The following is a 57,671-nucleotide window of genomic DNA, read 5'->3' on the forward strand; positions in this document are numbered from 1 at the left end:
CTGGACGGTTGCCATTCCGCCAATATCTCACCGGACAACCGTACGCTGTGGGTTCCGGCATTAAAGCAGGATCGCATTTGCCTGTTTACGGTCAGCGATGATGGTCATCTGGTGGCGCAGGACCCTGCGGAAGTGACTACCGTTGAAGGGGCCGGCCCGCGTCATATGGTATTCCATCCAAACGAACAATATGCGTATTGCGTCAATGAGTTAAACAGCTCAGTGGATGTCTGGGAACTGAAAGATCCGCACGGCAATATCGAATGTGTCCAGACGCTGGATATGATGCCGGAAAACTTCTCCGACACCCGTTGGGCGGCTGATATTCATATCACCCCGGATGGTCGCCATTTATACGCCTGCGACCGTACCGCCAGTCTGATTACCGTTTTCAGCGTTTCGGAAGATGGCAGCGTGTTGAGTAAAGAAGGCTTCCAGCCAACGGAAACCCAGCCGCGCGGCTTCAATGTTGATTACAGCGGCAAGTATCTGATTGCCGCTGGGCAAAAATCTCACCACATCTCGGTATACGAAATTGTTGGCGAGCAGGGGCTACTGCATGAAAAAGGCCGCTATGCGGTCGGGCAGGGACCAATGTGGGTGGTGGTTAACGCACACTAACCGCTGATTTAACCGGCGCAGTCTCTCCTGCGCCGGTGTATTAACTTATCTCCTGTAACGCATGTCTCTGGCGTTCGACGATATTGGTCCACAAATTGTCTTTATCGTCAGTCCACAAATTAATCAGCAAGGAAAAAAAGCGTTCAGCTGCCGGAGAAAGCACGGCATCTTTGCGGCGAATAATCCCCAATGTCCGACGTATAACGGGTTCCACCAGTGGGATACCAATAATCGAAGAATAGGGCGCATGGGGCATTGCCAGACCAGGAAGCGCCGAAATCCCCAGTCCTGCCTCCACTAGTCCTAATGACGTCGAAAGATGACGCACTTCGTAAAACCAGTCCAGCTTCCAGGGCTTGTCGGCTAGCTGTTGTTCTATCAACAATCGGTTGCCGCTGGAGGAACGTACGCCAATCATTTTGTAACCCACTAACGCCTGCCATTCTACAAGCTACTTTTTGGCCAATGGATGGTCACGCCGACAGGCCAGCACGAATGGCTCGTTGACCAGTGGGGTAAAATCAATGGATGAATTTGTGACGTTGTTCATGTTTATGCCAAAGTCTGATTCGTTACACAGCACCGATTCCATGCAATTATTCGTGCCTTGTTCCAGAATCCGCACTTTAATATTGGGATACAGCTCATTAAATTTACCGATTGCCAGCGGTAAAAAATAAAATACTGCGGTCGGAATACACGCTAATGTCACCATACCACGATGATAAGCATTCATATCACGAATATTAAAAAGCGTTTCATCGAATTTCTTTATTAATTCCCGCGCCTCCGGGAGCAACCTTTTTCCTGCTTTTGTTAACGTAACCTTGCGAGTTGTACGCTCAAATAGTTGAATATGTAAATCTTCCTCCATCTTTTTTATTCTTCGCGTTAATGCAGGTTGCGTAATATTGAGTAATTTAGCGGCATTGTTAAATGAACTGGACTCTGCCAGTATGACAAATGCCTTCATACTTGATAATTCATGCTTCATTATTACTCCGGAAAATGGAAGCGACGATTTTGGGGGGCTGGTCGTTAAAAATTTTAACTGCATTTAGCCAACTTAAATTAATGAAAAAATGTTATTAATCGTTGAGCTAAAGTCATTAGAGATGCTTTGTCCTTAATGTAACCATATCGCAATAAGTTATGTTTTTAAATTGAGGGCATTATTATGAAAAAAATACCCTGCGTGATGATGCGAGGTGGAACCTCGAGGGGCGCGTTCCTGTTAGCGGAACATTTACCCGAAGATCAAACGCAGCGCGATAAAATATTGATGGCAATTATGGGTTCCGGTAACGATCTGGAAATTGACGGTATTGGCGGCGGTAATCCACTGACCAGTAAAGTCGCCATTATTAGCCGTTCCAGCGATCCGCGTGCTGATGTCGATTATCTGTTTGCTCAAGTTATCGTCCATGAGCAACGTGTCGATACCACGCCTAACTGCGGCAATATGCTGTCTGGCGTAGGGGCATTCGCCATTGAAAATGGTTTGATTGCAGCGACTTCGCCAGTTACCCGTGTACGTATCCGCAACGTCAATACGGGTACGTTCATCGAAGCTGATGTGCAAACGCCAAATGGTGTTGTCGAGTACGAGGGTAGCGCCAGAATTGACGGCGTACCGGGTACTGCCGCACCGGTTGCGCTCACTTTCCTGAATGCCGCTGGAACGAAAACTGGAAAAGTTTTCCCGACTGATAATCAGATTGATTATTTTGACGATGTCCCGGTGACCTGTATCGATATGGCGATGCCAGTCGTCATTATTCCGGCTGAATATCTGGGAAAAACAGGTTATGAATTACCGGCGGAACTGGATGCCGACAAAGCATTATTAGCCCGCATTGAATCTATCCGGCTACAAGCGGGTAAAGCAATGGGCTTAGGTGATGTCAGTAATATGGTTATCCCTAAACCTGTGCTTATTTCTCCAGCGCAGAAAGGCGGGGCAATTAATGTGCGTTATTTTATGCCGCATTCTTGCCATCGCGCGCTGGCGATAACCGGTGCTATTGCTATTTCCAGTAGTTGTGCATTGGAAGGCACCGTCACCCGACAAATCGTCCCTTCTGTAGGATATGGCAATATCAATATTGAACACCCCAGTGGTGCGCTCGACGTTCATTTAAGTAATGAAGGTCAGGATGCCACGACGTTACGCGCATCTGTTATTCGGACAACCAGAAAAATATTTTCCGGTGAAGTTTATCTTCCCTGAAAAAATTCGTTGTCAGGATAAGGACAATCAATAAAGGACTTCTGTATGAGTCATACAGAAAGAACAGGATTTTAAATGAATAAGAAATCGTTATGGAAGCTAATTCTGATATTAGCGATCCCATGTATTATTGGTTTTATGCCAGCTCCGGCAGGATTAAGCGAACTGGCGTGGGTGCTTTTTGGTATTTACCTGGCGGCCATTGTGGGTCTGGTTATCAAGCCTTTCCCGGAACCTGTCGTACTGTTAATTGCCGTTGCTGCCTCAATGGTGGTGGTCGGTAACTTATCCGACGGTGCGTTTAAGACCACCGCCGTATTAAGCGGTTACTCTTCAGGTACTACCTGGCTGGTGTTCTCGGCGTTTACCTTAAGCGCCGCATTTGTGACCACCGGTTTAGGTAAACTTATTGCCTATCTGCTGATTGGTAAAATCGGTAACACCATGCTGGGTCTGGGTTACGTTACGGTATTCCTCGATCTGGTACTGGCTCCGGCAACACCGTCTAACACCGCGCGTGCGGGCGGCATTGTGTTACCGATCATCAACAGCGTGGCGGTGGCTTTGGGGTCCGAACCGGAAAAAAGTCCGCGTCGTGTCGGACATTACCTGATGATGTCCATTTACATGGTCACCAAAACCACCAGCTATATGTTCTTTACCGCAATGGCGGGGAACATTCTGGCGCTGAAAATGATCAACGACATTCTGCACCTGCAAATTAGCTGGGGTGGATGGGCGCTGGCCGCCGGATTGCCGGGCATCATTATGCTGCTGGTCACCCCGCTGGTAATTTACACCATGTATCCACCAGAAATTAAAAAGGTGGATAACAAAACCATCGCTAAAGCGGGCCTTGCCGAACTGGGACCGATGAAAATCCGCGAAAAAATGCTGCTCGGTGTCTTTGTGCTGGCGCTACTGGGCTGGATTTTCAGTAAGTCTCTGGGGGTTGATGAATCCACTGTGGCAATCGTTGTTATGGCGACCATGCTGCTGCTGGGTATCGTTACCTGGGAAGACGTGGTTAAAAATAAAGGCGGCTGGAATACCTTAATCTGGTACGGCGGTATTATCGGCTTAAGCTCCTTATTATCGAAAGTTAAATTTTTCGAATGGTTAGCTGAAGTCTTTAAAAATAACCTGGCATTTGATGGTCACGGTAACGTTGCTTTCTTCGTTATTATTTTCCTCAGCATCATCGTGCGTTATTTCTTCGCTTCCGGTAGTGCCTATATCGTTGCTATGTTACCTGTATTTGCCATGCTGGCGAACGTCTCCGGCGCACCGTTAATGTTAACCGCGCTGGCACTGTTGTTCTCCAACTCCTATGGCGGCATGGTTACTCACTATGGCGGCGCGGCAGGTCCGGTCATCTTTGGCGTGGGTTACAACGATATTAAATCCTGGTGGTTGGTCGGTGCGGTACTGACGATATTAACCTTCTTGGTGCATATCACCCTCGGCGTGTGGTGGTGGAATATGCTGATCGGCTGGAACATGCTGTAAATATACTCGTCATACTTCAAGTTGCATGTGCTGCGTCTGCGTTCGCTCACCCCAGTCACTTACTTATGTAAGCTCCTGGGGATTCACTCACTTGTCGCCTTCCTGCAACTCGAATTATTTAGAGTATATCCATTTATTATCTTTCTGCGCACTTCACGGTGCGCAGATATCTGGAGCATTTGATGATCAAGTTATCTGAAAAAGGCGTGTTTCTCGCCAGTAATAACGAAATAATTGCCGAAGAACATTTCACCGGCGAAATTAAAAAAGAAGAAGCAAAAAAAGGCACTATTGCCTGGTCTATTCTCTCTTCTCATAATACGTCCGGAAATATGGATAAACTTAAAATTAAGTTTGATTCATTAGCCTCTCACGATATTACCTTTGTTGGTATTGTACAGACCGCTAAAGCGTCCGGAATGGAACGTTTCCCGCTGCCGTATGTGCTGACCAACTGCCATAACTCACTCTGCGCCGTCGGCGGCACCATTAACGGTGATGACCATGTTTTTGGTTTATCGGCAGCTCAGCGTTATGGCGGTATTTTTGTGCCTCCGCATATTGCGGTCATCCATCAATATATGCGTGAGATGATGGCTGGCGGGGGCAAAATGATCCTCGGGTCAGACAGCCACACCCGTTACGGTGCATTAGGGACAATGGCAGTCGGTGAGGGTGGCGGTGAGTTGGTAAAACAGCTGCTTAATGACACCTGGGATATCGACTATCCGGGCGTGGTTGCGGTGCATCTGACCGGAAAACCTGCGCCGTATGTGGGGCCACAGGATGTGGCGCTGGCTATCATTGGCGCGGTGTTCAAAAACGGTTACGTCAAAAACAAAGTCATGGAGTTCGTTGGACCGGGCGTTAGCGCGCTCTCTACCGATTTCCGTAACAGCGTTGACGTGATGACCACGGAAACCACCTGTTTAAGCTCCGTCTGGCAAACTGATGAAGAAGTGCATAACTGGCTGGCGCTGCACGGTCGCGGTCAGGATTACTGCCAGCTTAACCCTCAACCGATGGCGTACTACGATGGCTGCATCAGCGTTGATTTAAGCGCCATCAAACCAATGATTGCGCTGCCGTTCCACCCGAGCAACGTGTATGAAATCGACACACTGAACCAGAACCTGACCGACATTCTGCGTGAGATTGAAATTGAGTCCGAACGCGTGGCGCACGGTAAAGCCAAACTCTCGCTGCTGGATAAAGTGGAAAATGGTCGCCTGAAAGTGCAGCAGGGGATTATCGCGGGCTGTTCTGGCGGTAACTACGAAAACGTCATCGCGGCGGCGAATGCACTGCGCGGTCAATCCTGTGGCAATGACACCTTCTCGCTGGCGGTTTACCCGTCATCACAGCCGGTGTTTATGGATCTCGCCAAAAAAGGTGTGGTAGCAGATTTGATTGGCGCAGGCGCAATCATCAGAACCGCATTCTGTGGCCCATGCTTTGGCGCGGGCGATACGCCAATCAACAACGGTTTGAGTATTCGCCACACCACGCGTAACTTCCCGAACCGCGAAGGCTCTAAGCCAGCCAATGGGCAGATGTCAGCGGTGGCGTTGATGGACGCTCGTTCTATCGCTGCGACTGCGGCAAACGGTGGCTATTTAACCTCTGCCAGCGAACTTGATTGCTGGGACAACGTGCCGGAGTACGCCTTCGATGTAACGCCGTATAAAAACCGTGTTTATCAGGGCTTTGTGAAAGGGGCAACTCAGCAACCGCTGATTTACGGACCGAACATTAAAGACTGGCCGGAATTGGGTGCGCTGACTGACAATATCGTCCTGAAAGTGTGCTCGAAGATCCTCGACGAAGTCACCACCACCGACGAACTGATTCCTTCCGGTGAAACCTCTTCTTATCGTTCAAATCCGATTGGTCTGGCGGGGAATGTCAGCGAGCTGACAGAGGTGTTTGCGCGCATTAAGCAGATTGCTGGTCAGGAGCATATTGATCCGCTGCAAACTGAAATTGGCAGCATGGTCTATGCGGTGAAACCAGGCGATGGTTCTGCGCGTGAACAGGCGGCGAGCTGCCAGCGTGTGATTGGCGGTCTGGCGAATATTGCCGAGGAGTACGCGACTAAACGCTACCGTTCTAACGTCATCAACTGGGGGATGTTACCGCTGCAGATGGCGGAAGTGCCAACCTTTGAAGTGGGGGATTACATTTACATCCCTGGCATTAAAGCGGCGCTGGATAATCCGGGTACGACGTTTAAAGGTTATGTGATCCATGAAGATGCGCCGGTAACGGAAATTACGCTTTACATGGAAAGCCTGACGGCTGAAGAGCGCGAGATTATCAAGGCGGGTAGTTTGATTAACTTCAATAAAAACCGTCAGATGTAAAAAGCGCCATGTGAATGTAGGTCGCATTCGGCACTTATTGTCGGATGCGATGCTGGCGCATCTTATCCGACCTACAAATCGCATCGAACCGTAGGCCGGATAAGGCGTTTACGCCGCATCCGGCAAATAGTTAATAGCTCTTACTTCTTCTCCTCTGCAACCACTTTGCTGCCCACGCCGCGGTTATTGTATTCCCACATGCGGTTGTAGTTAGTGTCATTCAGATTGCGCTGTATTTCGTCGTTATCATCTACGCTGCCGGTATTACCCGCAAACGGACGATTAGAGATCACCGCATCGGCCCACGGTTTAGCCGTGTTAAAACCTTCGTTGATGGCGCTATCACGGATCACCACCTGACCGTTGGTATTAGCATCAACATCCAGCGAGCGGCCCAGTTGCGCCACGCCATCACCGGAAGCATTGAAACGGCTGTTTACGGCGAGGAAACCGTAATAGATGTTAGACAGCGTAGCCGGTGCAAACACATATGCTTCTTGCTGGGTACGTGAGTTCACCACGCGGAATTCGGTGTTATCGAACACCACTGCGCCGCGACCAGAAACGATATCCACATCCCCTTCAATATAGCTGTTGGTCACCAGCGTACGCGGCTGACGGTTGGTTTCCAGACGGTTCTGCACACCGCTGTTGGTGACAAAGAAGGTGTTCTGACGACCGAGAATGTTAACGTTGTTAATCTGTACTTGGTCACCGTCAGTACGCAGTGCTACCGCCGGATGGTTACCTGCATCTACGCTATCGCCCAGCGTGTTTTCGATGGTCAGATTTTGCAGTTGCAGTCCATTGTTTTGTGACCAGAAGACCGCAGAACACAGAACACCGATACTGTCGCTGCGTTTGCTCTGGCAGCTATCGTACATATACCACGCTGGTTTACCTGGCATATATTTGCCGCGCGGGTTGACGTCGTGACGCCAGTCGGCAGGGCTCATGCCCCCATCAAGGGAAAGCCCAATCTTCACATCAATCGGTTTTTCACCTGTACCGTACAGAGTGATTCCACCTGGAGCAGCAGGGACATACACCGTTCCCTGATACTCACCAGGCATCACGGCAATATACTGGCGCTTGTTGGTGCGCTTGATAATTGCCGCATCTACCGCCGCCTGAATCGTGGTATGCGTTACACCTTGAGTACCCGCCGGGCCGACAACAAAGTCAGGTTGCGCAGGCAGGGTTATCGGGGACGGATTCCACGCTGCAGCACCTGGTGTCAGGGATGCAAAATAGTGTTGCGCATCGAAATTCAGCGCTTCTTTTGCCGACAGAATCGGGCGAGAAGAGGTACCAGGCGCAGTTTGATCAGAAGGACGTTGATCGGGTGGTGTTGAGCTACAGGCGGTCAGCGTCACGCCAAAAGCCAATGCCAGCGCCAGACGGGAAACTGAAAATGTGTTCACAGGTTGCTCCGGGCTATGAAATAGAAAAATGAATCCGTTGAAGCCTGCTTTTTTATACTAAGTTGGCATTATAAAAAAGCATTGCTTATCAATTTGTTGCAACGAACAGGTCATTATCAGTCAAAATAAAATCATTATTTGATTTCAATTTTGTCCCACTCCCTGCCTCTGTCATCACGATACTGTGATGCCATGGTGTCCGACTTGTGCCCGAGAAGATGTTGAGCAAACTTATCGCTTATCTGCTTCTCATAGAGTCTTGCAGACAAACTGCGCAACTCGTGAAAGGTAGGTGGATCCCCTTCGAAGGAAAGACCTGATGCTTTTCGTGCGCGCATAAAATACCTTGATACTGTGCCGGATGAAAGCGGTTCACGACGAGTAGATGCAATTATGGTTTCTCCGCCAAGAATCTCTTTGCATTTATCAAGTGTTTCCTTCATTGATATCCCGAGAGCATCAACATGCAATGTTGTAGGGATGGCAATTTTTACGCCTGTTTTGCTTTGCTCGACATAAAGATATCCATCTACGATATCAGACCACTTCATTTCGCATAAATCACCAACTCGTTGCCCGGTAACAACAGCCAGTTCCATTGCAAGTCTGAGCCAACATGGTGATGATTCTGCTGCTTGATAAATTTTCAGGTATTCGTCAGCCGTAAGTCTTGATCTCCTTACCTCTGATTTTGCTGCGCGAGTGGCAGCGACCGGGTTTGTTGTTATATGGCCTTCAGCTATTGCCTCTCGGAATGCATCGCTCAGTGTTGATCTGATTAACTTGGCTGATGCCGCCTTGCCCTCGTCTATGTATCCATTGAGCATTGCCGCAATTTCTTTTGTGGTGATGTCTTCAAGTGGAGCATCAGGCAGCCCCCTCCTTATTGCTTTAATTTTGCTCATGTAATTTATGAGTGTCTTCTGCTTGATTCCTCTGCTGGCGAGGATTTTTTCGTAGCGATCAAGCCATGAATGTAACGTAACAGAATTATCACTGTTGATTCTCGCTGTCAGAGGCTTGTGTTTGTGTCCTGAAAATAACTCAATGTTGGCCTGTATAGCTTCAGTGATTGAGGTGTACTGGCAATAGCGGACACTACCATTTGTTCTTTTTTTAAGCAGTCATCTGATGATATTTTTCCCTGAAGGCTGCCGGGGAGATATTCCCCAGACGAGAGTGACGACGCTGACGATTGTAGAAAATCTCAATGTATTCCCGTATTACTGAGATGGCTTCATCCCGGTTATTAAAACGATAGTGGCTCAGGCTCTCATTTTTCAGCGTTCCCCAGAAGCTTTCCATCGGAGCGTTGTCGTAACAGTTACCTTTACGCGACATTGATGTTTTCAGACCAGACTGCTCCTGTATGACCCGGTAATCGTATGCGCAGTACTGTGAACCTCGATCAGAGTGGTGGATTAGCCCGGCAGGTGGGCGCTGGCTCCTGAGCGCCATAAACAGGGCTTTACCTGTCAGCTCTTTTGTCATGCGCTCTCCCATGGCGTAGCCGACAATTTCGCACGTATAAACATCTTTGATGCCAGCGAGGTACAACCATCCCTCCTGTGTGGCAACATACGTCAGGTCCGCCACCCAGACCTGATTTGGTGCTGTAGGAGCGAACGTCTGGTTCAGCAGATTTGGCGCAACTGGCAGATTGTGGTTCGGGTTCGTAGTCGCTCTGAACTTGCGTTTCTGCTTACAGCGTAGCCTCAGCTCCTTACGAAGACGTGCCAGTCGGTCACGACCAACGATGATGCCATTCTCTGCCAGCTCCGTCTGGAGCCGCCGGGTTCCATATGTTTCGCGAGTGCGGATATGTGCCACCTTAATCTCCAGTTTTAGCCGCTCATCACTTTGTTTTCTGTCTGAGGGTTCATGCTGTACCCAGTTGTAATAACCGCTCCTGGATACACCAAATACCTGACACATCGCTTCAATGGGAAATTGTTGTCGCCATTGTTCGATTAACGCGTATTTTTCAGCGACTCCTGTGCAAAATACGCTGTTGCTTTTTTTAATATATCTCGCTCAAGGCGAGCTTCATTTAACGCCTTACGCAGTTGCAGAATTTCAGATTCCAGTTCAGCCACCGTGCGGGAACCAGGAGTACCGAGCCCTTTTCTGGCGGCGGTAACCCATTGTCCTAAAGTGCCTTCAGGAAGGGATAATCGGGAAGCGCCTTCACTGATCGAAAGTTGATTTTCAAGAACCGTTCTGACAGCTTCGGCTTTGAACTCTTTAGAGTAACGTTGGGTTTTTCTGCTCATTATTAGCTCCTTCTGATGCCATTCTATTTCAGGAAGGAGTGTCCGTTAAACTCAGGCTACCTCACTGTAGTTGCCATGTTTTACGGCAATGAGAGCAGAGATAGCGCTGATGTCCGGCAGTGCTTTTGCCGTTACGCACCACGCCTTCAGTAGCGGAGCAGGAAGGACATCTGATGGAAATGGAAGCCACGCAAGCACCTTAAAATCACCATCATACACTAAATCAGTAAGTTGGCAGCATTACCGGTATTCGATGGGGAAGAACTTCACGCGAGCTATTATCAGTCGTTATTATCTCAGGTACGGGATATGGTAGATGCACTATAAGATGTGTTAAAAACGCTGTAGCAGAATGAAGCGCGGAATAAAAAAGCGGCAACTCAATAAAGTTGCCGCTTTACGAGGAAATTAGAACATTACCTTATGACCGTACTGCTCAAGAATGCCTTTCACGCGTTCCATGGTCTCTTTCTTCGGTGGTTTAACACCATCGAGTTTGTATTCTTCACCCATCGCCACCCATTTGTGTTTGCCCAGTTCGTGGTAGGGGAGAAGTTCGATTTTCTCAACGTTACCCATATCACGGGTAAATTCACCGAGGCGATGTGCCGAATCGTCATCGTCAGACCAGCCTGGGACAACAACGTAGCGGATCCACACCTTCACATTTTTGTTCGCCAGATATTTAGCGAACTCCAGCGTGCGGTGGTTGGAAACTCCAACCAGATTTTGGTGGATCTCGTCGTTCATCTGTTTGAGATCGAGCATTACCAGGTCGGTTACTTCCAGCAGTTCATCAATCACCGGATCGTAACGACGAACAAAACCGTTGGTATCCAGACAGGTATGAATGCCTTCTTTTTTACAGGCGCGGAACCAGTCACGAACAAACTCAGCTTGCAGGATTGCTTCACCGCCGGATGCGGTAACGCCGCCGCCGGAAGCGTTCATAAAGTGGCGATAGGTCACCACTTCCTTCATCAAATCTTCAACGGTAACTTCTTTACCGCCATGCGTGTCCCAGGTGTCGCGGTTATGACAATACAGGCAGCGCATCAGGCAGCCCTGGAAAAAGGTGATAAAGCGAATACCTGGGCCGTCTACGGTTCCACAGGATTCAAAGGAGTGAATGCGACCAATAACTGACATTGCGGTGTTTCTCCAGATGTGGCCCATCTGAGGCCGTGTTGGTGCGCAGCTCGAAGGCTACGTCGAGTCTGTTTTGGCAGTCACCTTAAAGTATAGATAGCTGACAAAAAAGGCTCTCGTGCTAAAAAAGGCCCCACTTTCGTGGAGCCTTTATTGTACGCTTTTTACTGTACGATTTCAGTCAAATCTAATTACATAGATTGAGTGAAGGTACGAGTAATAACGTCCTGCTGCTGTTCTTTAGTCAGCGAGTTGAAACGTACTGCGTAGCCAGATACACGGATGGTCAGCTGCGGATATTTTTCCGGGTTTTCCATCGCGTCGAGCAGCATTTCACGGTTCATCACGTTAACGTTCAGGTGCTGACCACCTTCGATGGATGCTTCGTGGTGGAAGTAACCATCCATCAGACCAGCCAGGTTGGTCTTACGAACTTCGTCGTCTTTACCCAGTGCGTTCGGAACGATAGAGAAGGTGTAGGAGATACCATCTTTAGCGTAAGCAAACGGCAGTTTAGCAACGGAAGTCAGAGACGCTACAGCACCTTTCTGGTCACGACCGTGCATCGGGTTAGCACCCGGTCCGAACGGCGCGCCAGCACGACGACCGTCTGGGGTGTTACCAGTTTTCTTACCATACACAACGTTAGAAGTGATGGTCAGAACAGACTGAGTCGGGATAGCGTCACGGTAGGTGTGCAGTTTCTGAATTTTCTTCATGAAACGTTCTACCAGGTCAACAGCCAGGTCATCTACACGCGGATCATTGTTACCAAACTGCGGGTATTCGCCTTCGATTTCGAAGTCGATAGCCAGACCGTCTTCGTCACGAATCGGTTTAACTTTCGCATATTTGATTGCAGACAGGGAGTCAGCAGCAACGGACAGACCAGCGATACCACACGCCATGGTGCGGATAACGTCACGGTCGTGCAGCGCCATCAGAGAGGCTTCGTAGCTGTACTTGTCGTGCATGTAGTGGATGATGTTCAGTGCAGTGATGTACTGTTTAGCCAGCCAGTCCATGAAGTGATCCATGCGCTCCATCACTTCATCGTAGCTCAGGAGATCGCCTTTGATCGGTTCAGACTTCGGACCAACCTGCATTTTCAGTTTTTCGTCAACGCCGCCGTTGATTGCGTACAGCATGGTTTTCGCCAGGTTTGCACGCGCACCGAAGAACTGCATTTGTTTACCAACGATCATCGGGCTTACGCAGCAAGCGATAGCGTAGTCATCGTTGTTGAAGTCCGGACGCATCAGGTCATCGTTCTCATACTGCAGAGAAGAGGTGTCGATGGACACTTTAGCGGCGAATTTCTTGAAGTTCAGCGGCAGTTTTTCAGACCACAGAATGGTCATGTTCGGTTCCGGAGACGGCCCCATAGTGTACAGGGTGTTCAGGAAACGGAAGCTGTTTTTGGTAACCAGGGTACGACCATCGAGGCCCATACCACCGATAGATTCGGTTGCCCAGATTGGGTCGCCAGAGAACAGTTCATCGTATTCCGGAGTACGCAGGAAGCGAACCATACGCAGTTTCATGACCAGGTGGTCAACCATTTCCTGCGCTTCTTGTTCGGTGATCTTGCCAGCTTTCAGGTCACGTTCGATGTACACATCCAGGAAGGTGGAGGTACGACCGAAGGACATTGCAGCACCGTTCTGAGACTTAACAGCAGCCAGGTAGCCGAAGTAAGTCCACTGGATAGCTTCCTGAGCGTTGGTAGCCGGACCAGAGATGTCGTAGCCGTATTTCGCAGCCATTTCTTTCATCTGACCCAGAGCGCGGTGCTGTTCAGCGATTTCTTCGCGCAGACGGATAGTCTGTTCCAGGTTTACGCCGTTTTCCAGATCAGCCTGTAGAGAGGTGAACTGAGCGTATTTGTCTTTCATCAGGTAGTCGATACCGTACAGCGCAACGCGACGGTAGTCACCGATGATACGGCCACGGCCATAAGCATCTGGCAGACCGGTCAGAACACCGGATTTACGGCAACGCAGGATGTCCGGAGTGTAAACGTCGAACACGCCCTGGTTGTGAGTTTTACGGTATTCAGTGAAGATTTTTTTGATCATCGGGTCCAGTTCGCGGTTGTACGCTTTGCAGGAACCTTCGATCATTTTGATACCACCGAACGGGATAAGAGCACGTTTCAGCGGAGCTTCAGTCTGCAGACCAACAACTTTTTCCAACGCTTTATTGATGTAGCCAGCGTCGTGAGAGGTGATGGTGGAAGCAACAGCGGTGTCAAAATCAACTGGCGCGTGAGTGCGGTTTTCCAGTTTAACACCTTCCATTACTTTGTCCCACAGGGTGGTGGTCGCTTCAGTAGCGCCAGCCAGGAAGGACTCGTCACCCTCGTACGGAGTGTAGTTTTTCTGAATGAAGTCACGGACGTTTACTTCATTCTGCCAGTCACCTTTGGTAAAACCTTCCCAGGCTGTGGCTAACTTTTCATTAAGCTCGGACATGTAACACCTACCTTCTTAAGTGGATTTTTTATTTACTGCGTACTTCGACAACCATTAATGGTGATCGTTTTCACGCAGGTAAATGACCCAGTATGTCAACCCAACCAACAAACCACCGCCGATAATATTACCGATCGTAACCGGGATCAGGTTATCAGTGATGAAGTTCATCACGGTCAGGTGAGAAAAATTTTCCGGTGCAGAACCGACAGCGGTCCAGAATTCCGGAGATGCGAAGTCGCGGATTACAATACCCATCGGGATCATAAACATGTTTGCGATACTGTGCTCAAAACCGCTGGCAACAAACATCGCGACCGGCAGCACCATAATGAACGCTTTGTCCATCAGGCTGCGGCCAGAATAACTCATCCATACTGCCAGACATACCATCAGGTTTGCCAGGATACCAAGACAGACGGCCTCAATAAAAGTATGGTGCACTTTGTGGTCGGCGGTTTGTAGGACGTTTAGTCCCCATTGACCATTTGCGGTCATATACTCGCCGGAAAGCCACATTAAAAGTACAAACAGCAGTGCGCCGACCAGGTTGCCAAAATAGACATTTAGCCAGTTTTTAGCCAACTGACACCAGGTGATGCGCCCACTCGCCTTAGCAACAACAATCAACACTGTGGAAGTAAAGAGATCGGCTCCGCAGACAACACAAAGAATCAGCCCCAGAGAGAAGCAAATGCCGCCAACCAGTTTTGCCATGCCGAAGGGCATTGTGCCTGTGCCAGTGGTTGCTGTGATATAGAAGACGAATGCGATTGAGATGAAAACACCGGCGGTAATCGCCAGATAGAAAGTCTTAAGCGGATGTTTCGTTGCTTTATAGACACCCGCCTCTTCGGCCACTTTGGCCATTGCAGCAGGAAGTAAAAGATCAAAAGGGTTGTCAGCTTTCACACTAACTCTCTCTTTATTAAGTCGGCGACGAGATACTAACAAAGCATTATAGATGAGAAATTGATATAGATCATATCTCGCCTGGCTTATAGGCCCGTAACTCGCATGGTTTTTATGCAAATACGGAGTAACTATTTGATTATCCAAATAAAAATAAATTTTAAAAATTAACAAATGAGTTGAATTTTTTCCGCATCCTCCGCTAAAACAGTTAATTAAAAGGGAGCATCAGGCGAATAAAGTAACAATATAGATCGTATTTATTAAATACAAATTACCGATATTTAACCTTATAATTACAATTATTTTATTAATGCAAATATATGTAAAGCGGGGCATTAAAAAAACGCCCCGTAATATAACTCAGACTAATCATTAAGCCTACATTGCGTAGGCTATTTGATTTTATTTTGCCCAGAATGCTGCTTTGGCGCGCTGCAGCTTTTCGTAGGCCTTCAACAACGACTGATGTGCAGCAAACGCGTGCAGATCGCTATCTACCGGTTGCAGGCCGTAAAACGCCGCTTCGCCGCTCATTGCCGCACTGGCGGCTTCTACGGCATCTGCGCCGTACATGCGAACAAACGCATTCAGATATTGCAGCGGCTGGCGATCTTCTTCCTGTGCCAGTAATAACAACGTTTGCAGGCAGCGATAATAGTTGGCGCGTTCCGGACTAAATACTGATGAGTTAAACTCCATCGTCCATTCGGTCCAGACCAGAGCCTGTTCCAGATCGCCACCAGCCAGCGCCAGCATGGCTTTTAATTCACCGATACGCAGGGTGTACCAACCGTTATCCGACCCGGTCGCCAGACCCAACAGCTCACGCACGCGGGTAAAGTCATCAAAACCTTCTTCATCCAGTTGCTCGATGAGGTTCAGGTAATCTTCTTTTTCCCACTCGCTGCCTGGTAGCGAAAGAATCGTTTCACGTAAATGGCTGCCCATACTGTTATTCGCGAGCCACAGATCTTCAGCCGGATAAATATCGGACATGCCAGGCACGATAATACGGCAAGCATAAACGCCCAGATGCTCGTAATCGGCAATATAAACTTCTTTATCTTCTTTGTTGAAGATAGCCATCAGCGTAGCAAACTCTTCTTCCGTGGTGCCGGAGAAATTCCAGTCCACAAACGGATAATCGGCATCCTGCTTGAACAGGTCCCAGGAGATTAAACCGCTGGAATCGATAAAGTGCGTTTCGAGGTTGGTATGTTCAGCGACTTCTTCATCATCGAAGGTTGGCGGAGTAAACACATCCAAATCTTTCAGGCCACGACCTTGCAGCAGCTCGGTCACGGTACGTTCCAGTGCTACGCCAAAATCAGGATGCGCACCGAAAGAGGCAAAGCAGGTGCCGTTTGCAGGATTAAACAGTACCACGCAAATCACCGGATACTGGCCGCCAAGGGAACCATCATATGCGAAGATCGGGAAACCTTCTGTTTCCAGTGTTTCGATCGCTTCAACCACCGCTGGGTAACGCGCCAGCACGTCTGCCGGGATTTCCGGCAAGCTGATGCTTTCAGCAATAATGCGGTTTTTCACGTAGCGTTCGAAAACTTCGGACAACCCCTGAACGCGTGCTTCGTTGCGGGTATTGCCAGCGGACATACCGTTAGAAACGTACAGGTTACCAATGATATTCATCGGAATATAAACGGTCTGATTGTCGGACTGGCGCGTAAACGGCAGACCGCAAATACCACGATCTTCGTTACCGGATTGTAGGTCAATCAGCATACTGCCGGTCAATTCATTCTCCGGATCGTAAAATGCGCGCAGACGGTCATCGAGCAGCCCTTCTGGCACATCGTCATTTTCGCTCAGTGGGAACCATTTTTCGTTGGGATAATGCACAAATGGACCGTTGGCGATGGTTTCGCCCAGCCAGAAATCAGCAAAAAAGTAGTTGGTTGAGAGACGCTCGAAATATTCACCGAGTGCAGAAGCCAGCGCCGCTTTCTTGGTTGCGCCTTTACCGTTGGTAAAACACAGTGCGCACTCTTTGTCGCGAATATGTACAGACCAGACGTTAGGCACGGGATTCAGCCAGGAGGCCTCTTCAATCTGAAAGCCGAGGTCTGAAAGTTTTTGCTGGAAGCGAGCGATGGAATCTTCCAGAGCGGCATCTTTGCCGGGGATAAATGTTTGCGTCATGAAAATCACTTTAGTCGTACGGAAAGCGCGCAATAATACGGGTTTTATCTCAAAGGCGCTATCACCGCCGCCATGCCGATGAACTGTTGACTATGCTTTTAGCGGATAAACCACGTTAAGAGCATAAAAATGAAGGCGTTCGATCTCCACCGTATGGCATTTGATAAAGTGCCTTTTGATTTCCTTGGCGAAGTTGCACTACGTAGTCTTTATACCTTTGTACTGGTTTTTTGTTCCTCAAAATGACCGGAAGACGCGGTGTGCGACAGATGTCGCTGTTTGAAGTGTTAATCATTCTCACGCTGGGTTCAGCGGCGGGAGATGTGGCGTTTTATGATGATGTGCCGATGGTGCCGGTACTTATCGTCTTTATCACTCTGGCGTTGTTATACCGCCTGGTAATGTGATGGCGAGCTGGCCTGGTCGAAACTCAATAACTCCAACATGACGGAATTTGAGTTCTTTATGGAGCTACGATTGCGTGGCGTGGAGCAGCTGGGGCAGGTACGTCTGGCGATTCTCGAAACCAACGGGCAAATCAGTGTCTATTTCTTTGAAGATGACAAGGTGAAACCGGGTTTACTTATTTTACCCAGTGATTGTACGCAGCGTTACAAAGTGGTGCCGGAGTCGGCGGACTATGCCTGCATTCGTTGTAGTGAAATCATTCATATGAACGCGGGGGAAAAACAATTATGTCCGCGCTGTGCAAATCCAGAATGGACGAAGGCAAGTCGGGCAAAACGGGTGACCTGACAGTAAAAACATCGGCTTTTTGCTAATAATCCGAGAGATTCTTTTGTGTGATGCAAGCCACATTTTTGCCCTCAACGGTTTTACTCATTGCGATGTGTGTCACTGAATGATAAAACCGATAGCCACAGGAATAATGTATTACCTGTGGTCGCAATCGATTGACCGCGGGTTAATAGCAACGCAACGTGGTGAGGGGAAATGGCTCAAATCTTCAATTTTAGTTCTGGTCCGGCAATGCTACCGGCAGAGGTGCTTAAACAGGCTCAACAGGAACTGCGCGACTGGAACGGTCTTGGTACGTCGGTGATGGAAGTGAGTCACCGTGGCAAAGAGTTCATTCAGGTTGCAGAGGAAGCCGAGAAGGATTTTCGCGATCTTCTTAATGTCCCCTCCAACTACAAGGTATTATTCTGCCATGGCGGTGGTCGCGGTCAGTTTGCTGCGGTACCGCTGAATATTCTCGGTGATAAAACCACCGCAGATTATGTTGATGCCGGTTACTGGGCGGCAAGTGCCATTAAAGAAGCGAAAAAATACTGCACGCCTAATGTCTTTGACGCCAAAGTGACTGTTGATGGTCTGCGCGCGGTTAAGCCAATGCGTGAATGGCAACTCTCTGATAATGCGGCTTATATGCATTACTGCCCGAATGAAACCATCGACGGTATCGCCATCGACGAGACGCCAGACTTCGGCAAAGATGTGGTGGTCGCCGCCGACTTCTCTTCAACCATTCTTTCCCGTCCGATTGACGTCAGCCGTTATGGTGTAATTTACGCTGGCGCGCAGAAAAATATCGGCCCGGCTGGCCTGACAATCGTCATCGTTCGTGAAGATTTGCTGGGTAAAGCGAATATCGCGTGTCCGTCGATTCTGGATTATTCCATCCTCAACGATAACGGCTCCATGTTTAACACGCCGCCGACATTTGCCTGGTATCTATCTGGTCTGGTCTTTAAATGGCTGAAAGCGAACGGCGGTGTAGCTGAAATGGATAAAATCAATCAGCAAAAAGCAGAACTGCTATATGGGGTGATTGATAACAGCGATTTCTACCGCAATGACGTGGCGAAAGCTAACCGTTCGCGGATGAACGTGCCGTTCCAGTTGGCGGACAGTGCGCTTGACAAATTGTTCCTTGAAGAGTCTTTTGCTGCAGGCCTTCATGCACTGAAAGGACACCGTGTGGTCGGCGGAATGCGCGCGTCTATTTATAATGCCATGCCGCTGGAAGGCGTTAAAGCGCTGACAGACTTCATGGTTGAGTTCGAACGCCGTCACGGTTAATGCCGAAATTTTGCTTAATCCCCACAGCCAGCCTGTGGGGTTTTTATTTCTGTTGTAGAGAGTTGAGTTCATGGAATCCCTGACGTTACAACCCATCGCTCGTGTCGATGGCACTATTAATCTGCCCGGTTCCAAGAGCGTTTCTAACCGCGCTTTATTGCTTGCGGCATTAGCACACGGCAAAACAGTATTAACCAATCTGCTGGATAGCGACGACGTGCGCCATATGCTGAATGCATTAACAGCGTTAGGGTTAAGCTATACGCTTTCAGCCGATCGTACGCGTTGCGAAATTATCGGTAACGGCGGTCCATTACACGCAGAAGGTGCCCTGGAGTTGTTCCTCGGTAACGCCGGAACGGCAATGCGTCCGCTGGCGGCAGCTCTTTGTCTGGATAGCAATGATATTGTGCTGACCGGTGAGCCGCGTATGAAAGAGCGCCCGATTGGTCATCTGGTGGATGCGCTGCGCCTGGGCGGGGCGAAGATCACTTACCTGGAACAAGAAAATTATCCGCCGTTGCGTTTACAGGGCGGCTTTACTGGCGGCAACGTTGACGTTGATGGCTCCGTTTCCAGCCAATTCCTCACCGCACTGTTAATGACTGCGCCTCTTGCGCCGGAAGATACGGTGATTCGTATTAAAGGCGATCTGGTTTCTAAACCTTATATCGACATCACACTCAATCTGATGAAGACGTTTGGTGTTGAAATTGAAAATCAGCACTATCAACAATTTGTCGTAAAAGGCGGGCAGTCTTATCAGTCTCCGGGTACTTATTTGGTCGAAGGCGATGCATCTTCGGCTTCTTACTTCCTGGCAGCAGCAGCAATCAAAGGCGGCACTGTAAAAGTGACCGGTATTGGACGTAACAGTATGCAGGGTGATATTCGCTTTGCTGATGTGCTGGAAAAAATGGGCGCGACCATTTGCTGGGGCGATGATTATATTTCCTGCACGCGTGGTGAACTGAACGCTATTGATATGGATATGAACCATATTCCTGATGCGGCGATGACCATTGCCACGGCGGCGTTATTTGCAAAAGGCACCACCACGCTGCGCAATATCTATAACTGGCGTGTTAAAGAGACCGATCGCCTGTTTGCGATGGCAACAGAACTGCGTAAAGTCGGCGCGGAAGTGGAAGAGGGGCACGATTACATTCGTATCACTCCTCCGGAAAAACTGAACTTTGCCGAGATCGCGACATACAATGATCACCGGATGGCGATGTGTTTCTCGCTGGTGGCGTTGTCAGATACACCAGTGACGATTCTTGATCCCAAATGCACGGCCAAAACATTTCCGGATTATTTCGAGCAGCTGGCGCGGATTAGCCAGGCAGCCTGAATGAACAACGGGCAATAAATAGCCAAATCTTTCTTTATCAAAACGTCGGCACATTGTCGTAATGCCGATCAGTTAAGGATCAGTTGACCGATCCAGTGGCTGTGTAAGAATCCGGAAACGCTCACTTGTTTCCGGATTTTTTTATGCACATTGGACAGGCTCTTGATCTGGTATCCCGTTACGATTCTCTGCGTAACCCACTGACTTCTCTGGGGGATTACCTCGCCCCCGAACTCATCTCTCGTTGCCTTGCCGAATCAGGTACTGTAACGCTACGCAAGCGCCGTCTTCCCCTCGAAATGATGGTCTGGTGTATTGTTGGCATGGTGCTTGAGCGTAAAGAACCTCTTCACCAGATTGTGAATCGCCTGGACATCATGCTGCCGGGCAATCGCCCCTTCGTTGCCCCCAGTGCCGTTATTCAGGCCCGCCAGCGCCTGGGAAGTGAGGCTGTCCGCCGCATGTTCACGAAAACAGCGCAGCTCTGGCATAACGCCACGCCGCATCCGCACTGGTGCGGCCTGACCCTGCTGGCCATCGATGGTGTGTTCTGGCGCACACCGGATACACCAGAGAACGATGCAGCCTTCCCCCGCCAGACACATGCCGGGAACCCGGCGCTCTACCCGCAGGTCAAAATGGTCTGCCAGATGGAACTGACCAGCCATCTGCTGACGGCTGCAGCCTTCGGCACGATGAAGAACAGCGAAAATGAGCTTGCTGAGCAACTTATAGGACAAACCGGCGATAACACTCTGACGTTAATGGATAAAGGTTATTACTCACTGGGACTGTTAAATGGCTGGAGCCTGGCGGGAGAACACCGCCACTGGATGATACCTCTCAGAAAGGGAGCGCAATATGAAGAGCTCAGAAAACTGGGTAAAGGCGATCATCTGGTGAAGCTGAAAACCAGCCCGCAGGCACGAAAAAAGTGGCCGGGACTGGGAAATGAAGTGACAGCCCGCCTGCTGACCGTGACGCGCAAAGGAAAAGTCTGCCATCTGCTGACGTCGATGACGGACGCCATGCGCTTCCCCGGAGGAGAAATGGCGGATCTGTACAGTAATCGCTGGGAAATCGAACTGGGATACAGGGAGATAAAACAGACGATGCAACTGAGCAGGCTGACGCTGAGAAGTAAAAAGCCGGAGCTTGTGGAGCAAGAGCTGTGGGGTGTCTTACTGGCTTATAATCTGGTGAGATATCAGATGATTAAAATGGCGGAACATCTGAAAGGTTACTGGCCGAATCAACTGAGTTTCTCAGAATCATGCGGAATGGTGATGAGAATGCTGATGACATTGCAGGGCGCTTCACCGGGACGTATACCGGAGCTGATGAGCGATCTTGCAAGTATGGGACAACTTGTGAAATTACCGACGAGAAGGGGAAGGGCCTTCCCGAGAGTGGTAAAGGAGAGGCCCTGGAAATACCCCACAGCCCCGAAAAAGAGCCAGTCAGTTGCTTAACTGACTGGCATTACGGCACATTGTCGGCGTTTTTTTTCGGACCTTGTGAGTCATTTTGATTAATGGTAGCGTCGCTTGTCAATGTAAGTTGTTGATACATAATATTTATATATGATTAATCAACGGATGATTCACATGAAGAATACTAAATTACTGCTGGCGATTGCGACCTCTGCAGCATTACTGACAGGGTGTCAAAATACCCACGGTATTGATACCAATATGGCTATCAGCTCCGGTTTAAATGCCTATAAAGCAGCAACATTAAGCGATGCCGATGCAAAAGCGATTGCCAATCAGGGCTGTGCCGAAATGGACAGCGGCAATCAAGTCGCAAGTAAATCCAGCAAGTACGGTAAACGTCTGGCAAAAATCGCCAAAGCATTGGGTAACAATATTAATGGCACGCCGGTCAACTATAAGGTTTATATGACCAGCGACGTCAACGCATGGGCGATGGCGAACGGCTGTGTTCGTGTCTACAGTGGCCTGATGGACATGATGAATGACAACGAAATTGAAGGTGTTCTGGGCCATGAACTGGGCCACGTCGCGTTGGGTCACTCGCTGGCTGAAATGAAAGCTTCTTATGCGATCGTTGCCGCACGCGATGCCATTTCAGCTACCAGCGGTGTGGCTTCCCAGCTTTCCCGCTCACAATTGGGTGATATCGCAGAAGGCGCTATTAATGCTAAATACTCCCGTGATAAAGAGTCCGAAGCAGATGATTTCTCTTTTGATCTGTTGAAGAAACGTGGCATCAGCACCCAGGGGCTGGTTGGCAGCTTTGAAAAACTGGCTAGCCTGGATGGCGGTCGCACCCAGTCCATGTTTGACTCTCACCCACCATCAACAGAGCGTGCGCAACACATCCGTGATCGTATCGCCTCTGGTAAGTAAATCATTGTCATCTTTCGGGCTGGTCTTCTGCCAGCCCGCTATAATTGCGCAATAAATCCCCATCTGAATACAGACAAAACTGGTTTTTGCACACAACGTTAACGATTTGTGGCGTCGGCGCGTATAATGCGCGCGGTTATGTTAACGGTACGCCTGTTTTAAGGAGATAAAGATGACGGCAATTGCCCCGGTTATTACCATTGATGGCCCAAGCGGTGCAGGGAAAGGCACCTTGTGTAAGGCTATGGCGGAAGCGTTGCAATGGCATCTGCTGGACTCGGGTGCAATTTATCGCGTACTGGCATTGGCGGCATTACATCACCATGTTGATGTTGCGTCGGAAGATGCGCTGGTACCGCTGGCATCCCATCTGGATGTACGTTTTGTGTCGACCAATGGCAATCTGGAAGTGATCCTCGAAGGGGAAGATGTCAGCGGCGAAATTCGTACTCAGGAAGTGGCGAATGCGGCTTCACAAGTCGCGGCATTCCCACGCGTTCGTGAAGCATTATTGCGTCGCCAACGCGCGTTTCGCGAATTACCAGGTCTGATTGCCGATGGCCGCGACATGGGAACGGTGGTATTCCCTGATGCACCAGTGAAAATTTTCCTTGACGCCTCCTCGGAAGAACGTGCGCATCGCCGCATGCTACAGTTGCAGGAGAAGGGCTTTAGTGTTAACTTCGAGCGCCTTTTGGCCGAGATCAAAGAACGCGACGACCGCGATCGTAACCGAGCGGTAGCGCCACTGGTTCCGGCAGCCGATGCTTTAGTGTTGGATTCCACCACCTTAAGCATTGAGCAATTGATTGAAAAAGCGCTACAATACGCGCGCCAGAAATTGGCTCTCGCATAAGCGACCGAATTTGCAGTACCCCCGTTGCAATGGAATGACAGCGGGTATGTTAAACAACCCCATCCGGCATGGAGCCAGGTGGACGTTAAATATAAACCTGAAGATTAAACATGACTGAATCTTTTGCTCAACTCTTTGAAGAGTCCTTAAAAGAAATCGAAACCCGCCCGGGTTCTATCGTTCGTGGCGTTGTTGTTGCTATCGACAAAGACGTAGTACTGGTTGACGCTGGTCTGAAATCTGAGTCCGCCATCCCGGCTGAGCAGTTCAAAAACGCCCAGGGCGAGCTGGAAATCCAGGTAGGTGACGAAGTTGACGTTGCTCTGGACGCAGTAGAAGACGGCTTCGGTGAAACTCTGCTGTCCCGTGAGAAAGCTAAACGTCACGAAGCCTGGATCACGCTGGAAAAAGCTTACGAAGATGCTGAAACTGTTACCGGTGTTATCAACGGCAAAGTTAAGGGCGGCTTCACTGTTGAGCTGAACGGTATTCGTGCGTTCCTGCCAGGTTCTCTGGTAGACGTTCGTCCGGTGCGTGACACTCTGCACCTGGAAGGCAAAGAGCTTGAATTTAAAGTAATCAAGCTGGATCAGAAGCGCAACAACGTTGTTGTTTCTCGTCGTGCCGTTATCGAATCCGAAAACAGCGCAGAGCGCGATCAGCTGCTGGAAAACCTGCAGGAAGGCATGGAAGTTAAAGGTATCGTTAAGAACCTCACTGACTACGGTGCATTCGTTGATCTGGGCGGCGTTGACGGCCTGCTGCACATCACTGACATGGCCTGGAAACGCGTTAAGCATCCGAGCGAAATCGTCAACGTGGGCGACGAAATCACTGTTAAAGTGCTGAAGTTCGACCGCGAACGTACCCGTGTATCCCTGGGCCTGAAACAGCTGGGCGAAGATCCGTGGGTAGCTATCGCTAAACGTTATCCGGAAGGTACCAAACTGACTGGTCGCGTGACCAACCTGACTGACTACGGCTGCTTCGTTGAAATCGAAGAAGGCGTTGAAGGTCTGGTACACGTTTCCGAAATGGATTGGACCAACAAAAACATCCACCCGTCCAAAGTTGTTAACGTTGGCGATGTAGTGGAAGTTATGGTTCTGGATATCGACGAAGAACGTCGTCGTATCTCCCTGGGTCTGAAACAGTGCAAAGCTAACCCGTGGCAGCAGTTCGCGGAAACCCACAACAAGGGCGACCGTGTTGAAGGTAAAATCAAGTCTATCACTGACTTCGGTATCTTCATCGGCCTGGACGGCGGCATCGACGGCCTGGTTCACCTGTCTGACATCTCCTGGAACGTTGCAGGCGAAGAAGCAGTTCGTGAATACAAAAAAGGCGACGAAATCGCTGCAGTTGTTCTGCAGGTTGACGCAGAACGTGAACGTATCTCCCTGGGCGTTAAACAGCTCGCAGAAGATCCGTTCAACAACTGGGTTGCTCTGAACAAGAAAGGCGCTATCGTAACCGGTAAAGTAACTGCAGTTGACGCTAAAGGCGCAACCGTAGAACTGGCTGACGGCGTTGAAGGTTACCTGCGTGCTTCTGAAGCATCCCGTGACCGCGTTGAAGACGCTACCCTGGTTCTGAGCGTTGGCGACGAAGTTGAAGCTAAATTCACCGGCGTTGATCGTAAAAACCGCGCAATCAGCCTGTCTGTTCGTGCGAAAGACGAAGCTGACGAGAAAGATGCAATCGCAACTGTTAACAAACAGGAAGATGCAAACTTCTCCAACAACGCAATGGCTGAAGCTTTCAAAGCAGCTAAAGGCGAGTAATTCTCTGACTCTTCGGGATTTTTATTCCGAAGTTTGTTGAGTTTACTTGACAGATTGCAGGTTTCGTCCTGTAATCAAGCACTAAGGGCGGCTACGGCCGCCCTTAATCAATGCAGCAACAGCAGCCGCTTAATTTGCCTTTAAGGAACCGGAGGAATCATGACCAAGTCAGAATTGATAGAAAGACTTGCCACCCAGCAATCGCACATTCCCGCCAAGACGGTTGAAGATGCAGTAAAAGAGATGCTGGAGCATATGGCCTCGACTCTTGCGCAGGGCGAGCGTATTGAAATCCGCGGTTTCGGCAGTTTCTCTTTGCACTACCGCGCACCACGTACCGGACGTAATCCGAAGACTGGCGATAAAGTAGAACTGGAAGGAAAATACGTTCCTCACTTTAAACCTGGTAAAGAACTGCGCGATCGCGCCAATATTTACGGTTAAGTTTTTACTCAAACTTGAACGCGAGAAAAGCACCTGTCGGGTGCTTTTTTCAATTCTCTAATCAGGAACTGGAAGCTGCCTCGCAGAGTTTTGAGCAGTTTTCACCCTTTCGTTAAATTCTTCTGAATGTGCCTCGGGGAACGCAAAATTCCCACCAGACAACCGCTCAACAAAGTTGCACACTTTCCATAAACAGGGAGGGGTGCATGAAAATAACGACAGTCGGCGTATGCATAATTTGCGGAATTTTTCCGTTGCTGATTTTGCCCCAATTGCCTAGGACATTAACCCTTGCGTTTCTGACTCTCTTCGCCTGCGTACTGGCATTTATCCCTGTTAAAACCGTCCGTTATATCGCGCTGACGTTGCTGTTTTTCGTTTGGGGCATATTATCAGCAAAGCAAATTTTGTGGGCAGGAGAAACCTTAACTGGCGCGACGCAGGATGCAATTGTTGAGATCACTGCAACTGACGGCATGACCACTCATTACGGTCAAATTACTTATCTACAAGGTCGACGTATATTCCCTGCGCCAGGCCTTGTGCTGTATGGCGAATAACTTCCGCAAGCGGTTTGTGCTGGACAACAATGGTCAATGAAACTCAAAGTTCGTGCAGTTCATGGCCAACTTAATGATGGCGGCTTTGATAGCCAGCGTTATGCCATTGCCCAGCATCAGCCGCTCACCGGCCGTTTTCTGCAGGCAAGTGTCATTGAACCGAATTGTAGCCTGCGTGCACAGTATCTGGCGTCACTACAAACAACGCTGCAACCCTATCCGTGGAATGCGGTTATTCTTGGTTTAGGTATGGGGGAACGGTTATCCGTCCCCAAAGAAATCAAAAATATCATGCGCGATACTGGAACGGCGCATTTAATGGCGATATCGGGATTGCACATCGCTTTTGCGGCGTTGCTGGCTGCCGGACTCATTCGCAGTGGACAAATTTTTCTGCCTGGGCGCTGGATCCACTGGCAAATACCATTAATTGGCGGAATCTGCTGTGCTGCTTTTTATGCCTGGTTGACGGGAATGCAACCTCCTGCATTGCGTACCGTGGTGGCGCTTGCTACGTGGGGAATGCTTAAGTTAAGTGGGCGACAGTGGAGTGGCTGGGATGTATGGATATGTTGTCTGGCGGCAATTTTGCTGATGGATCCTGTTGCCATTCTCTCGCAAAGTTTATGGCTCTCTGCCGCTGCGGTCGCGGCACTGATTTTTTGGTATCAGTGGTTTCCCTGTCCTGAGTGGCAACTGCCGCCGGTATTGCGTGCAGTTGTTTCCCTCATCCATCTGCAACTGGGAATCACACTCCTGCTTATGCCCATGCAAATCGTCATATTTCATGGCATTAGTCTGACCTCGTTTATTGCAAATCTATTTGCAATTCCCTTGGTGACATTTATCACGGTTCCGTTGATCCTCGCCGCGATGGTTGTGCATTTTAGCGGGCCGTTAATCCTGGAACAGGGGTTATGGTTTCTTGCCGACCGGTCTTTGGCTTTACTTTTCTGGGGGTTAAAGAGTTTGCCGGAAGGGTGGATCAACATTGTTGAATGTTGGCAATGGCTATCATTTTCCCCATGGTTCTTACTGGTGGTATGGCGATTAAACGCCTGGCGAACGTTGCCAGCAATGTGTGTGGCTGGAGGCTTGCTGATGTGCTGGCCGCTGTGGCAAAAACCTCGACCTGACGAGTGGCAGCTGTACATGCTTGATGTCGGGCAAGGGCTGGCAATGGTGATAGCCAGAAACGGCAAAGCGATTCTCTATGACACAGGACTGGCCTGAAGGGGATAGTGGGCAACAACTGATTATCCCCTGGCTCCACTGGCATAATCTTGAACCGGAAGGCGTTATTCTGAGCCATGAACATCTGGATCACCGGGGAGGGCTGGATTCAATATTGCATATATGGCCGATGTTATGGATCAGAAGTCCGTTAAACTGGGAACATCATCAGCCCTGTGTGCGTGGCGAAGCGTGGCAGTGGCAAGGATTGCGTTTCAGCGCGCACTGGCCTTTACAAGGTAGCAACGATAAGGGAAATAACCATTCCTGTGTGGTTAAGGTTGATGACGGGACGAATAGCATTCTTCTAACCGGTGATATTGAAGCCCCAGCTGAACAAAAGATGCTAAGCCGTTACTGGCAGCAAGTGCAGGCAACATTGCTTCAGGTACCTCACCATGGCAGTAATACCTCATCATCGTTGCCATTAATTCAGCGAGTGAATGGAAAAGTGGCACTCGCATCGGCATCGCGCTATAACGCATGGCGATTGCCCTCTAACAAAGTTAAGCATCGCTATCAACAGAAAGGATATCAATGGCTTGATACTCCACATCAGGGTCAAGTGACGGTCAATTTTTCAGCACAAGGCTGGCGGATTAGCAGCCTCAGAGAGCAAATTTTACCTCGTTGGTATCATCAGTGGTTTGGCGTGCCAGTGGATAACGGGTAGAATATGCGGCTATTTCAACAAATGCTGGTTTTTTGAATGCATAACGACAAAGATCTCTCTACGTGGCAGACATTCCGCCGACTGTGGCCAACCATTGCGCCTTTCAAAGCGGGTCTGATCGTGGCGGGCGTAGCGTTAATCCTCAACGCAGCCAGCGATACCTTCATGTTATCGCTCCTTAAGCCACTTCTTGATGATGGCTTTGGTAAAACAGATCGCTCCGTGCTGGTGTGGATGCCGCTGGTGGTGATCGGACTGATGATTTTACGTGGTATCACCAGCTATGTCTCCAGCTACTGTATCTCCTGGGTATCAGGAAAGGTGGTAATGACCATGCGTCGCCGCCTGTTTGGTCACATGATGGGAATGCCAGTTTCATTCTTTGACAAACAGTCAACGGGTACGCTGTTGTCACGTATCACCTACGATTCCGAACAGGTTGCTTCTTCTTCTTCCGGCGCACTGATTACTGTTGTGCGTGAAGGTGCGTCGATCATCGGCCTGTTCATCATGATGTTCTATTACAGTTGGCAACTGTCGATCATTTTGATTGTGCTGGCACCGATTGTTTCGATTGCGATTCGCGTAGTATCGAAGCGTTTTCGCAACATCAGTAAAAACATGCAGAACACCATGGGGCAAGTGACCACCAGTGCAGAACAAATGCTGAAGGGCCACAAAGAAGTATTGATTTTCGGTGGTCAGGAAGTGGAAACGAAACGCTTCGATAAAGTCAGTAACCGAATGCGTCTTCAGGGGATGAAAATGGTTTCAGCCTCTTCCATCTCTGATCCGATCATTCAGCTGATCGCCTCTTTGGCGCTGGCGTTTGTTCTGTATGCGGCGAGCTTCCCAAGTGTTATGGATAACCTGACTGCCGGTACGATTACCGTTGTTTTCTCTTCAATGATTGCACTGATGCGTCCGCTGAAATCGCTGACCAACGTTAACGCCCAGTTCCAGCGCGGTATGGCGGCTTGTCAGACGCTGTTTACCATTCTGGACAGTGAGCAGGAGAAAGACGAAGGTAAGCGCGTGATCGAGCGTGCGACTGGCGACGTGGAATTCCGCAATGTCACCTTTACTTATCCGGGACGTGACGTACCCGCATTGCGTAACATCAACCTGAAAATTCCGGCAGGGAAGACGGTTGCTCTGGTTGGACGCTCTGGTTCAGGTAAATCAACCATCGCCAGCCTGATCACGCGTTTTTACGATATTGATGAAGGCGAAATCCTGATGGATGGTCACGATCTGCGCGAGTATACCCTGGCGTCGTTACGTAACCAGGTTGCTCTGGTGTCGCAGAATGTCCATCTGTTTAACGATACGGTTGCTAACAACATTGCTTACGCACGGACTGAACAGTACAGCCGTGAGCAAATTGAAGAAGCGGCGCGGATGGCCTACGCCATGGACTTCATCAATAAGATGGATAACGGTCTCGATACAGTGATTGGTGAAAACGGCGTGCTGCTCTCTGGCGGTCAGCGTCAGCGTATTGCTATCGCTCGAGCCTTGCTGCGTGATAGCCCGATTCTGATTCTGGATGAAGCTACCTCGGCTCTGGATACCGAATCCGAACGTGCGATTCAGGCGGCACTGGATGAGTTGCAGAAAAACCGTACCTCTCTGGTGATTGCCCACCGCTTGTCTACCATTGAAAAGGCAGACGAAATCGTGGTCGTCGAGGATGGTGTCATTGTGGAACGCGGTACGCATAACGATTTGCTTGAGCACCGCGGCGTTTACGCGCAACTTCACAAAATGCAGTTTGGCCAATGATCGAAAAAATCTGGTCTGGTGAATCCCCTTTGTGGCGGCTATTGCTGCCACTCTCCTGGTTGTATGGCCTGGTGAGTGGCGCGATCCGTCTTTGCTATAAACTAAAACTGAAGCGCGCCTGGCGTGCCCCCGTACCGGTTGTCGTGGTTGGTAATCTCACCGCAGGCGGCAACGGAAAAACCCCGGTCGTTGTCTGGCTGGTGGAACAGTTGCAACAGCGCGGTATTCGCGTGGGGGTCGTATCGCGGGGATATGGTGGTAAGGCTGAATCTTATCCGCTGTTATTGTCGGCAGATACCACCACAGCACAGGCGGGTGATGAACCTGTGTTGATTTATCAACGCACTGATGCGCCTGTTGCGGTTTCTCCCGTTCGTTCTGATGCGGTAAAAGCCATTCTGGCGCAACACCCTGATGTGCAGATCATCGTAACCGACGACGGTTTACAGCATTACCGTCTGGCGCGTGATGTGGAAATTGTCGTTATTGATGGTGTGCGTCGCTTTGGCAATGGCTGGTGGTTGCCGGCGGGGCCAATGCGTGAGCGAGCGGGGCGCTTAAAGTCGGTTGATGCGGTAATCGTCAACGGCGGTGTCCCTCGCAGCGGTGAAATCCCCATGCATCTGCTGCCGGGTCAGGCGGTGAATTTACGTACCGGTACGCGTTGTGACGTTGCTCAGCTTGAACATGTAGTGGCGATGGCGGGGATTGGGCATCCGCCGCGCTTTTTTGCCACGCTGAAGATGTGTGGCGTACAACCGGAAAAATGTGTACCGCTGGCCGATCATCAGTCTTTGAACCATGCGGATGTCAGTGCGTTGGTAAGCGCCGGGCAAACGCTGGTAATGACTGAAAAAGATGCGGTGAAATGCCGGGCCTTTGCAGAAGAAAATTGGTGGTATTTGCCTGTAGACGCACAGCTTTCAGGTGATGAACCAGCGAAACTGCTTACGCAACTAACCTCGCTGGCTTCTGGCAACTAGTTACGCCGCGGCAGCGTTCGATTGATGGAGTCATGAATGTCGCTGCCGCACCTCTCCCTTGCTGATGCGCGTAATCTTCACCTTGCCGCACAAGGCCTGTTAAACAAACCCCGCCGTCGAGCGTCGTTGGAGGATATTCCGGCAACGATCTCCCGCATGTCCTTGCTGCAAATCGATACCATCAATATTGTTGCCCGTAGTCCATATCTGGTGCTTTTCAGTCGTCTGGGAAATTATCCTGCCCAGTGGCTGGATGAGTCTCTGGCGCGTGGCGAATTAATGGAATACTGGGCGCATGAAGCCTGCTTTATGCCGCGTAGCGACTTTCGTCTTATTCGCCACCGCATGCTGGCACCTGAAAAAATGGGCTGGAAATACAAAGACGCCTGGATGCAGGAACATGAGGCGGAAATTGCACAGTTAATTCAGCATATTCATGATAAAGGGCCGGTACGTTCAGCCGATTTTGAGCATCCTCGTAAAGGTGCAAGCGGCTGGTGGGAATGGAAGCCGCATAAACGGCATCTGGAAGGTTTATTTACTGCCGGAAAGGTGATGGTGATTGAACGGCGCAACTTCCAGCGCGTTTATGATTTAACCCACCGTGTCATGCCTGACTGGGATGATGAGCGCGATCTCGTTTCGCAAACAGAAGCAGAAATCATCATGCTGGATAACAGTGCGCGTAGCCTGGGAATATTCCGCGAACAGTGGCTGGCAGATTACTATCGGCTGAAACGTCCGGCACTGGCGGCGTGGCGCGAAGCGAGGGCTGAACAGCAGCAAATCATTGCTGTGCATGTTGAAAAATTGGGCAATCTTTGGCTGCATGCTGATTTGCTGCCGCTACTCGAGCGTGCGCTGGCCGGAAAGCTCACTGCAACGCACAGCGCGGTACTTTCGCCTTTTGATCCTGTTGTCTGGGATCGCAAACGCGCAGAGCAGCTTTTTGATTTTAGCTACCGGCTGGAGTGCTATACCCCAGCGCCGAAACGCCAGTATGGCTATTTTGTTCTGCCATTATTACATCGTGGGCAATTAGTTGGGCGAATGGATGCCAAAATGCATCGCCAGACAGGCATCCTTGAAGTTATCTCTCTGTGGTTACAGGAAGGCATTAAACCAACGACAATGCTGCAAAAAGGGTTACGTCAGGCGATTACTGATTTCGCGAGCTGGCAGCAGGCAACGCGGGTGACATTAGGACGCTGCCCGCAAGGTCTCTTTACTGATTGCCGCACTGGCTGGGAAATAGACCCCGTCGCATAAATGATTATGATAAGATTTATGCATTCATAACCCGATCCATCTGGAGGAACTATGGATCATCGTTTGCTTGAAATCATTGCCTGCCCGGTTTGCAACGGAAAACTTTGGTATAACCAGGAAAAACAAGAGCTTATTTGCAAACTGGATAACCTGGCTTTCCCGCTCCGCGATGGCATTCCAGTGTTGCTGGAAACGGAAGCCCGCGTGCTGACTGCTGATGAGAGTAAATCATGAGTTTTGTGGTCATTATTCCCGCGCGCTACGCGTCCACGCGTCTGCCCGGTAAACCATTGGTTGATATTAACGGCAAACCCATGATTGTTCATGTTCTTGAACGCGCGCGTGAATCAGGTGCCGAGCGCATCATCGTGGCAACCGATCATGATGATGTTGCCCGCGCCGTTGAAGCCGCTGGCGGTGAAGTATGTATGACGCGCGCCGATCATCAGTCAGGAACAGAACGTCTGGCGGAAGTTGTCGAAAAATGCGCATTCAGCGACGACACGGTGATCGTTAATGTGCAGGGTGATGAACCGATGATCCCTGCGACAATCATTCGTCAGGTTGCTGATAACCTCGCTCAGCGTCAGGTGGGTATGGCGACTCTGGCGGTGCCAATCCACAATGCGGAAGAAGCGTTTAACCCGAATGCGGTGAAAGTGGTTCTCGACGCTGAAGGGTATGCACTGTACTTCTCACGTGCCACCATTCCTTGGGATCGTGATCGTTTTGCAGAAGGCCTTGAAACCGTTGGCGATAACTTCCTGCGTCATCTTGGTATTTATGGCTACCGTGCAGGCTTTATCCGTCGTTACGTCAACTGGCAGGCAAGTCCGTTAGAACACATCGAAATGTTAGAGCAGCTTCGTGTTCTGTGGTACGGCGAAAAAATCCATGTTGCTGTTGCTCAGGAAGTTCCTGGCACAGGTGTGGATACCCCTGAAGATCTTGAGCGCGTTCGCGCTGAAATGCGCTAATTTCACTTCACGACACTTCAGCCAATTTTGGGAGGAGTGTCGTACCGTTACGATTTTCCTCAATTTTTCTTTTCAACAATTGATCTCATTCAGGTGACATCTTTTATATTGGCGCTCATTATGAAAGCAGTAGCTTTTATGAGGGTAATCTGAATGGAACAGCTGCGTGCCGAATTAAGCCATTTACTGGGCGAAAAACTCAGTCGTATTGAGTGCGTCAATGAAAAAGCGGATACGGCGTTGTGGGCTTTGTATGACAGCCAGGGAAACCCAATGCCGTTAATGGCAAGAAGCTTTAGTACGCCCGGAAAAGCCCGACAACTGGCATGGAAAACCACCATGCTGGCAAGAAGTGGGACTGTCCGTATGCCGACTATTTATGGTGTGATGACGCATGAAGAACACCCCGGCCCTGATGTCCTGCTACTGGAGCGGATGCGTGGTGTTTCGGTGGAGGCACCAGCCCGAACACCAGAACGCTGGGAACAGCTCAAAGACCAAATCGTTGAAGCCTTACTGGCCTGGCACCGTCAGGACAGTCGCGGTTGCGTCGGCGCGGTCGACAATACTCAGGAAAATTTCTGGCCCTCATGGTACCGGCAACATGTTGAAGTGCTATGGACCACGCTCAATCAGTTCAATAACACCGGTCTGACGATGCAGGATAAGCGGATCCTGTTTCGCACTCGCGAATGTCTCCCGGCATTATTTGAAGGCTTTAACGACAATTGTGTGTTGATTCACGGTAACTTCTGTTTACGCAGCATGCTGAAAGATTCGCGCAGCGATCAGTTACTGGCGATGGTCGGGCCGGGACTAATGCTTTGGGCACCGCGAGAATACGAACTGTTCCGACTAATGGATAATTCTCTGGCGGAAGATTTGCTCTGGAGTTACCTGCAACGCGCGCCAGTGGCGGAGTCGTTCATCTGGCGGCGTTGGTTGTATGTGTTATGGGATGAAGTTGCGCAACTGGTTAATACCGGACGATTTAGTCGGCGCAACTTCGATCTGGCATCAAAATCACTCTTGCCGTGGCTCGCCTGACGGACCTTTCAGCCACTGCCAGATGCGGCCAAGCGTTTCATAGCCAACACGATCGCTATGCATCAGCCAGACCGGAGAAGGGATTGCCCGTTCCCACGGATTAAGCGGCGAGTCGATGGCCAACTGATTCGCCGGGGCTGGTAGCGGATTTAACCCTTCCTGCTGAAAAAAGATCATCGCCCGCGGCAGATGTGATGCGGAGGTCACCAGCAGGAAAGGGGCGTCACCAATCGCCTGTTTCACTGCCGCAGCTTCTTCTTCGGTATCTTTTGGCAAATCCAGGGTGATAATTTGCTCGCGCGGTACGCCCAGCGATTGCGCAACTCTGGCACCTACTTCCGCTGTACTCACCGTATTGGTTTTTGCTACGCCTCCCGTGAAGATCAGTTTTGAACCCGGATTTTCGCGCCATAAACGGATACCCTCATTCAGGCGTGGCAGACTGTTATTGATTAAATTAGAGCTCGGTGCCCACTGCGGGTTCCAGGTATAACCACCTCCGAGCACCACGATATAGTCCACTTTTTGCGAATTATTCCATGTCGGATAGGTGCTTTCGATGGGACGCAGCAGGCGGTCGGCTACCGGTTGCAAACTCAATAACAAGAGTGCCAGCCACCCAATGCTAATAAAAATCTTCCCGGTTTTTTGAAAACGGCTAAACCACAGCAGCGCCAGGCCAGCGCCAATAATTAACAACATCAGCGGAAGTGGCAGCAACATATTGCCAATCACTTTTTTCAGTGTAAAAAGCATCCTTTCTGGTTCCTTTTTTAACCATATAGCAAGGGATCGCTAGCGATATTACACCAGACGGGTTCATTCTCGCCGTGGCTGTGACAAAATAGCGTCTTTATCAGAAAACGTCTTAGCCAACCGGTGGAGAAAGCAATGCAGGATCGCAATTTTGATGATATTGCGGAAAAGTTTTCCCGTAACATTTACGGCACCACCAAAGGGCAGCTTCGACAGGCTATTCTGTGGCAGGATCTCGATCGCGTGCTGGCGGAAATGGGCCCGCAAAAACTGCGTGTGCTGGATGCTGGCGGCGGAGAAGGGCAGACCGCAATCAAAATGGCCGAGCGCGGGCATCAGGTTATTTTATGCGATCTTTCTGCGCAGATGATCGACCGCGCAAAACAGGCGGCAGAAGCAAAAGGTGTGAGCGACAACATGCAATTTATACATTGCGCCGCTCAGGATGTTGCTTCGCATTTGGAAACGCCCGTTGATCTGATATTGTTCCATGCGGTGCTCGAGTGGGTGGCCGATCCCCGCAGTGTATTGCAGACCCTGTGGTCAGTGTTGCGTCCAGGCGGAGTGTTGTCGTTAATGTTCTACAATGCGCATGGTTTGTTGATGCATAACATGGTCGCCGGGAATTTTGATTACGTGCAGGCGGGAATGCCGAAAAAGAAAAAACGGACGCTTTCGCCAGATTATCCACGCGACCCGGCGCAGGTTTATCTGTGGCTGGAAGAAGCTGGTTGGCAAATTATGGGTAAGACAGGCGTTCGCGTGTTTCATGATTATCTGCGCGAGAAGTACCAGCAGCGCGACTGCTATGAAGCATTACTTGAATTAGAAACGCGTTATTGCCGTCAGGAACCGTATATTACCCTAGGGCGTTATATTCATGTCACCGCGCGCAAACCGCAGAGCAAGGATAAAGTATGAGTGAATTTTCCCAGACAGTCCCCGAACTGGTTGCCTGGGCCAGAAAAAATGACTTCTCCATCTCGCTGCCGGTAGACCGACTCTCTTTTCTGCTGGCGGTTGCCACGCTGAACGGCGAGCGTCTGGATGGTGAGATGAGTGAAGGCGAGCTGGTGGATGCATTCCGCCATGTGAGTGATGCGTTTGAGCAAACCAGCGAAACCATCGGCGTGCGCGCCAATAACGCGATCAACGACATGGTGCGTCAACGTCTGCTGAACCGCTTTACCAGCGAGCAGGCGGAAGGGAACGCAATTTACCGTCTGACGCCGCTCGGCATCGGCATTACTGACTACTACATCCGTCAGCGCGAGTTTTCTACGCTGCGTCTTTCTATGCAGTTGTCGATTGTGGCGGGTGAGCTCAAACGCGCAGCAGATGCCGCCGAAGAGGGCGGTGATGAATTTCACTGGCACCGTAATGTCTATGCGCCACTGAAATATTCGGTAGCAGAAATTTTCGACAGTATCGACCTGACGCAACGTCTGATGGACGAACAGCAGCAGCAGGTGAAGGACGATATCGCCCAGTTGCTGAACAAAGACTGGCGGGCGGCGATTTCCAGCTGTGAATTGTTGCTTTCGGAAACTTCCGGAACGCTGCGTGAATTGCAGGATACGCTGGAAGCGGCAGGCGACAAATTGCAGGCTAATCTGTTGCGCATTCAGGATGCGACGATGACCCATGACGATCTGCATTTCGTCGATCGTCTGGTGTTCGATCTGCAGAGCAAACTCGATCGTATTATCAGTTGGGGCCAGCAATCCATCGACTTGTGGATTGGCTACGACCGCCACGTACACAAATTTATTCGTACCGCGATCGATATGGATAAAAACCGCGTCTTTGCTCAGCGGTTACGTCAGTCGGTACAAACCTATTTTGATGAGCCGTGGGCGCTAACTTATGCCAATGCCGATCGTCTGCTGGATATGCGTGACGAAGAGATGGCACTGCGCGATGAAGAAGTGACTGGGGAACTTCCTGAGGATCTGGAATACGAAGAGTTTAACGAGATCCGCGAACAGCTGGCGGCGATCATCGAAGAACAACTTGCCGTGTACAAAACTAGACAAGTGCCGCTGGATCTTGGTCTGGTGGTACGCGAATATCTGTCACAGTATCCGCGTGCACGTCACTTTGACGTTGCGCGTATTGTTATTGATCAGGCGGTACGTCTTGGCGTAGCGCAAGCAGATTTCACCGGACTGCCAGCGAAATGGCAGCCGATTAATGATTACGGAGCCAAGGTACAGGCGCATGTCATCGACAAATATTGAACAAGTGATGCCGGTTAAGCTGGCGCAGGCGCTGGCGAATCCGTTATTTCCGGCGCTGGACAGCGCCTTACGTTCAGGCCGCCATATTGGCCTCGACGAACTGGATAATCATGCATTCCTGATGGATTTTCAGGAATATCTGGAAGAGTTTTACGCGCGTTATAACGTTGAGCTTATTCGCGCACCGGAAGGGTTCTTCTATTTACGCCCACGTTCCACCACTCTTATCCCGCGTTCCGTCTTGTCGGAACTGGATATGATGGTCGGGAAAATCCTCTGTTATCTCTATCTCAGCCCGGAACGGCTGGCGAATGAGGGGATTTTCACCCAGCAGGAACTGTACGACGAACTGCTCACCCTGGCCGATGAAGCGAAACTGCTGAAACTGGTGAACAACCGTTCAACCGGTTCAGACGTTGACCGCCAGAAGTTGCAGGAGAAAGTACGTTCTTCGCTCAACCGTCTGCGTCGTTTAGGCATGGTGTGGTTTATGGGCCACGACAGCAGCAAGTTCCGCATTACCGAATCGGTGTTCCGCTTCGGAGCCGATGTGCGTGCTGGCGACGATCCCCGTGAAGCACAGCGTCGCCTGATTCGTGATGGCGAAGCAATGCCGATTGAAAATCATCTGCAACTCAACGATGAAACCGAAGAGAGTCAGCCAGATAGCGGAGAGGAAGAATAATGATTGAACGCGGTAAATTTCGCTCACTGACGCTGATTAACTGGAACGGCTTTTTTGCCCGAACTTTTGACCTTGACGAGCTGGTCACGACGCTTTCCGGCGGTAACGGGGCGGGTAAATCCACCACGATGGCGGCGTTCGTTACGGCGCTGATCCCCGACCTGACCCTGCTGCATTTCCGTAACACTACGGAAGCCGGGGCCACCAGCGGTTCGCGCGATAAAGGTCTGCACGGTAAGCTGAAAGCGGGTGTCTGTTATTCGATGCTCGACACCATTAACTCGCGCCACCAGCGCGTGGTGGTCGGTGTGCGTCTGCAACAGGTTGCCGGACGCGATCGTAAAGTGGATATCAAACCATTTGCCATTCAGGGACTGCCGATGTCGGTGCAGCCGACACAGCTGGTGACCGAAACCCTGAACGAACGCCAGGCGCGCGTGCTGCCGCTTAACGAGCTGAAAGACAAGCTCGAGGCGATGGAAGGCGTGCAGTTTAAACAGTTCAACTCCATTACCGATTACCACTCGCTGATGTTCGATCTGGGCATCATCGCGCGTCGTCTGCGCTCCGCATCTGACCGTAGCAAATTCTATCGTCTGATCGAAGCTTCGCTGTATGGCGGGATCTCCAGTGCCATTACCCGTTCTCTGCGCGACTACCTGTTGCCGGAAAACAGCGGCGTGCGTAAAGCGTTCCAGGACATGGAAGCGGCGCTGCGTGAAAACCGCATGACGCTGGAAGCGATTCGTGTCACCCAGTCGGACCGTGACCTGTTTAAGCATCTGATCAGCGAAGCTACCAACTACGTGGCGGCGGACTACATGCGTCACGCCAACGAGCGCCGTGTCCATCTCGACAAAGCCCTGGAGTTTCGTCGCGAGCTACATACTTCGCGTCAGCAACTGGCGGCTGAGCAGTACAAACACGTCGATATGGCGCGTGAGCTGGCAGAGCACAACGGTGCCGAAGGTGATCTGGAAGCGGATTATCAGGCGGCCAGCGATCACCTGAACCTGGTGCAAACCGCATTGCGTCAGCAGGAGAAGATCGAACGCTACGAAGTGGATCTCGATGAGCTGCAGATCCGTCTGGAAGAGCAAAATGAAGTGGTGGCAGAAGCCATCGAACGCCAGGAAGAGAATGAGGCTCGCGCGGAAGCTGCCGAACTGGAAGTGGACGAGCTGAAAAGCCAGCTTGCTGACTACCAGCAGGCGCTGGACGTCCAGCAAACGCGCGCGATCCAGTATAACCAGGCGATTGCTGCGCTTAATCGTGCCAAAGAACTGTGCCATCTGCCGGACTTAACCGCCGACAGCGCCGCCGAATGGCTGGAAACCTTCCAGGCGAAAGAGCTGGAAGCGACTGAAAAAATGCTCTCTCTTGAGCAGAAAATGAGCATGGCGCAAACCGCGCACAGCCAGTTTGAGCAGGCTTATCAGCTGGTGGTGGCAATCAACGGCCCGCTGGCGCGTAACGAGGCGTGGGATGTCGCTCGCGAACTATTGCGCGAAGGGGTTGATCAGCGTCACCTGGCAGAGCAGGTTCAGCCGTTGCGGATGCGCTTAAGCGAACTGGAACAGCGTCTGCGTGAGCAGCAAGAAGCTGAGCGTCTGCTGGCAGATTTCTGCAAACGTCAGGGCAAGAATTTTGATATTGATGAACTGGAAGCTCTGCATCAGGAGCTGGAAGCACGCATTGCCTCTCTTTCCGATAGCGTATCTAACGCCCGTGAAGAGCGGATGGCACTGCGGCAGGAACAGGAACAGCTGCAGTCTCGCATTCAGAGTTTGATGCAGCGTGCACCGGTTTGGCTGGCAGCGCAAAACAGTCTCAACCAGTTGAGTGAACAGTGCGGCGAAGAGTTCTCCTCCAGCCAGGACGTCACTGAATATCTGCAACAGTTGCTGGAGCGTGAGCGCGAGGCGATTGTTGAACGCGATGAAGTAGGCGCGCGCAAAAACGCCGTCGATGAAGAGATCGAACGTTTAAGCCAGCCTGGCGGCTCTGAAGATCAGCGTCTGAACGCGCTGGCGGAGCGTTTTGGTGGTGTGCTGCTGTCAGAAATTTATGACGACGTTAGCCTGGAAGATGCGCCGTACTTCTCGGCTCTGTATGGCCCGTCACGCCACGCCATCGTGGTGCCAGATCTGTCACAGGTAACCGAACACCTGGAAGGCTTGACCGATTGCCCGGAAGATCTCTATTTGATCGAAGGGGATCCGCAGTCATTCGATGATAGCGTGTTCAGCGTTGATGAGCTGGAAAAAGCGGTGGTGGTGAAAATCGCCGATCGACAGTGGCGTTATTCACGTTTCCCGGAAGTGCCGCTGTTTGGTCGTGCTGCGCGTGAAAGCCGTATTGAAAGCCTCCATGCCGAGCGTGAAGTGCTTTCCGAACGCTTCGCCACGCTCTCCTTTGATGTACAGAAAACCCAGCGTCTGCATCAGGCGTTCAGCCGCTTTATCGGCAGTCATCTGGCGGTGGCGTTTGAGTCTGACCCGGAAGCAGAAATCCGTCAACTGAACAGCCGTCGAGTCGAACTGGAGCGGGCGTTGAGTAATCATGAAAATGATAACCAGCAGCAGCGTATTCAGTTTGAGCAGGCGAAAGAAGGCGTTACGGCGCTGAACCGCATTCTGCCGCGTCTCAACCTGTTGGCTGATGACAGCCTGGCGGATCGCGTCGATGAAATCCGCGAACGTCTGGATGAAGCCCAGGAAGCCGCGCGTTTTGTTCAGCAGTTTGGCAATCAACTGGCGAAACTGGAACCGATCGTTTCGGTATTGCAGAGCGACCCGGAACAGTTCGAACAGTTAAAAGAAGATTACGCGTACTCTCAGCAGATGCAGCGCGATGCCCGTCAGCAAGCGTTTGCCCTGACGGAAGTGGTGCAGCGTCGTGCGCACTTTAGCTATTCTGACTCGGCAGAAATGCTTAGCGGTAACAGCGATCTCAACGAAAAACTGCGTGAACGTCTGGAACAGGCGGAAGCGGAGCGTACCCGCGCTCGCGAAGCGTTGCGCGGTCACGCAGCGCAGTTGAGTCAGTACAACCAGGTGCTGGCTTCGCTGAAAAGTTCTTACGACACCAAAAAAGAGCTACTCAACGATCTGCAACGTGAATTGCAGGATATCGGCGTGCGTGCTGATAGCGGGGCAGAAGAGCGGGCGCGTATTCGCCGTGACGAGCTGCATGCGCAACTGAGCAATAACCGTTCACGCCGCAATCAACTGGAAAAAGCGCTTACCTTCTGCGAAGCGGAGATGGACAACCTGACCCGCAAACTGCGCAAGCTGGAGCGGGATTACTTTGAGATGCGCGAGCAGGTAGTGACCGCCAAAGCGGGCTGGTGTGCGGTGATGCGCATGGTGAAAGATAACGGCGTTGAGCGCCGCTTACACCGTCGTGAGCTGGCTTATCTCTCCGCTGATGATTTGCGTTCCATGTCGGATAAGGCGTTAGGTGCGCTGCGTCTGGCGGTGGCGGATAACGAACATCTGCGCGACGTGCTGCGCATGTCGGAAGATCCGAAACGTCCGGAGCGTAAAATTCAGTTCTTCGTGGCGGTTTATCAGCATCTGCGTGAACGTATTCGTCAGGATATTATTCGTACCGATGATCCGGTGGAAGCTATCGAACAGATGGAGATTGAACTTAGCCGTCTGACCGAAGAATTAACCTCCCGTGAACAGAAACTGGCGATCAGTTCCCGCAGCGTGGCGAACATCATTCGCAAAACCATTCAGCGCGAGCAGAACCGTATCCGTATGCTCAACCAGGGGTTGCAGAACGTATCGTTTGGTCAGGTGAACAGCGTGCGTCTCAACGTGAACGTGCGTGAAACGCACGCCATGCTGCTGGATGTGCTCTCTGAACAGCACGAGCAGCATCAGGATCTGTTTAACAGCAACCGTCTGACCTTCTCGGAAGCGTTGGCGAAATTGTATCAGCGTCTTAATCCGCAGATTGATATGGGGCAGCGCACGCCGCAGACCATTGGCGAAGAACTGCTGGATTACCGCAACTATCTGGAAATGGAAGTTGAGGTTAACCGTGGTTCCGATGGTTGGTTGCGCGCAGAGTCTGGTGCATTGTCGACCGGTGAGGCGATTGGTACCGGTATGTCGATTCTGGTGATGGTGGTACAAAGCTGGGAAGATGAATCTCGCCGCCTGCGCGGTAAAGATATCTCTCCTTGCCGCCTGCTGTTCCTCGATGAAGCAGCGCGACTGGATGCTCGTTCTATCGCCACGCTGTTTGAATTGTGTGAACGTTTGCAAATGCAGCTCATCATCGCAGCGCCGGAAAATATCAGTCCGGAAAAAGGCACCACCTATAAACTGGTACGTAAAGTCTTCCAGAATACCGAACATGTTCACGTCGTCGGCCTGCGAGGATTTGCGCCGCAACTCCCTGAAACGCTTCTAGGAAGAGACGAAGCGCCTTCCCAGGCGAGTTAAAATTAAGGCGGCAGCAATGCCGCCTTTTCTTTTTCCGAAAACTCCGTTTCTGCACTAAAAAAATGGCACATAACGGCGTAATACCGATCAGTTAAGGATCAGTTGACCGATCCAGTGGCTGTGTAAGAATCCGGAAACGCTCACTTGTTTCCGGATTTTTTTATGCACATTGGACAGGCTCTTGATCTGGTATCCCGTTACGATTCTCTGCGTAACCCACTGACTTCTCTGGGAGATTACCTCGACCCCGAACTCATCTCTCGTTGCCTTGCCGAATCAGGTACTGTAACGCTACGCAAGCGCCGTCTTCCCCTCGAAATGATGGTCTGGTGTATTGTTGGCATGGCGCTTGAGCGTAAAGAACCTCTTCACCAGATTGTGAATCGCCTGGACATCATGCTGCCGGGCAATCGCCCCTTCGTTGCCCCCAGTGCCGTTATTCAGGCCCGCCAGCGCCTGGGAAGTGAGGCTGTCCGCCGCGTGTTCACGAAAACAGCGCAGCTCTGGCATAACGCCACGCCGCATCCGCACTGGTGCGGCCTGACCCTGCTGGCCATCGATGGTGTGTTCTGGCGCACACCGGATACACCAGAGAACGATGCAGCCTTCCCCCGCCAGACACATGCCGGGAACCCGGCGCTCTACCCGCAGGTCAAAATGGTCTGCCAGATGGAACTGACCAGCCATCTGCTGACGGCTGCAGCCTTCGGCACGATGAAGAACAGCGAAAATGAGCTTGCTGAGCAACTTATAGAACAAACCGGCGATAACACTCTGACGTTAATGGATAAAGGTTATTACTCACTGGGACTGTTAAATGGCTGGAGCCTGGCGGGAGAACACCGCCACTGGATGATACCTCTCAGAAAGGGAGCGCAATATGAAGAGCTCAGAAAACTGGGTAAAGGCGATCATCTGGTGAAGCTGAAAACCAGCCCGCAGGCACGAAAAAAGTGGCCGGGACTGGGAAATGAAGTGACAGCCCGCCTGCTGACCGTGACGCGCAAAGGAAAAGTCTGCCATCTGCTGACGTCGATGACGGACGCCATGCGCTTCCCCGGAGGAGAAATGGCGGATCTGTACAGTCATCGCTGGGAAATCGAACTGGGATACAGGGAGATAAAACAGACGATGCAACTGAGCAGGCTGACGCTGAGAAGTAAAAAGCCGGAGCTTGTGGAGCAAGAGCTGTGGGGTGTCTTACTGGCTTATAATCTGGTGAGATATCAGATGATTAAAATGGCGGAACATCTGAAAGGTTACTGGCCGAATCAACTGAGTTTCTCAGAATCATGCGGAATGGTGATGAGAATGCTGATGACATTGCAGGGCGCTTCACCGGGACGTATACCGGAGCTGATGCGCGATCTTGCAAGTATGGGACAACTTGTGAAATTACCGACGAGAAGGGGAAGGGCCTTCCCGAGAGTGGTAAAGGAGAGGCCCTGGAAATACCCCACAGCCCCGAAAAAGAGCCAGTCAGTTGCTTAACTGACTGGCATTACACATAACGGCGCGCTTTTCTTTAAACTTCTTTACATTAGGTTATGTAAAAACGTATCGGCGTTTATATACTGAAGATAAGCCTGATGAGTAACAGGCTTGCTCGTCATACTTTCGTGAGTATTGGCGTTGTACAGGCAAGTCGTAAAATAACAGCCTGGCTATTCAGAGTATGATAAAAACAGGGGGCAAGGGATGTTGCTTAATATGATGTGTGGTCGTCGGCTGTCGGCAATCAGTTTGTGCCTGGCCGTAACATTCGCTCCACTGTTCAATGCGCAGGCCGATGAGCCTGAAGTAATCCCTGGCGACAGCCCGGTGGCTGTCAGTGAACAGGGCGAGGCACTGCCGCAGGCGCAAGCCACGGCAATAATGGCGGGGATCCAGCCATTGCCTGAAGGTGCGGCAGAAAAAGCCCGCACGCAAATCGAATCTCAATTACCCGCAGGTTACAAGCCGGTTTATCTTAACCAGCTTCAACTGTTGTATGCCGCACGCGATATGCAACCCATGTGGGAAAACCGTGATGCTGTTAAAGCCTTCCAGCAACAGCTGGCAGAGGTGGCGATTGCTGGTTTCCAGCCGCAGTTTAATAAATGGGTAGAGTTACTGACCGATCCTGGTGTTAACGGGATGGCACGTGACGTGGTGCTCTCTGATGCGATGATGGGCTATCTCCATTTCATTGCAAATATTCCGATCAAAGGCACTCGCTGGCTATATAGCAGTAAACCTTATGCGCTTTCAACGCCGCCGCTTTCGGTGATTAACCAATGGCAGCTAGCGCTGGATAAAGGTCAATTGCCTACGTTTGTTGCAGGACTGGCACCGCAGCATCCGCAATATGCGGCGATGCATGAATCGTTACTGGCCTTACTCAGTGACACCAAACCGTGGCCCCAACTGACCGGCAAAGCAACGTTGCGCCCAGGGCAGTGGAGTAACGACGTACCGGCGTTGCGCGAAATATTGCAACGCACAGGCATGTTGGACGGGGGGCCGAAAATTACTCTACCTGGCGATGACACGCCAACTGACGCGGTAGTCAGCCCATCCGCTGTTACTGTTGAAACAGCAGAAACTAAGCCGATGGACAAGCAAACGACGTCTCGTAGTAAACCTGCGCCTGCCGTTCGTGCCGCCTACGATAATGAACTGGTGGAAGCCGTTAAACGTTTTCAGGCATGGCAAGGATTGGGAGCAGATGGTGCTATTGGCCCGGCAACGCGTGACTGGTTAAACGTAACGCCCGCCCAGCGTGCTGGCGTGTTGGCACTCAACATCCAGCGATTGCGCTTGCTGCCAACAGAGCTTTCTACCGGGATCATGGTTAACATTCCAGCCTATTCGCTGCTCTACTATCAGAACGGCAATCAGGTGCTGGATTCGCGAGTCATTGTCGGTCGCCCCGATCGCAAAACGCCGATGATGAGCAGTGCACTTAACAACGTAGTGGTAAACCCGCCGTGGAACGTACCACCAACTCTGGCACGCAAAGATATTCTGCCGAAAGTGCGCAACGATCCGGGATATCTCGAAAGCCATGGCTATACGGTGATGCGCGGCTGGAACAGCAGAGAAGCGATTGACCCATGGGAGGTTGACTGGTCTACAATCACGGCCTCGAATTTACCGTTTCGCTTCCAGCAGGCTCCAGGCCCACGGAACTCGCTGGGGCGCTATAAATTCAATATGCCGAGTTCAGAGGCCATTTATTTGCATGACACGCCGAACCACAATCTGTTCAAGCGTGATACACGCGCATTGAGCTCAGGCTGTGTACGAGTGAATAAAGCTTCCGATCTGGCGAATATGCTGTTGCAGGATGCAGGATGGAATGACAAACGTATTTCTGATGCGCTGAAGCAGGGTGATACACGTTACGTCAATATTCGGCAGTCGATTCCGGTGAATCTCTACTACCTGACGGCCTTTGTTGGTGCAGATGATCGTACCCAGTATCGTACAGATATTTACAATTATGATCTGCCTGCGCGATCCAGCTCGCAAATCGTATCGAAAGCGGAACAATTAATCAGGTAAATGAAGTAGTTCGGGGAAATCAATTGTCGTAATAATTAGCATGATTGGGGGCGATTCTCTGCAGCCCCCGTCACTGCTGGGGTTGAGTCATCTTGACGTCTGCTTTACGGGCGGTTAAGGTGCCTCTTGTGCGCCAGAAGTGCATATAAACGATAACATTGAGCTGTAGACTTGATTATCATGGACAAATTCGACGCTAATCGCCGCAAATTGCTGGCGCTTGGTGGCGTTGCACTCGGTGCCGCCATCCTGCCGACCCCTGCGTTTGCAACACTCTCTACCCCACGCCCGCGCATTTTGACACTCAATAATCTTCATACCGGAGAGTCAATCAAAGCGGAGTTTTTCGATGGCAGAGGCTATATTCAGGAAGAATTGGCAAAACTTAACCATTTTTTCCGCGATTACCGCGCGAACAAAATAAAGTCCATCGACCCAGGATTATTCGACCAGTTGTATCGCCTGCAAGGGTTGTTAGGCACGCGCAAACCGGTGCAACTCATTTCCGGTTATCGTTCCATTGATACCAACAATGAACTACGCGCCCGCAGCCGTGGAGTAGCGAAGAAAAGCTATCACACTAAAGGCCAGGCGATGGATTTCCATATTGAAGGTATCGCGTTAAGCAATATTCGCAAAGCCGCGTTATCTATGCGCGCAGGTGGTGTAGGATATTACCCACGTAGTAACTTTGTGCATATTGATACCGGGCCAGCACGGCACTGGTAGTAATCGCTTAACGAAACAGGGGCAGTATGAACTATCGTATTATTCCGGTCACCGCATTCTCCCAGAACTGTTCATTGATCTGGTGTGAACAAACCCGCCTGGCCGCACTGGTCGATCCTGGCGGCGATGCGGAAAAAATCAAACAGGAAGTTGATGACAGCGGCCTGACACTGATGCAGATCCTGCTGACGCATGGTCATCTGGACCACGTTGGCGCAGCGGCGGAACTGGCGCAACATTACGGCGTGCCGGTTTTTGGCCCGGAAAAAGAAGATGAGTTCTGGCTGCAAGGCTTGCCTGCGCAAAGTCGTATGTTTGGTCTGGAAGAGTGCCAGCCGCTGACGCCAGATCGTTGGCTGAACGAAGGCGATACCATCAGCATAGGGAATGTGACTTTACAGGTGTTACATTGCCCTGGGCATACGCCGGGTCATGTCGTGTTTTTTGATGATCGGGCAAAGCTGCTGATTTCTGGCGATGTTATTTTCAAAGGCGGAGTAGGGCGCAGTGACTTCCCGCGTGGCGATCATAATCAACTGATTTCTTCAATCAAAGATAAATTGCTGCCACTGGGGGATGACGTGACATTTATTCCGGGTCACGGACCATTATCTACACTTGGTTATGAGCGCCTGCACAATCCCTTCCTGCAAGACGAAATGCCCGTCTGGTAAAGGCGCATAAAAAAGTCCACTTTTAATGCGGGCCTGGATTTCTGGCAAAGTGCGCTTTGTTTATGCCGGATGCGGCACGAGCGCCTTATCCGGCCTACAAAATCGTGCAAATTCAAAATATTGCAGGGGACGCGTAGGCCTGATAAGCGTAGCGCATCAGGCAATGTTGCGTTTGTCATCAGTCTCAGCCCGCTTTTCAGCGGGCTTCATTGTTTTTAACGCTTACAGCACTGCCACAATCGATTCGCACAGCGGAGCCATGTTATCTGGTGTCATCCCGGCCACATTTACGCGACCAGAAGCAACAGCATATACGCCAAACTCTTCGCGCAGACGCAGCACTTGTTCTTTTGTCAGACCACTGAAGGAGAACATGCCGTTCTGTTTGATGATAAAGCTGAAGTCGCGGTTTGCACCTTTTTCCTGCAGCGTATTGACGAACAACTGACGCATACGCTGAATACGCTGGCGCATATCAGTCAGCTCTTGTTCCCAAATCGCACGTAATGCATCGTTGCTCAGGATGGTGGCAACAACAGAAGCGCCGTGTGCTGGAGGGTTAGAGTAGTTAGCGCGAATCGCCGCTTTCATTTGGCTGAATGCGCGATCAACGATTTCACTGTCGGCAGCAACCAGAGTACAAGCGCCAACACGCTCGTTGTACAGGCCAAAGTTTTTAGAGTAGGAACTGGCAACAATCAGCTCTTTATGCATAGCCGCGAAAGCGCGCAGTCCTTCAGCATCTTCTTCCAGACCACGGGCAAAACCCTGGTAAGCGAAGTCAAACAGCGGTAACCAGCCTTTCTCAACGGAGAGTTGTGCCAGTGTCTGCCATTGTTCCAGCGTAGGGTCGATACCGGTTGGGTTATGGCAGCAGCCATGGAACAGCACTACGTCGCCAGCCTGAGCTTCGTTCAGACTGTTAATCAGTGCATCGAAGTCAAGGGTGTGATTTTCCGCATCATAATAAGCGTATTCACGAACTTCCAGACCTGCAGAGTTAAAGACGCTCTTATGGTTCGGCCAGCTTGGGTTGCTCACCCACACACGCTTAACGCTGGTATTTTTTGCCAGGAAGTCGGCAGCCACGCGTAGTGCGCCAGTGCCACCCGGAGTCTGTGCCGTGCGAGCACGTTTGTCATTGATCAGGGCGCTACCTTTACCAAACAGCAGTTCCTGAGTGCAGCGACCAAATTCAAGGATGCCGTCAATGCCGAGGTAATTTTTGGTGGTTTCATTTTCGAGCAGATACTGTTCAGCCTTTTTCACGCTGGTCAGTACCGGGGTTTTGCCCGTCTCATCTTTATAGACACCAATCCCGAGGTTAATTTTGCCGGGACGTTCATCGGCACGAAACAGATCGGCCAGGCCCAGAATCGGGTCGGCAGGAGCGGCGGTAATGTTCTCAAACATGACGAGGTTCCATTATGGTTACAGAAGGGAAGTCCGCTATCAGGGTAACGGGAGATTTACAAAATTCCAACTATTACTGATGAAAACGCAGGCTGTTTTTGCAAGACGTGAGATTGCTCTGGAAGGCATAAAAAAAACAGGACCAACGTCCTGTTTTTTCGGCATTTAACAAAGAGGTGTGCTATTAGAACTGGTAAACGATACCCACAGCAACGGTGTCGTCTGAACCTACGCCCAGTTTGTTGTCAGAATCGATCTGGTTGATGATGTAGTCAACATAGGTGGACATGTTTTTGTTGAAGTAGTAGGTTGCGCCCACTTCAAAGTAGTTCACCAGATCAACATCACCGATACCTTCTACGTCTTTCGCTTTAGATTTGGTGTAAGCGATGGACGGACGCAGACCGAAATCGAACTGGTATTGCGCAACTAACAGAACGTCTTGCGTTTTGTTGGCGAAGCCGCTGGTGTTTGTAAATTTATTAGTGATCGGCGTAGCGTTACGGGTTTCACCGTAGTTCGCTGCCAGGTAGATGTTGTTCGCGTCGTACTTCAGACCAGTAGCCCACTGTTCAGCTTTTTTACCGTTGCCAAGAGGTTGAGCTTCTTGCAGGTTGGTACGGTCAGCTGCACCATAAGCACCAACGATACCAAAGCCTTCGTATTCGTAGCTGATAGAACCGCCAACACCGTCGCCGTTAGAACGGCGTGCAGTGTCACGCTCGTTTTTACCCAGGTACTGAACAGCGAAGTTCAGGCCATCAACCAGACCAAAGAAGTTGGAGTTACGATAGGTAGCAACGCCGCCAACACGACCAACGAAGAAGTCATCGCTGTATGCAGTATCACCACCAAATTCTGGCAGCATATCGGTGTAACCCAGTGCATCATAAACCACACCGTAGTTACGGCCGTAATCGAAAGAACCAACGTCAGCGTATTTAAGACCCGCGAATGCCAGACGCGTTTTGTTACCAGTTTGAGCGTCAGCGCCTTCAGAGTTGTTACCCTGGAAGTTATATTCCCACTGACCATAACCGGTCAGATCGGAATTGATTTGAGTTTCCCCTTTAAAACCAAGACGGGCATAGGTCATGTCGCCATTGCCACCGTAACTGTTTTCACCGTTACCCTTGGAAAAATAATGCAGACCAACAGTTTTACCGTACAGATCTACTTTGTTGCCATCTTTGTTATAGATTTCTGCAGCGTTTGCAGTACCTGCTACTAACAGAGCAGGGACGATCACTGCCAGAATATTGCGCTTCATCATTATTTATTACCCTCATGGTTTTTTTATGACACCTGCCACTGCCGTCAATAAGTTCTGTCAATAAAAATTTACGGAACTATTGATGAGAGTTTGGTGTCTTTATGTGTCTGCAGGCATCTTTCCATTCAAACTAACGTTTCGCTACCGTGAAAGTGCTACAAAGATAAAGATTTAGTTTCAAAAAGAAAAAATATGTAACCAAAAGTAAAAATTAAGGAGCTTTGTGAACACCGTCATATTTCCATAGAAACGTGATGATATTTACAGCAATTTTTATCTATTTATATGATTTACTTATATTTAAATTAACTAAACGGAAATTTTGTTTCTGATGGAAACTTTATCGACCTGGCACAAAATCCTCTTTCAGACATCCAGAATGCCAAAAAATAGTATGAAAATTGTGCTATCAGCTAAGAAAAAACTAATCCGCAATAAGAGTACGGGTTATTTTTTGTGCGTAAATGTTGCAATGTAATATTCCGTAACAGGATGATCGTTATGGCGGGGGTGCAAATAGATTGCTTGACTTAACAAACAGATAACTTGACAGAAAGGATAAAAAAGAGCCAGCAGGCGCTGGCTCTTTGAGGAAGAAAATCAGAAGCTGGCGTTGCGCGGAGTACGTGGGAACGGAATCACATCACGCACGTTTTGCACGCCAGTTACGTAAGCAATCAGGCGTTCAAAACCAAGACCGAAACCTGAATGCGGAACAGTACCGTAGCGACGCAGATCGCGATACCACCAGTAATCTTCTTTATTCAGGCCCATTTCCAGCATACGCTCGTCCAGAACGTCCAGACGTTCTTCACGCTGGGAGCCACCAATGATCTCACCGATGCCCGGAGCCAGAACGTCCATAGCCGCAACGGTTTTACCGTCTTCGTTGAGGCGCATATAGAACGCTTTAATATCTTTCGGATAGTTTTTAACCACTACCGGTGCTTTAAAGTGTTCTTCCGCCAGATAACGCTCATGCTCAGAAGAGAGATCGACGCCCCAGTAAACCGGGTTTTCAAACTTCCTGCCGCAGTTTTCGAGAATGGTCACTGCGTCGGTGTAATCCACCTGCGCGAAATCGGCTTCAATGAAGCGTTCCAGACGTGAAACGGCATCTTTATCTACGCGTTCAGCGAAGAATTTCATGTCGTCTGCGCGTTCTTCGAGAACCGCTTTGAAGACATATTTCAGCATGGCTTCAGCCAGACCCGCGATATCGTTCAGGTTAGCAAACGCCACTTCCGGCTCCAGCATCCAGAATTCCGCCAGGTGACGGCTGGTGTTGGAGTTTTCAGCACGGAAAGTCGGGCCGAAGGTATAAATTTTGGATAATGCGCAAGCGTAGGTTTCGCCGTTCAACTGGCCAGATACGGTCAGGAAAGACTCTTTACCAAAGAAGTCTTTGTCGAAATCCACTTTGCCCTGATCGTTACGCGGCAGGTTTTCCAGATCCAGCGTAGAAACGCGGAACATTTCGCCTGCACCTTCGGTATCAGATGCGGTAATCAGTGGCGTTGAAACCCAGAAGAATCCCTGCTCGTTAAAGAAGCGATGCAGCGCCTGCGCCAGCGTATGGCGAACGCGCGCGACGGCACCAATCAGGTTTGTGCGCGGACGCAGGTGAGCGACTTCACGCAGATACTCAATGCTGTGGCGTTTTGCCGCCATCGGGTAAGTGTCTGGATCTTCAACCCAACCAGCAACTTCAACCTTGCTGGCCTGAATTTCAAATTGTTGCCCCTGGCCCGGCGATGCCACGACTTTACCCGTCACAATGACCGAGCAGCCGGTGGTCAGACGCAGGACGTCTTCATTGTAATTGGGCAGAGAATTATTGATGACAGCCTGTACAGGATCAAAGCAGGAACCGTCATAAACGGCGAGGAAGGAGATGCCAGCTTTTGAATCTCGGCGGGTACGTACCCATCCGCGTACGGTGACTTCGCTGTCAACGGCTACGCGGCCCTGGAGTACGTCGGCTACAGGCACAACGCTCATAATATTCTCTCTGTTAATAGTCGGAAAAAATAAACACTTGTCCACCCGTAAATGGGGGGGATACCTATGTTACCTGGCATCTGCAATCAGACAAGCAGAATTCGCAAATGCAGCGAAAGATTTCGGAATTAAAGGTAAAAAAGGGAGCCGATTAGCTCCCTGATGATATTAACTGGCTTTTTTAATATGCGGAAGGTCGAACGCTTTGCGCAGTGCCCGAACAAACGCTTTATCATGGCAGATAGTTTTGCCAGGGCTGTCAGAAAGTTTCGCCACCGGTTTACCGTTACACTCTACCAACTTAATCACAATATTCAGGGGTTTTACCTGGGGGATATCGCAGGTCAGGCGAGTCCCAATACCAAAACTTAATTGCACGCGGGAAGAGAAGTGGCGGTATAGCTCAACCGCTTTGCGTAAATCCAGATTGTCAGAGAAAACCAGCGTTTTACTCTGTGGATCAATTCCCAGCTTTTCATAATGTGCAATGGCTTTTTCACCCCATTCAACCGGGTCGCCAGAGTCATGACGCAGGCCCTGATACCGACTAGCGAACTCGACACCGAAATCACGCAGGAAAGCATCCATAGTGATGCAGTCGGTTAATGCAATGCCAAGTTGGTCGGGATACTCTTCCAGCCAGGCAGCAAGTGCAGCTCGCTGGCTGTTGGCTAGATCCGGGCTGATTTGCTGATGTGCCTGGAACCATTCGTGTGCCTGTGTTCCCATCGGCGTGAGGGAAAGCCGACGCGCCAGATCGTAGTTGCTGGTGCCCACGAACCAGGATTCCTGTTGCAGACGCTTAACGATGGTTTCTTGTACTTCGCGAGAAAAACGGCGACGGGTGCCAAAATCCATCAGATGGAAGCGCGACATATCAAGACCGGCGGTTAACGCCGAGAAGTCGACTAATTTGCTTTCCAGCGTGTCGAGGGCTTGCGCAACGTCGGCCTGCGGTGAGCGATAGCGATGTACCATTTCACTGATAACCGCCAGCAAAGGAACTTCCCAGAGGATGACTTCACGCCACGGACCGCTTAAGCGAATATCCAGCTTGCCATTATCGTTGGACACGGTGACTTGTTCCGGGTTAAAGCGGAACTCGCGTAACCAGTTAAGATAGTCGGCCTTAAAGAAAGGCAGGGCAGAGAGCCACTGATATTCATCATCCTGCAGGCGCAGGTGCTGCATCGCCTGAATCTGTTCACGAATAGCATCGGCATAAATACCCAGCAGATCGTCACCTCGGCAACGAAACTCCGCCGCGACATGCACATCGTAATAGTGATGAAACACGGCTTGCTGCATATGCAACTTATAAGCATCTGTATCCAGCAACGAGTGCAGAACAGGAGAAGCGAATTGTGTCATAGGTGCGCAGTAGCGTCCTCGTACAGGAGCGTTTAGTACAATAAACATCTTCAGGAACTGCTGGAGTATACCTTGTTTCGCAATTTATTGAACCCCGATCACACCATATGCCACCTTTCTGGTCGATGGCATTACGCGGTGTATGTTATAAAAATGTAGCAATAAAGGCGTTTGTACCTGAAAAGATGAAGATTCTGCATAGCGCGATTTACGCAACAGGAATAGACTGAACACCAGACTCTATAAAAGATGCTAAAGGTTATTTATGACTCAACAGCCACAAGCCAAATACCGTCACGATTATCGTGCGCCGGATTACCAGATTACTGATATTGACTTGACCTTTGACCTCGACGCGCAAAAGACGGTCGTTACCGCGGTCAGCCAGGCTGTCCGTCATGGTGCATCAGATGCTCCGCTTCGTCTCAACGGCGAAGACCTCAAACTGGTTTCTGTTCATATTAATGATGAGCCGTGGACCGCCTGGAAAGAAGAAGAAGAGGGCGCACTGGTCATCAGTAATTTGCCGGAGCGTTTTACGCTTAAGATCATTAATGAAATAAGCCTGGCGGCGAATACGGCGCTGGAAGGGCTTTATCAGTCAGGCGATGCGCTTTGCACCCAGTGTGAAGCCGAAGGTTTCCGCCATATTACGTATTATCTCGACCGCCCGGACGTGCTGGCGCGTTTTACCACCAAAATTATTGCCGATAAAATCAAATATCCCTTCCTGCTTTCCAATGGTAACCGCGTTGCGCAAGGCGAACTCGAAAACGGACGCCATTGGGTACAGTGGCAGGACCCGTTCCCGAAACCGTGCTACCTGTTTGCGCTGGTGGCAGGCGACTTTGATGTACTGCGCGATACCTTTACCACGCGTTCTGGTCGCGAAGTAGCACTGGAGCTGTACGTCGATCGCGGCAACCTTGATCGCGCGCCGTGGGCGATGACCTCGCTGAAAAACTCCATGAAATGGGATGAAGAACGCTTTGGCCTGGAGTATGACCTCGACATCTATATGATCGTCGCGGTGGATTTCTTCAATATGGGCGCAATGGAGAATAAGGGTCTGAATATCTTTAACTCCAAATATGTGCTGGCCCGCACCGACACCGCCACCGACAAAGATTACCTCGATATTGAACGCGTTATCGGCCATGAATATTTCCATAACTGGACCGGTAACCGAGTGACCTGCCGCGACTGGTTCCAGCTCAGCCTGAAAGAAGGTTTAACCGTCTTCCGCGATCAGGAATTCAGCTCTGACCTTGGTTCCCGCGCAGTTAACCGCATCAATAATGTGCGCACCATGCGCGGATTGCAGTTTGCGGAAGACGCCAGCCCGATGGCGCACCCAATCCGCCCGGACATGGTCATTGAGATGAACAACTTCTACACCCTGACCGTTTACGAGAAGGGCGCGGAAGTGATCCGTATGATCCACACCCTGCTGGGCGAAGAAAACTTCCAGAAAGGGATGCAACTCTATTTCGAGCGTCATGATGGTAGCGCAGCGACCTGTGACGACTTTGTGCAGGCGATGGAAGATGCGTCGAATGTTGATCTCTCCCATTTCCGCCGTTGGTACAGCCAGTCCGGTACGCCGGTTGTGACCGTCAAAGACGACTACAATCCGGAAACTGAGCAGTACACCCTGACCATCAGCCAGCGCACGCCAGCCACGCCGGATCAGGCAGAAAAACAGCCGCTGCATATTCCGTTTGCCATCGAATTGTATGACAACGAAGGTAAAGTGATCCCGTTGCAGAAAGGCGGTCATCCGGTGAATTCCGTGCTGAACGTCACCCAGGCGGAACAGACCTTTGTTTTTGATAATGTCTACTTCCAGCCGGTGCCTGCGCTGCTGTGCGAATTCTCTGCGCCAGTGAAACTGGAATATAAGTGGAGCGATCAGCAACTGACCTTCCTGATGCGTCATGCGCGTAATGGTTTCTCCCGTTGGGATGCGGCGCAAAGTTTGCTGGCAACCTACATCAAGCTGAACGTCGCCCGTCATCAGCAAGGGCAGCCGCTGTCTCTGCCGGTACATGTGGCTGACGCTTTCCGCGCGGTGCTGCTCGATGAGAAGATTGATCCGGCGCTGGCGGCAGAAATCCTGACGCTGCCTTCTGTCAATGAAATGGCTGAACTGTTCGATATCATAGACCCGATTGCTATTGCCGAAGTACGCGAAGCACTCACTCGTACTCTGGCGACTGAACTGGCGGATGAGCTGCTGGCTATTTACAACGCGAATTACCAGAGCGAGTACCGTGTTGAGCATGAAGATATTGCAAAACGCACTCTGCGTAATGCCTGCCTGCGCTTCCTTGCTTTTGGTGAAACGCATCTGGCTGACGTGCTGGTGAGCAAGCAATACCATGAAGCAAACAATATGACCGATGCGCTGGCAGCGCTTTCTGCGGCGGTTGCTGCACAGCTGCCTTGCCGTGACGCGCTGATGCAGGAGTACGACGATAAGTGGCATCAGGACGGTCTGGTGATGGATAAATGGTTTATCCTGCAAGCCACCAGCCCGGCGGCGAATGTGCTGGAGACGGTGCGTGGTCTGTTGCAGCATCGCTCATTTACCATGAGCAACCCGAACCGTATTCGTTCGTTGATTGGTGCGTTTGCGGGCAGCAACCCGGCAGCGTTCCATGCCGAAGATGGCAGCGGTTACCAGTTCCTGGTGGAAATGCTTACCGACCTCAACAGCCGTAACCCGCAGGTAGCTTCACGTCTGATTGAACCGCTGATTCGCCTGAAACGTTATGATGCCAAACGTCAGGAGAAAATGCGCGCGGCGCTGGAACAGTTGAAAGGGCTGGAAAATCTCTCTGGCGATCTTTACGAGAAGATAACTAAAGCACTGGCTTGATACTTTTGAGCCAAAATGCCTGATGCGACGCTTGACGCGTCTTATCAGGCCTACAACTCCGTTGAAATTGCTGGTTTTGTAGGCTGGATAAGGCGTTCACGCCGCATCCGGCAGCCGTGCCCAACTGCCTGATGCGATGCTTGACGTGTCTTATCAGGCCTACAAGTCCGTTGAAAATGCTGGTTTTGTGCGCCACATCCGGCATATTAACCATGACGCCGAATCAGTTGTTCAGAATGCCCACGCCGCATTACCCGTTGCAATACTTCCGCTTCCAGCTCCGCTAATCGCACCGACCCTAATCGACGCGGACGGGGGATATCCACTGTCAAATCCAGACTAATTTTTCCCTCTTCAATTAACAACACCCGGTCAGCCATTGCTACCGCTTCGCTCACATCATGCGTCACCAACAGTACGGTAAAGCCGTGCTGCTGCCAAAGTGACACAATCAAATCCTGCATCTCGAGTCGCGTTAAGGCGTCCAGTGCCCCGAGCGGTTCATCAAGCAACAATAAACCCGGTCGATGAATCAACGCTCTTGCCAGCGCCACACGCTGTTTCTGCCCGCCAGAAAGTGCGGCAGGCCATTCCCCGGCGCGATTCTCCAGTCCTGCCGCAGCCAACGCCCGACGCGCGGCATCGCGCCACTGACCTTTAAGGCCTAACCCAACGTTATCAATCACCGATTTCCACGGCAGCAGACGCGCATCCTGAAACATCATTCGCGTATCATCCTGAATTTCAGCCAGCGGTGTGGTGCCCGCTAACACATCGCCTGCGGTTGGCGTTTCCAGACCGGCCAGCAGGTGCAGCAGGGTACTTTTACCACCACCGCTGCGGCCCACCACCGCCACAAACTGACCTGCCGGAATATGTAAATCCAGTTGGTTCAGGACGATATTTTCCGCGTAATGTTTGCTTACTGCATTGAGCAACAATGGTGTGCCCTGGTTCAGACGAGCAGTATTCATATCGTGGTCTCCTTCAAATGATAAGCCGGGTTCCAGCGCAACCAGAGGCGCTCTAACAGCTGCGCGCTGACGTCAGCAAGTTTGCCGAGCAGGGCGTAAAGAATAATAGCGACTACCACCACGTCTGTTTGCAAAAACTCTCGCGCATTCATCGCCAGATAACCAAT

General features: G+C 50.6%; 41 protein-coding genes, 3 pseudogenes and 6 other annotated features (2 of these 50 cut by a window edge). Of the genes and pseudogenes, 29 read left to right on the top strand and 15 right to left on the bottom strand.

Annotation, left to right across the window (positions count from 1 at the left end):
• Positions 1 to 621, top strand: partial view of a 6-phosphogluconolactonase gene (gene ybhE / locus SF0888; protein NP_706812.2) — the 3' portion only. 375 nt of this gene lie to the left of the window's left edge; 621 of the gene's 996 nt are visible here — the last part of the coding sequence; the start codon falls outside the window, past its left edge; it ends in the stop codon at positions 619 to 621.
• A gap of 40 nt (positions 622 to 661) precedes the next feature.
• Positions 662 to 1,678: a sequence feature (Similar to Escherichia coli K12 transcriptional regulator LYSR-type gi: 1786984 (339 aa). BLAST with identity of 97% in 338 aa. This CDS contains an in-frame stop codon. The sequence has been checked and is believed to be correct.), on the bottom strand.
• Here ybhE and ybhD read toward each other — a convergent pair.
• A pseudogene (gene ybhD, locus SF0889) lies at positions 662 to 1,678 on the bottom strand. Its footprint overlaps the feature before it by 1,017 nt.
• A 225-nt stretch (positions 1,679 to 1,903) precedes the next feature.
• Between ybhD and ybhH the strand changes: the two are divergent.
• The 3 genes from ybhH (at position 1,904) to ybhJ (ending at position 6,723) form a co-directional block, all read left to right on the top strand.
• Positions 1,904 to 2,851, top strand: coding sequence for a hypothetical protein (gene ybhH, locus SF0890; protein NP_706813.2), 948 nt, complete (start codon positions 1,904 to 1,906; stop codon positions 2,849 to 2,851).
• Between the two features lie 138 nt (positions 2,852 to 2,989).
• Positions 2,990 to 4,360 (top strand): membrane pump protein, encoded by a 1,371-nt coding sequence (gene ybhI / locus SF0891; protein ID NP_706814.2) that lies wholly within the window; start codon positions 2,990 to 2,992, stop codon positions 4,358 to 4,360.
• A gap of 182 nt (positions 4,361 to 4,542) precedes the next feature.
• Positions 4,543 to 6,723 (top strand): hydratase, encoded by a 2,181-nt coding sequence (gene ybhJ / locus SF0892; RefSeq protein NP_706815.2) that lies wholly within the window; start codon positions 4,543 to 4,545, stop codon positions 6,721 to 6,723.
• 140 nt (positions 6,724 to 6,863) lie between these two features.
• Here the strand turns inward: ybhJ and ybhC are convergent, their stop codons facing one another.
• From ybhC to ycaO, 7 genes are all read right to left on the bottom strand, one after another.
• Positions 6,864 to 8,147 (bottom strand): acyl-CoA thioesterase, encoded by a 1,284-nt coding sequence (gene ybhC / locus SF0893; protein ID NP_706816.1) that lies wholly within the window; start codon positions 8,145 to 8,147, stop codon positions 6,864 to 6,866.
• 1,073 nt (positions 8,148 to 9,220) lie between these two features.
• Positions 9,221 to 10,484, bottom strand: a mobile genetic element.
• Positions 9,264 to 10,082: an insertion sequence element IS600 protein gene (locus SF0895; protein ID NP_706818.1), complete on the bottom strand. Its 819-nt coding sequence runs from the start codon at positions 10,080 to 10,082 to the stop codon at positions 9,264 to 9,266. Its footprint overlaps the feature before it by 819 nt.
• Positions 10,118 to 10,420, bottom strand: coding sequence for an insertion sequence element IS600 transposase (locus tag SF0896; RefSeq protein NP_706819.1), 303 nt, complete (start codon positions 10,418 to 10,420; stop codon positions 10,118 to 10,120). It lies within the feature at positions 9,221 to 10,484.
• Positions 10,484 to 10,665: a mobile genetic element (partial), on the bottom strand.
• A gap of 163 nt (positions 10,666 to 10,828) precedes the next feature.
• Entirely contained in the window at positions 10,829 to 11,569 is a 741-nt protein-coding gene (pflA, locus tag SF0897) for a pyruvate formate lyase-activating enzyme 1 (protein ID NP_706820.2), read from the bottom strand.
• 191 nt (positions 11,570 to 11,760) lie between these two features.
• On the bottom strand, positions 11,761 to 14,043 hold the full coding sequence (gene pflB / locus SF0898; protein ID NP_706821.1) for a formate acetyltransferase 1: 2,283 nt from the start codon (positions 14,041 to 14,043) through the stop codon (positions 11,761 to 11,763).
• A 54-nt stretch (positions 14,044 to 14,097) separates the two neighbouring features.
• Positions 14,098 to 14,955, bottom strand: coding sequence for a formate transporter (gene focA, locus SF0899; RefSeq protein NP_706822.2), 858 nt, complete (start codon positions 14,953 to 14,955; stop codon positions 14,098 to 14,100).
• A 405-nt stretch (positions 14,956 to 15,360) separates the two neighbouring features.
• Positions 15,361 to 17,121: a hypothetical protein gene (ycaO, locus tag SF0900; RefSeq protein ID NP_706823.2), complete on the bottom strand. Its 1,761-nt coding sequence runs from the start codon at positions 17,119 to 17,121 to the stop codon at positions 15,361 to 15,363.
• A 129-nt stretch (positions 17,122 to 17,250) separates the two neighbouring features.
• On the opposite strand from ycaO, the pseudogene SF0901 reads away from it, so the two are divergent.
• The 15 genes and pseudogenes from SF0901 (at position 17,251) to SF0915 (ending at position 34,501) form a co-directional block, all read left to right on the top strand.
• A pseudogene (locus SF0901) lies at positions 17,251 to 17,877 on the top strand.
• A 198-nt stretch (positions 17,878 to 18,075) separates the two neighbouring features.
• The gene (gene serC / locus SF0902; protein ID NP_706825.1) at positions 18,076 to 19,164 is read left to right on the top strand and encodes a 3-phosphoserine/phosphohydroxythreonine aminotransferase; all 1,089 of its coding nucleotides are present in this window, start codon (positions 18,076 to 18,078) and stop codon (positions 19,162 to 19,164) included.
• A gap of 70 nt (positions 19,165 to 19,234) precedes the next feature.
• The gene (aroA, locus tag SF0903; protein ID NP_706826.1) at positions 19,235 to 20,518 is read left to right on the top strand and encodes a 3-phosphoshikimate 1-carboxyvinyltransferase; all 1,284 of its coding nucleotides are present in this window, start codon (positions 19,235 to 19,237) and stop codon (positions 20,516 to 20,518) included.
• A gap of 58 nt (positions 20,519 to 20,576) precedes the next feature.
• Positions 20,577 to 22,004, top strand: a mobile genetic element.
• Complete coding sequence (locus SF0904; protein NP_706827.1) at positions 20,644 to 21,990, top strand: insertion sequence IS4 transposase InsG; 1,347 nt, start codon at positions 20,644 to 20,646, stop codon at positions 21,988 to 21,990. It overlaps the preceding feature by 1,347 nt.
• Before the next feature lie 121 nt (positions 22,005 to 22,125).
• Complete coding sequence (gene ycaL / locus SF0905; protein ID NP_706828.2) at positions 22,126 to 22,890, top strand: heat shock protein; 765 nt, start codon at positions 22,126 to 22,128, stop codon at positions 22,888 to 22,890.
• 172 nt (positions 22,891 to 23,062) lie between these two features.
• On the top strand, positions 23,063 to 23,746 hold the full coding sequence (gene cmk, locus SF0906) for a cytidylate kinase (protein ID NP_706829.1): 684 nt from the start codon (positions 23,063 to 23,065) through the stop codon (positions 23,744 to 23,746).
• A gap of 110 nt (positions 23,747 to 23,856) precedes the next feature.
• Positions 23,857 to 25,530, top strand: a complete 1,674-nt coding sequence (rpsA, locus tag SF0907; protein ID NP_706830.1) for a 30S ribosomal protein S1 — start codon at positions 23,857 to 23,859, stop codon at positions 25,528 to 25,530.
• A 159-nt stretch (positions 25,531 to 25,689) separates the two neighbouring features.
• Positions 25,690 to 25,974 carry an integration host factor subunit beta gene (gene ihfB / locus SF0908; RefSeq protein NP_706831.1) on the top strand — a complete coding sequence of 95 codons (285 nt, stop codon included), beginning with the start codon at positions 25,690 to 25,692 and terminating at the stop codon, positions 25,972 to 25,974.
• Positions 25,975 to 26,103: 129 nt separating this feature from the next.
• Positions 26,104 to 28,440 (top strand) — a sequence feature (Similar to Escherichia coli K12 conserved hypothetical protein gi: 1787142 (781 aa). BLAST with identity of 98% in 779 aa. This CDS contains an in-frame stop codon. The sequence has been checked and is believed to be correct.).
• Positions 26,104 to 28,440, top strand: a pseudogene (gene ycaI, locus SF0909). Its footprint overlaps the feature before it by 2,337 nt.
• 36 nt (positions 28,441 to 28,476) lie before the next feature.
• The gene (gene msbA / locus SF0910; RefSeq protein ID NP_706832.1) at positions 28,477 to 30,225 is read left to right on the top strand and encodes a lipid transporter ATP-binding/permease; all 1,749 of its coding nucleotides are present in this window, start codon (positions 28,477 to 28,479) and stop codon (positions 30,223 to 30,225) included.
• Positions 30,222 to 31,208, top strand: a complete 987-nt coding sequence (gene lpxK / locus SF0911) for a tetraacyldisaccharide 4'-kinase (RefSeq protein ID NP_706833.1) — start codon at positions 30,222 to 30,224, stop codon at positions 31,206 to 31,208. The genes msbA and lpxK overlap by 4 nt, the downstream gene beginning before the upstream one ends.
• A gap of 36 nt (positions 31,209 to 31,244) precedes the next feature.
• Positions 31,245 to 32,477 carry a hypothetical protein gene (gene ycaQ / locus SF0912; protein ID NP_706834.1) on the top strand — a complete coding sequence of 411 codons (1,233 nt, stop codon included), beginning with the start codon at positions 31,245 to 31,247 and terminating at the stop codon, positions 32,475 to 32,477.
• A gap of 51 nt (positions 32,478 to 32,528) precedes the next feature.
• Positions 32,529 to 32,711: a hypothetical protein gene (ycaR, locus tag SF0913; protein NP_706835.1), complete on the top strand. Its 183-nt coding sequence runs from the start codon at positions 32,529 to 32,531 to the stop codon at positions 32,709 to 32,711.
• Complete coding sequence (kdsB, locus tag SF0914) at positions 32,708 to 33,454, top strand: 3-deoxy-manno-octulosonate cytidylyltransferase (RefSeq protein ID NP_706836.1); 747 nt, start codon at positions 32,708 to 32,710, stop codon at positions 33,452 to 33,454. Before ycaR ends, kdsB begins: the two co-directional genes overlap by 4 nt.
• Positions 33,455 to 33,607: 153 nt before the next feature.
• Positions 33,608 to 34,501 carry a hypothetical protein gene (locus SF0915; RefSeq protein ID NP_706837.1) on the top strand — a complete coding sequence of 298 codons (894 nt, stop codon included), beginning with the start codon at positions 33,608 to 33,610 and terminating at the stop codon, positions 34,499 to 34,501.
• On the opposite strand, the gene ycbC is transcribed toward SF0915, so the two are convergent.
• Positions 34,478 to 35,257 carry a hypothetical protein gene (gene ycbC, locus SF0916; RefSeq protein NP_706838.2) on the bottom strand — a complete coding sequence of 260 codons (780 nt, stop codon included), beginning with the start codon at positions 35,255 to 35,257 and terminating at the stop codon, positions 34,478 to 34,480. The genes SF0915 and ycbC overlap by 24 nt on opposite strands.
• A gap of 135 nt (positions 35,258 to 35,392) precedes the next feature.
• On the opposite strand from ycbC, the gene smtA reads away from it, so the two are divergent.
• From smtA to ycbL, 8 genes are all read left to right on the top strand, one after another.
• Positions 35,393 to 36,178, top strand: coding sequence for an S-adenosyl-L-methionine-dependent methyltransferase (gene smtA / locus SF0917; protein NP_706839.2), 786 nt, complete (start codon positions 35,393 to 35,395; stop codon positions 36,176 to 36,178).
• Complete coding sequence (mukF, locus tag SF0918; protein ID NP_706840.1) at positions 36,175 to 37,497, top strand: condesin subunit F; 1,323 nt, start codon at positions 36,175 to 36,177, stop codon at positions 37,495 to 37,497. Before smtA ends, mukF begins: the two co-directional genes overlap by 4 nt.
• Positions 37,498 to 37,504: 7 nt before the next feature.
• A complete protein-coding gene (gene mukE, locus SF0919; protein NP_706841.2) occupies positions 37,505 to 38,182 on the top strand; it encodes a condesin subunit E in 678 nt (225 codons plus the stop codon).
• The gene (gene mukB / locus SF0920) at positions 38,182 to 42,642 is read left to right on the top strand and encodes a cell division protein MukB (protein NP_706842.1); all 4,461 of its coding nucleotides are present in this window, start codon (positions 38,182 to 38,184) and stop codon (positions 42,640 to 42,642) included. The genes mukE and mukB overlap by 1 nt, the downstream gene beginning before the upstream one ends.
• 77 nt (positions 42,643 to 42,719) lie before the next feature.
• Positions 42,720 to 44,147 (top strand) — a mobile genetic element.
• Positions 42,787 to 44,133 (top strand): insertion sequence IS4 transposase InsG, encoded by a 1,347-nt coding sequence (locus SF0921; protein NP_706843.1) that lies wholly within the window; start codon positions 42,787 to 42,789, stop codon positions 44,131 to 44,133. (Overlaps the previous feature by 1,347 nt.)
• Positions 44,148 to 44,340: 193 nt before the next feature.
• Positions 44,341 to 46,188 (top strand): murein L,D-transpeptidase, encoded by a 1,848-nt coding sequence (gene ycbB / locus SF0922; RefSeq protein NP_706844.1) that lies wholly within the window; start codon positions 44,341 to 44,343, stop codon positions 46,186 to 46,188.
• 180 nt (positions 46,189 to 46,368) lie between these two features.
• Positions 46,369 to 46,917, top strand: a complete 549-nt coding sequence (ycbK, locus tag SF0923) for a hypothetical protein (protein NP_706845.2) — start codon at positions 46,369 to 46,371, stop codon at positions 46,915 to 46,917.
• Positions 46,918 to 46,943: 26 nt separating this feature from the next.
• A complete protein-coding gene (ycbL, locus tag SF0924) occupies positions 46,944 to 47,591 on the top strand; it encodes a hypothetical protein (RefSeq protein NP_706846.1) in 648 nt (215 codons plus the stop codon).
• Positions 47,592 to 47,813: 222 nt separating this feature from the next.
• Here the strand turns inward: ycbL and aspC are convergent, their stop codons facing one another.
• A complete protein-coding gene (aspC, locus tag SF0925) occupies positions 47,814 to 49,004 on the bottom strand; it encodes an aromatic amino acid aminotransferase (protein ID NP_706847.1) in 1,191 nt (396 codons plus the stop codon).
• Here aspC and SF0925a point away from each other — a divergent pair.
• Positions 49,003 to 49,173 (top strand): hypothetical protein, encoded by a 171-nt coding sequence (locus SF0925a; RefSeq protein YP_008439236.1) that lies wholly within the window; start codon positions 49,003 to 49,005, stop codon positions 49,171 to 49,173. The genes aspC and SF0925a overlap by 2 nt on opposite strands.
• 15 nt (positions 49,174 to 49,188) lie before the next feature.
• Here the strand turns inward: SF0925a and ompF are convergent, their stop codons facing one another.
• From ompF to pncB, 3 genes are all read right to left on the bottom strand, one after another.
• On the bottom strand, positions 49,189 to 50,277 hold the full coding sequence (gene ompF, locus SF0926; RefSeq protein ID NP_706848.1) for an outer membrane protein F: 1,089 nt from the start codon (positions 50,275 to 50,277) through the stop codon (positions 49,189 to 49,191).
• Positions 50,278 to 50,877: 600 nt separating this feature from the next.
• Entirely contained in the window at positions 50,878 to 52,278 is a 1,401-nt protein-coding gene (gene asnC / locus SF0927) for an asparaginyl-tRNA synthetase (protein ID NP_706849.2), read from the bottom strand.
• Between the two features lie 168 nt (positions 52,279 to 52,446).
• The gene (pncB, locus tag SF0928; RefSeq protein NP_706850.2) at positions 52,447 to 53,649 is read right to left on the bottom strand and encodes a nicotinate phosphoribosyltransferase; all 1,203 of its coding nucleotides are present in this window, start codon (positions 53,647 to 53,649) and stop codon (positions 52,447 to 52,449) included.
• Positions 53,650 to 53,914: 265 nt separating this feature from the next.
• Here pncB and pepN point away from each other — a divergent pair, with 265 nt between their 5' ends.
• Entirely contained in the window at positions 53,915 to 56,530 is a 2,616-nt protein-coding gene (gene pepN / locus SF0929; RefSeq protein NP_706851.1) for an aminopeptidase, read from the top strand.
• 206 nt (positions 56,531 to 56,736) lie between these two features.
• On the opposite strand, the gene ssuB is transcribed toward pepN, so the two are convergent.
• Together ssuB and SF0931 are read right to left on the bottom strand one after the other, a co-directional pair.
• Positions 56,737 to 57,504, bottom strand: coding sequence for an aliphatic sulfonates ABC transporter ATP-binding protein (gene ssuB / locus SF0930; RefSeq protein NP_706852.1), 768 nt, complete (start codon positions 57,502 to 57,504; stop codon positions 56,737 to 56,739).
• A protein-coding gene (locus SF0931; protein NP_706853.1) for a taurine transport system permease-like protein crosses the window boundary here: on the bottom strand, positions 57,501 to 57,671 show its final stretch. It continues 483 nt past the right edge of the window; the window shows 171 of its 654 coding nt (coding positions 484-654); its start codon lies beyond the right edge, outside the window; it ends in the stop codon at positions 57,501 to 57,503. Before SF0931 ends, ssuB begins: the two co-directional genes overlap by 4 nt.

Origin of the sequence: Shigella flexneri 2a str. 301 (assembly GCF_000006925.2) — a bacterium.
GTDB lineage: Bacteria > Pseudomonadota > Gammaproteobacteria > Enterobacterales > Enterobacteriaceae > ECMA0423.

Coding starts and splice junctions, on each gene's coding strand:
- pflA (NP_706820.2), bottom strand. CDS start 11,569: ATGTCAGTTATTGGTCGCATTCACTCCTTTGAATCCTGTGGAACCGTA.
- ycbC (NP_706838.2), bottom strand. CDS start 35,257: ATGCTTTTTACACTGAAAAAAGTGATTGGCAATATGTTGCTGCCACTT.
- ycaO (NP_706823.2), bottom strand. CDS start 17,121: ATGACGCAAACATTTATCCCCGGCAAAGATGCCGCTCTGGAAGATTCC.
- mukE (NP_706841.2), top strand. CDS start 37,505: ATGCCGGTTAAGCTGGCGCAGGCGCTGGCGAATCCGTTATTTCCGGCG.
- pflB (NP_706821.1), bottom strand. CDS start 14,043: ATGTCCGAGCTTAATGAAAAGTTAGCCACAGCCTGGGAAGGTTTTACC.
- mukB (NP_706842.1), top strand. CDS start 38,182: ATGATTGAACGCGGTAAATTTCGCTCACTGACGCTGATTAACTGGAAC.
- mukF (NP_706840.1), top strand. CDS start 36,175: ATGAGTGAATTTTCCCAGACAGTCCCCGAACTGGTTGCCTGGGCCAGA.
- lpxK (NP_706833.1), top strand. CDS start 30,222: ATGATCGAAAAAATCTGGTCTGGTGAATCCCCTTTGTGGCGGCTATTG.
- ybhJ (NP_706815.2), top strand. CDS start 4,543: ATGATCAAGTTATCTGAAAAAGGCGTGTTTCTCGCCAGTAATAACGAA.
- msbA (NP_706832.1), top strand. CDS start 28,477: ATGCATAACGACAAAGATCTCTCTACGTGGCAGACATTCCGCCGACTG.
- pncB (NP_706850.2), bottom strand. CDS start 53,649: ATGACACAATTCGCTTCTCCTGTTCTGCACTCGTTGCTGGATACAGAT.
- SF0895 (NP_706818.1), bottom strand. CDS start 10,082: ATGTGTCAGGTATTTGGTGTATCCAGGAGCGGTTATTACAACTGGGTA.
- cmk (NP_706829.1), top strand. CDS start 23,063: ATGACGGCAATTGCCCCGGTTATTACCATTGATGGCCCAAGCGGTGCA.
- asnC (NP_706849.2), bottom strand. CDS start 52,278: ATGAGCGTTGTGCCTGTAGCCGACGTACTCCAGGGCCGCGTAGCCGTT.
- ompF (NP_706848.1), bottom strand. CDS start 50,277: ATGATGAAGCGCAATATTCTGGCAGTGATCGTCCCTGCTCTGTTAGTA.
- ycbB (NP_706844.1), top strand. CDS start 44,341: ATGTTGCTTAATATGATGTGTGGTCGTCGGCTGTCGGCAATCAGTTTG.
- smtA (NP_706839.2), top strand. CDS start 35,393: ATGCAGGATCGCAATTTTGATGATATTGCGGAAAAGTTTTCCCGTAAC.
- ycaL (NP_706828.2), top strand. CDS start 22,126: ATGAAGAATACTAAATTACTGCTGGCGATTGCGACCTCTGCAGCATTA.
- serC (NP_706825.1), top strand. CDS start 18,076: ATGGCTCAAATCTTCAATTTTAGTTCTGGTCCGGCAATGCTACCGGCA.
- ycbL (NP_706846.1), top strand. CDS start 46,944: ATGAACTATCGTATTATTCCGGTCACCGCATTCTCCCAGAACTGTTCA.
- kdsB (NP_706836.1), top strand. CDS start 32,708: ATGAGTTTTGTGGTCATTATTCCCGCGCGCTACGCGTCCACGCGTCTG.
- ybhH (NP_706813.2), top strand. CDS start 1,904: ATGGCAATTATGGGTTCCGGTAACGATCTGGAAATTGACGGTATTGGC.
- ybhI (NP_706814.2), top strand. CDS start 2,990: ATGCCAGCTCCGGCAGGATTAAGCGAACTGGCGTGGGTGCTTTTTGGT.
- aspC (NP_706847.1), bottom strand. CDS start 49,004: ATGTTTGAGAACATTACCGCCGCTCCTGCCGACCCGATTCTGGGCCTG.
- SF0925a (YP_008439236.1), top strand. CDS start 49,003: ATGACGAGGTTCCATTATGGTTACAGAAGGGAAGTCCGCTATCAGGGT.
- rpsA (NP_706830.1), top strand. CDS start 23,857: ATGACTGAATCTTTTGCTCAACTCTTTGAAGAGTCCTTAAAAGAAATC.
- ycbK (NP_706845.2), top strand. CDS start 46,369: ATGGACAAATTCGACGCTAATCGCCGCAAATTGCTGGCGCTTGGTGGC.
- ssuB (NP_706852.1), bottom strand. CDS start 57,504: ATGAATACTGCTCGTCTGAACCAGGGCACACCATTGTTGCTCAATGCA.
- aroA (NP_706826.1), top strand. CDS start 19,235: ATGGAATCCCTGACGTTACAACCCATCGCTCGTGTCGATGGCACTATT.
- pepN (NP_706851.1), top strand. CDS start 53,915: ATGACTCAACAGCCACAAGCCAAATACCGTCACGATTATCGTGCGCCG.
- SF0896 (NP_706819.1), bottom strand. CDS start 10,420: ATGAGCAGAAAAACCCAACGTTACTCTAAAGAGTTCAAAGCCGAAGCT.
- ycaR (NP_706835.1), top strand. CDS start 32,529: ATGGATCATCGTTTGCTTGAAATCATTGCCTGCCCGGTTTGCAACGGA.
- ihfB (NP_706831.1), top strand. CDS start 25,690: ATGACCAAGTCAGAATTGATAGAAAGACTTGCCACCCAGCAATCGCAC.
- ycaQ (NP_706834.1), top strand. CDS start 31,245: ATGTCGCTGCCGCACCTCTCCCTTGCTGATGCGCGTAATCTTCACCTT.
- SF0915 (NP_706837.1), top strand. CDS start 33,608: ATGGAACAGCTGCGTGCCGAATTAAGCCATTTACTGGGCGAAAAACTC.